Source organism: Massilia sp. UBA6681 (assembly GCF_002454935.1).
GTDB classification, from domain to species: Bacteria; Pseudomonadota; Gammaproteobacteria; order Burkholderiales; family Burkholderiaceae_D; genus Telluria; species Telluria varians.
Genome location: NZ_DKJX01000110.1, coordinates 1 through 51,574 on the forward strand (window position 1 = coordinate 1; position 51,574 = coordinate 51,574).

At 65.7% G+C, this 51,574-nt stretch carries 46 protein-coding genes and 1 pseudogene; 33 read left to right on the forward strand and 14 right to left on the reverse strand.

What is annotated here, in order from left to right:
• Positions 1–96: 96 nt before the first annotated feature.
• The 7 genes from B2R83_RS20500 (at position 97) to B2R83_RS20530 (ending at position 6,177) form a co-directional block, all read left to right on the forward strand.
• Positions 97–684 (forward strand): DUF502 domain-containing protein, encoded by a 588-nt coding sequence (locus tag B2R83_RS20500; RefSeq protein ID WP_027865709.1) that lies wholly within the window; start codon positions 97–99, stop codon positions 682–684.
• 86 nt (positions 685–770) lie between these two features.
• Positions 771–2,573 carry an aspartate--tRNA ligase gene (gene aspS / locus B2R83_RS20505; RefSeq protein ID WP_292044498.1) on the forward strand — a complete coding sequence of 601 codons (1,803 nt, stop codon included), beginning with the start codon at positions 771–773 and terminating at the stop codon, positions 2,571–2,573.
• 88 nt (positions 2,574–2,661) lie between these two features.
• Positions 2,662–3,120, forward strand: a complete 459-nt coding sequence (gene nudB, locus B2R83_RS20510; RefSeq protein WP_292044500.1) for a dihydroneopterin triphosphate diphosphatase — start codon at positions 2,662–2,664, stop codon at positions 3,118–3,120.
• A 365-nt stretch (positions 3,121–3,485) separates the two neighbouring features.
• Entirely contained in the window at positions 3,486–3,686 is a 201-nt protein-coding gene (locus B2R83_RS20515; RefSeq protein ID WP_292044501.1) for a hypothetical protein, read from the forward strand.
• Between the two features lie 95 nt (positions 3,687–3,781).
• Positions 3,782–4,609 (forward strand): endonuclease/exonuclease/phosphatase family protein, encoded by an 828-nt coding sequence (locus B2R83_RS20520; RefSeq protein ID WP_036208700.1) that lies wholly within the window; start codon positions 3,782–3,784, stop codon positions 4,607–4,609.
• A gap of 3 nt (positions 4,610–4,612) precedes the next feature.
• Complete coding sequence (clsB, locus tag B2R83_RS20525) at positions 4,613–5,773, forward strand: cardiolipin synthase ClsB (RefSeq protein WP_036208698.1); 1,161 nt, start codon at positions 4,613–4,615, stop codon at positions 5,771–5,773.
• A 20-nt stretch (positions 5,774–5,793) separates the two neighbouring features.
• The gene (locus B2R83_RS20530; protein ID WP_027865703.1) at positions 5,794–6,177 is read left to right on the forward strand and encodes an RNA-binding S4 domain-containing protein; all 384 of its coding nucleotides are present in this window, start codon (positions 5,794–5,796) and stop codon (positions 6,175–6,177) included.
• A 51-nt stretch (positions 6,178–6,228) separates the two neighbouring features.
• On the opposite strand, the gene B2R83_RS20535 is transcribed toward B2R83_RS20530, so the two are convergent.
• A complete protein-coding gene (locus B2R83_RS20535) occupies positions 6,229–7,080 on the reverse strand; it encodes a transposase (RefSeq protein WP_292044503.1) in 852 nt (283 codons plus the stop codon).
• Between the two features lie 276 nt (positions 7,081–7,356).
• On the opposite strand from B2R83_RS20535, the gene B2R83_RS20540 reads away from it, so the two are divergent.
• The 6 genes from B2R83_RS20540 to B2R83_RS20565 all read left to right on the forward strand — a co-directional run bounded on the left by B2R83_RS20540 (position 7,357) and on the right by B2R83_RS20565 (position 16,021).
• Positions 7,357–8,601, forward strand: coding sequence for a DUF819 domain-containing protein (locus tag B2R83_RS20540; protein ID WP_292044505.1), 1,245 nt, complete (start codon positions 7,357–7,359; stop codon positions 8,599–8,601).
• 286 nt (positions 8,602–8,887) lie between these two features.
• Positions 8,888–9,502 carry a TetR/AcrR family transcriptional regulator gene (locus B2R83_RS20545; protein ID WP_036208690.1) on the forward strand — a complete coding sequence of 205 codons (615 nt, stop codon included), beginning with the start codon at positions 8,888–8,890 and terminating at the stop codon, positions 9,500–9,502.
• A 50-nt stretch (positions 9,503–9,552) separates the two neighbouring features.
• A complete protein-coding gene (locus B2R83_RS20550; RefSeq protein ID WP_036208687.1) occupies positions 9,553–11,343 on the forward strand; it encodes an acyl-CoA dehydrogenase C-terminal domain-containing protein in 1,791 nt (596 codons plus the stop codon).
• Between the two features lie 119 nt (positions 11,344–11,462).
• Positions 11,463–13,880: a 3-hydroxyacyl-CoA dehydrogenase/enoyl-CoA hydratase family protein gene (locus tag B2R83_RS20555; protein WP_292044511.1), complete on the forward strand. Its 2,418-nt coding sequence runs from the start codon at positions 11,463–11,465 to the stop codon at positions 13,878–13,880.
• A gap of 27 nt (positions 13,881–13,907) precedes the next feature.
• Positions 13,908–15,104 (forward strand): acetyl-CoA C-acyltransferase, encoded by a 1,197-nt coding sequence (locus B2R83_RS20560; protein WP_292044513.1) that lies wholly within the window; start codon positions 13,908–13,910, stop codon positions 15,102–15,104.
• Between the two features lie 137 nt (positions 15,105–15,241).
• Complete coding sequence (locus tag B2R83_RS20565; protein WP_292044516.1) at positions 15,242–16,021, forward strand: enoyl-CoA hydratase; 780 nt, start codon at positions 15,242–15,244, stop codon at positions 16,019–16,021.
• On the opposite strand, the pseudogene B2R83_RS20570 reads toward B2R83_RS20565, so the two are convergent.
• The 4 genes and pseudogenes from B2R83_RS20570 to B2R83_RS20585 all read right to left on the reverse strand — a co-directional run bounded on the left by B2R83_RS20570 (position 16,018) and on the right by B2R83_RS20585 (position 22,754).
• A pseudogene (locus tag B2R83_RS20570) lies at positions 16,018–17,604 on the reverse strand (sensor domain-containing diguanylate cyclase). The gene B2R83_RS20565 and the pseudogene B2R83_RS20570 overlap by 4 nt on opposite strands.
• A 138-nt stretch (positions 17,605–17,742) precedes the next feature.
• Positions 17,743–19,383 carry a response regulator gene (locus B2R83_RS20575; RefSeq protein ID WP_292044518.1) on the reverse strand — a complete coding sequence of 547 codons (1,641 nt, stop codon included), beginning with the start codon at positions 19,381–19,383 and terminating at the stop codon, positions 17,743–17,745.
• A complete protein-coding gene (locus B2R83_RS20580) occupies positions 19,380–22,271 on the reverse strand; it encodes a PAS domain S-box protein (protein ID WP_292044519.1) in 2,892 nt (963 codons plus the stop codon). The genes B2R83_RS20575 and B2R83_RS20580 overlap by 4 nt, the downstream gene beginning before the upstream one ends.
• Before the next feature lie 93 nt (positions 22,272–22,364).
• Entirely contained in the window at positions 22,365–22,754 is a 390-nt protein-coding gene (locus tag B2R83_RS20585; RefSeq protein WP_292044520.1) for a response regulator, read from the reverse strand.
• A gap of 384 nt (positions 22,755–23,138) precedes the next feature.
• Here B2R83_RS20585 and B2R83_RS20590 point away from each other — a divergent pair, with 384 nt between their 5' ends.
• A complete protein-coding gene (locus B2R83_RS20590) occupies positions 23,139–23,771 on the forward strand; it encodes a response regulator (RefSeq protein ID WP_292044521.1) in 633 nt (210 codons plus the stop codon).
• Positions 23,772–23,912: 141 nt separating this feature from the next.
• The gene (locus B2R83_RS20595) at positions 23,913–25,532 is read left to right on the forward strand and encodes a response regulator (protein ID WP_292044522.1); all 1,620 of its coding nucleotides are present in this window, start codon (positions 23,913–23,915) and stop codon (positions 25,530–25,532) included.
• Here B2R83_RS20595 and B2R83_RS20600 read toward each other — a convergent pair.
• The 3 genes from B2R83_RS20600 to B2R83_RS20610 form a co-directional block, all read right to left on the reverse strand.
• A complete protein-coding gene (locus B2R83_RS20600) occupies positions 25,529–26,584 on the reverse strand; it encodes a porin (RefSeq protein ID WP_292044524.1) in 1,056 nt (351 codons plus the stop codon). The genes B2R83_RS20595 and B2R83_RS20600 overlap by 4 nt on opposite strands.
• A gap of 10 nt (positions 26,585–26,594) precedes the next feature.
• The gene (locus B2R83_RS20605) at positions 26,595–27,296 is read right to left on the reverse strand and encodes a MarC family protein (protein ID WP_292044526.1); all 702 of its coding nucleotides are present in this window, start codon (positions 27,294–27,296) and stop codon (positions 26,595–26,597) included.
• A 93-nt stretch (positions 27,297–27,389) separates the two neighbouring features.
• Positions 27,390–29,741, reverse strand: coding sequence for a beta-galactosidase (locus B2R83_RS20610; protein WP_292044528.1), 2,352 nt, complete (start codon positions 29,739–29,741; stop codon positions 27,390–27,392).
• A 205-nt stretch (positions 29,742–29,946) separates the two neighbouring features.
• Here B2R83_RS20610 and B2R83_RS20615 point away from each other — a divergent pair, with 205 nt between their 5' ends.
• The 5 genes from B2R83_RS20615 (at position 29,947) to B2R83_RS20635 (ending at position 35,355) form a co-directional block, all read left to right on the forward strand.
• Positions 29,947–31,209: a BNR repeat-containing protein gene (locus tag B2R83_RS20615; protein WP_292044529.1), complete on the forward strand. Its 1,263-nt coding sequence runs from the start codon at positions 29,947–29,949 to the stop codon at positions 31,207–31,209.
• A 5-nt stretch (positions 31,210–31,214) separates the two neighbouring features.
• Positions 31,215–32,357, forward strand: coding sequence for a glycoside hydrolase family 88 protein (locus B2R83_RS20620; RefSeq protein WP_292044530.1), 1,143 nt, complete (start codon positions 31,215–31,217; stop codon positions 32,355–32,357).
• 12 nt (positions 32,358–32,369) lie between these two features.
• Positions 32,370–33,614: a DUF2264 domain-containing protein gene (locus B2R83_RS20625; protein WP_292044531.1), complete on the forward strand. Its 1,245-nt coding sequence runs from the start codon at positions 32,370–32,372 to the stop codon at positions 33,612–33,614.
• A 132-nt stretch (positions 33,615–33,746) separates the two neighbouring features.
• Positions 33,747–34,901 (forward strand): MFS transporter, encoded by a 1,155-nt coding sequence (locus B2R83_RS20630; RefSeq protein WP_292044532.1) that lies wholly within the window; start codon positions 33,747–33,749, stop codon positions 34,899–34,901.
• 52 nt (positions 34,902–34,953) lie between these two features.
• Positions 34,954–35,355: an OsmC family protein gene (locus tag B2R83_RS20635; RefSeq protein ID WP_292044533.1), complete on the forward strand. Its 402-nt coding sequence runs from the start codon at positions 34,954–34,956 to the stop codon at positions 35,353–35,355.
• Positions 35,356–35,435: 80 nt separating this feature from the next.
• On the opposite strand, the gene B2R83_RS20640 is transcribed toward B2R83_RS20635, so the two are convergent.
• The 3 genes from B2R83_RS20640 to B2R83_RS20650 are packed head-to-tail and all read right to left on the reverse strand — an operon-like array spanning position 35,436 to position 38,348.
• Positions 35,436–35,747 (reverse strand): ArsR/SmtB family transcription factor, encoded by a 312-nt coding sequence (locus B2R83_RS20640; protein ID WP_292044534.1) that lies wholly within the window; start codon positions 35,745–35,747, stop codon positions 35,436–35,438.
• A 54-nt stretch (positions 35,748–35,801) separates the two neighbouring features.
• Positions 35,802–37,007 (reverse strand): MFS transporter, encoded by a 1,206-nt coding sequence (locus B2R83_RS20645; protein ID WP_209589195.1) that lies wholly within the window; start codon positions 37,005–37,007, stop codon positions 35,802–35,804.
• A 27-nt stretch (positions 37,008–37,034) separates the two neighbouring features.
• On the reverse strand, positions 37,035–38,348 hold the full coding sequence (locus B2R83_RS20650) for an FAD-dependent oxidoreductase (RefSeq protein ID WP_292044538.1): 1,314 nt from the start codon (positions 38,346–38,348) through the stop codon (positions 37,035–37,037).
• Positions 38,349–38,500: 152 nt separating this feature from the next.
• Here B2R83_RS20650 and B2R83_RS20655 point away from each other — a divergent pair, with 152 nt between their 5' ends.
• From B2R83_RS20655 to B2R83_RS20675, 5 genes are read left to right on the forward strand one after another with little or no spacing between them, the layout of a single operon-like run.
• Positions 38,501–38,830, forward strand: a complete 330-nt coding sequence (locus tag B2R83_RS20655) for an ArsR/SmtB family transcription factor (protein ID WP_036208641.1) — start codon at positions 38,501–38,503, stop codon at positions 38,828–38,830.
• Between the two features lie 30 nt (positions 38,831–38,860).
• Positions 38,861–39,340: an arsenate reductase ArsC gene (locus B2R83_RS20660; protein ID WP_209589198.1), complete on the forward strand. Its 480-nt coding sequence runs from the start codon at positions 38,861–38,863 to the stop codon at positions 39,338–39,340.
• A 9-nt stretch (positions 39,341–39,349) separates the two neighbouring features.
• Positions 39,350–40,630, forward strand: coding sequence for an arsenic transporter (locus B2R83_RS20665; RefSeq protein ID WP_292044542.1), 1,281 nt, complete (start codon positions 39,350–39,352; stop codon positions 40,628–40,630).
• A gap of 12 nt (positions 40,631–40,642) precedes the next feature.
• The gene (gene arsH, locus B2R83_RS20670) at positions 40,643–41,377 is read left to right on the forward strand and encodes an arsenical resistance protein ArsH (RefSeq protein ID WP_292044544.1); all 735 of its coding nucleotides are present in this window, start codon (positions 40,643–40,645) and stop codon (positions 41,375–41,377) included.
• A gap of 8 nt (positions 41,378–41,385) precedes the next feature.
• Positions 41,386–41,715, forward strand: coding sequence for a DUF4326 domain-containing protein (locus B2R83_RS20675; protein ID WP_209589201.1), 330 nt, complete (start codon positions 41,386–41,388; stop codon positions 41,713–41,715).
• Positions 41,716–41,720: 5 nt separating this feature from the next.
• On the opposite strand, the gene B2R83_RS20680 is transcribed toward B2R83_RS20675, so the two are convergent.
• Complete coding sequence (locus B2R83_RS20680; protein ID WP_292044546.1) at positions 41,721–42,344, reverse strand: head GIN domain-containing protein; 624 nt, start codon at positions 42,342–42,344, stop codon at positions 41,721–41,723.
• Between the two features lie 266 nt (positions 42,345–42,610).
• On the opposite strand from B2R83_RS20680, the gene B2R83_RS20685 reads away from it, so the two are divergent.
• The 3 genes from B2R83_RS20685 to B2R83_RS20695 all read left to right on the forward strand — a co-directional run bounded on the left by B2R83_RS20685 (position 42,611) and on the right by B2R83_RS20695 (position 44,997).
• Entirely contained in the window at positions 42,611–43,078 is a 468-nt protein-coding gene (locus tag B2R83_RS20685; protein ID WP_081925846.1) for a GyrI-like domain-containing protein, read from the forward strand.
• Between the two features lie 333 nt (positions 43,079–43,411).
• Positions 43,412–44,209, forward strand: a complete 798-nt coding sequence (locus tag B2R83_RS20690) for a DUF4142 domain-containing protein (protein ID WP_292044549.1) — start codon at positions 43,412–43,414, stop codon at positions 44,207–44,209.
• A 92-nt stretch (positions 44,210–44,301) separates the two neighbouring features.
• Complete coding sequence (locus tag B2R83_RS20695; RefSeq protein WP_209589204.1) at positions 44,302–44,997, forward strand: DUF4142 domain-containing protein; 696 nt, start codon at positions 44,302–44,304, stop codon at positions 44,995–44,997.
• Positions 44,998–45,023: 26 nt separating this feature from the next.
• Here the strand turns inward: B2R83_RS20695 and B2R83_RS20700 are convergent, their stop codons facing one another.
• Complete coding sequence (locus B2R83_RS20700; protein ID WP_292044552.1) at positions 45,024–45,548, reverse strand: FMN-binding negative transcriptional regulator; 525 nt, start codon at positions 45,546–45,548, stop codon at positions 45,024–45,026.
• Positions 45,548–46,012, reverse strand: a complete 465-nt coding sequence (locus tag B2R83_RS20705; RefSeq protein ID WP_292044554.1) for an OsmC family protein — start codon at positions 46,010–46,012, stop codon at positions 45,548–45,550. Before B2R83_RS20705 ends, B2R83_RS20700 begins: the two co-directional genes overlap by 1 nt.
• 54 nt (positions 46,013–46,066) lie before the next feature.
• On the opposite strand from B2R83_RS20705, the gene B2R83_RS20710 reads away from it, so the two are divergent.
• The 5 genes from B2R83_RS20710 to mnmC form a co-directional block, all read left to right on the forward strand.
• Positions 46,067–47,575, forward strand: a complete 1,509-nt coding sequence (locus B2R83_RS20710) for a PLP-dependent aminotransferase family protein (RefSeq protein WP_292044563.1) — start codon at positions 46,067–46,069, stop codon at positions 47,573–47,575.
• A gap of 227 nt (positions 47,576–47,802) precedes the next feature.
• The gene (locus tag B2R83_RS20715) at positions 47,803–48,849 is read left to right on the forward strand and encodes a glycosyltransferase family 9 protein (protein ID WP_292044556.1); all 1,047 of its coding nucleotides are present in this window, start codon (positions 47,803–47,805) and stop codon (positions 48,847–48,849) included.
• Positions 48,846–49,901: a glycosyltransferase family 4 protein gene (locus tag B2R83_RS20720; RefSeq protein WP_292044558.1), complete on the forward strand. Its 1,056-nt coding sequence runs from the start codon at positions 48,846–48,848 to the stop codon at positions 49,899–49,901. Before B2R83_RS20715 ends, B2R83_RS20720 begins: the two co-directional genes overlap by 4 nt.
• A gap of 24 nt (positions 49,902–49,925) precedes the next feature.
• Positions 49,926–50,489 (forward strand): DNA-3-methyladenine glycosylase I, encoded by a 564-nt coding sequence (locus B2R83_RS20725; protein ID WP_292044559.1) that lies wholly within the window; start codon positions 49,926–49,928, stop codon positions 50,487–50,489.
• 1 nt (position 50,490) lies between these two features.
• A partial coding sequence (gene mnmC, locus B2R83_RS20730) for an FAD-dependent 5-carboxymethylaminomethyl-2-thiouridine(34) oxidoreductase MnmC (protein WP_292044561.1) occupies positions 50,491–51,574 on the forward strand: 1,084 nt, incomplete at its 3' end.

The following is a 51,574-nucleotide window of genomic DNA, read 5'->3' on the forward strand; positions in this document are numbered from 1 at the left end:
GCTACCCCGGCGCCGGCGCCGGCGCCGGCGCCCGCTGCCGGCGGCGGCGACAAGAGCAGTACCTGAGCAGTCAGCAAATAAGAACAAGAGAATTCGATGCGCAAATATTTCCTGACCGGCCTGCTGGTGCTGGTGCCCCTCGTGATCACGGCCTGGGTCTTGAGTGCCATCATCAGCACCCTGGACCAGTCGCTGCTGTTCGTGCCGGAAGCCTGGCAGCCGCGCAGACTGTTCGGCATGGACATGCCCGGCTTCGGCGCAGTCCTGACGCTTGCCATCGTCTTCCTTACCGGCCTGCTGACCAATAACCTGGTCGGCCGCTACATCGTACGCGTGGGCGACCGCATCATGAAGCGGATTCCGGTGGTCAGCTCGCTGTACGGCAGCGTCAAGCAGGTGTCGGACACGCTGTTCTCGTCCTCGGGCAACGCATTCCGCACGCCGGTGCTGATCCCGTACCCGCACGCGGATTCCTATACCATCGCATTCCTGACCGGCGTGCCGGGCGGCGACGTGAAGAACCACCTGGTGGGCGACTACGTGAGCGTGTACGTGCCGACCACCCCGAACCCGACCTCGGGCTTCTTCCTGATGATGGAACGCAGCAAGGTCGTGGAGCTGAACATGTCCGTGGACGCGGCTCTGAAGCACATCGTCTCGATGGGCGTCGTCGCTCCGGAATAAAGAACAAAGAACGCAGCAAGCAAAGAACACAGGGCCGCCGCATGCGGGGGCGCCTTTCACGAATCAACCAACCTGGAACGAAAACCATGACCTCCATGCGTACTCACTACTGCGGCCTCGTCACCGAGGAACTGCTGGGCCAAACCGTCAGCCTGTGCGGCTGGGTGCACCGTCGCCGCGACCACGGCGGCGTGATCTTCATCGACCTGCGCGACCGCGAAGGCCTGGTGCAGGTGGTCTGCCACCCGGATAACGCCGAGGTGTTCAAGGCTGCGGAACACGTGCGCAACGAGTACTGCCTGCGCATCACCGGCACCGTCGTGAACCGCCTGGAAGGCACCGCCAACGCCAACCTGAAGTCGGGCAAGATCGAGATCAACACCACCAATCTGGAAGTGCTGAACGCCTCGGTGCCGGTGCCGTTCCAGCTGGACGACGACAACCTGTCGGAAACCACCCGCCTGACCCACCGCGTGCTCGACCTGCGCCGCCAGCAGATGCAGCACAACCTGCGCCTGCGCTACAAGGTGTCGATGGAAGTGCGCAAGTACCTGGACAACCTGGGCTTCATCGACATCGAGACCCCGATGCTGACCAAGTCGACCCCGGAAGGCGCCCGCGACTACCTGGTGCCGTCGCGCGTCAACCCGGGCAACTTCTTCGCGCTGCCGCAGTCGCCGCAGCTGTTCAAGCAGCTGCTGATGGTCGCCAACTTCGACCGCTACTACCAGATCACCAAGTGCTTCCGCGACGAAGACCTGCGCGCCGACCGCCAGCCGGAATTCACCCAGATCGACTGCGAAACCTCGTTCCTGACCGAACAGGAAATCCGTGACCTGTTCGAAGACATGATGCGCGTCGTCTTCAAGAACGCGGCCGGCATCGACCTGCCGAACCCGTTCCCGGTGATGGACTTCGCCACCGCCATGGGCTCCTACGGTTCGGACAAGCCGGACATGCGCGTGAAACTGCAGTTCACCGAACTGACCGAGCTGATGAAGTCGGTCGAGTTCAAGGTGTTCAACAGCGCCGCCAACATGGCCGGCGGCCGCGTGGTCGGCCTGCGCGTGCCGCAGGGCGCTTCGATGCCGCGTTCGGAAATCGACGCGTACACCCAGTTCGTTGCCATCTACGGCGCCAAGGGCCTGGCCTACATCAAGGTCAACGAGAAGGCCAAGGGCCGTGACGGCCTGCAGTCGCCGATCGTCAAGAACATCTCGGACGAGGTCCTGGCCCAGATCCTGGAGCTGACCGGCGCCGAAGACGGCGACCTGATCTTCTTCGGTGCTGATAAAGCCAAGGTCGTCAACGACGCCATCGGCGCGCTGCGCGTGAAGATCGGCCACTCGGAATTCGGCAAGAAGGCCGGCCTGTTCGACGACGTCTGGGCCCCGCTGTGGGTCATCGACTTCCCGATGTTCGAGTACGACGAAGACGGCGACCGCTGGAACGCCACCCACCACCCGTTCACCGCACCGAAGGACGGCCACGAAGACATGTTGGAAACCAACCCGGGCGCCTGCGTCGCCAAGGCCTACGACATGGTCCTGAATGGCTGGGAACTGGGCGGCGGCTCGATCCGTATCCACCGCGAAGAAGTCCAGAGCAAGGTGTTCCGCGCCCTGAAGATCGACGCCGAAGAAGCCCAGCTGAAGTTCGGCTTCCTGCTCGACGCCCTGCAGTACGGCGCGCCGCCGCACGGTGGCCTGGCCTTCGGCCTGGACCGCCTCATCACCCTGATGACCGGCTCCGAGTCGATCCGCGACGTGATCGCCTTCCCGAAGACCCAGCGCGCCCAGGATCTCCTGACCAACGCGCCGTCGGAAGTCGACGAGAAGCAGCTCAAGGAACTGCACATCCGCCTGCGTAACGAAGCGAAGGTTGCCTAAGTAGGGTGGTCGGCTTTGCCGACCGCGCGTTCAACTCACGCGGGCCTGGCCACACATCGGCCATGCCCGCGTTTGTTTTATCTGACCCATGCCCCACAAAATCCCCGAATCGGTCCTGGTCGTCATCCACACCTCCGCCATGGAGGTGCTGCTGATCGAACGCGCCGACCGCCCGGGTTTCTGGCAATCCGTCACCGGCTCGCTCGACTTTCATGCCGAACCGCTGATCCAGACCGCCACCCGCGAACTGTTCGAGGAAACCGGCATCGTGGCCGACGGCGGCCGGATCCGTCTGCACGACTGGGCTCTGGCCAACGTCTACGAGATCTACCCGGTCTGGCGCCACCGCTACGCCCCCGGCGTCACCCACAATACCGAGCACGTGTTCTCGGTCTGCGTGCCGCGCGACATCCCCGTGATCCTGAGCCCGCGCGAGCACACGCAATACGCCTGGCTGCCTTATCTCGAGGCCGCCGACCGCTGCTTTTCCTCATCGAACGCTGAAGCCATACTGCAGTTGCCGCGTCACATCCTTGCTGCAAAGTAAATCTTCGCGAAATACCCCCCACACATGGGGCTTTTGATAATTCCTGCTGGAAAATAAACTGTCGTGATACCACAACAGGAACCAAATTTTTTTTTGTGCACGGTTATTCACTTCCTTGACAATTTTCCATTCGTTTGTGTGCATCTGATGTCAAGTTGCTTTCATAAATCCTTGTTTTTGCGGATATTGCTGAGTTAGTTAAGATGATTTTGGTAATTAGTTTACCGAATGAAATTAGTCTTTTTCCCATCTGCACGATAGATTCGTCGTTTGACAGCCATCAATCTCTAGCATATTGTCGATGAGGTCGCTTGTAACAATTTTCGCGACGCAACTCTAACTAGATAGATCTACAGGGAGAAAACATGGACCTCGAACTGAAGAACGACGATAAGGTAAAAGAGATCAGCATCGGCAACGGCTGCATCCAGATTGACCTGTTGTCTGGCCTGAGGTTGTCCGGACCTCTGCTGTCGAACGACGAAGTGACCCGTGCATCCGCGCGCCCGCGCCGGATGATGGTGAGCGGTCACGAGGCTATTTCTGGCCAGATGGCATTTGTCTGAACACAGCGGGCTGGCCCCGCGACCAGATCACCCGGCAGCGCACAATTGGGCCTCGTTCCACGAGGACATCCGCCCGATGCGGTTAGAATGTTCCCATGAAAATTCGTGTGGCTACCTACAACATTCACAAGGGCGTCTCGTCATTGCGTAGTACGCCCCGGGTGATCGCCCTCAAGAAAGCAATCGCGGAATTCAACGCCGACGTCGTCTTCCTCCAGGAGGTGCAAGGACGGCATGACCGCTTCCAGGCACGCTACGGCAAAGAAGACCTTGCGCACCGGCACTGGCCCGAGACGGCGCAATACGATTACTTCAAGAACGAGAAGCACCACAGCGCCTACGGCATGAACGCCGTGTACGACCACGGCCACCATGGCAATGCGCTGCTGAGCGCCTTCCCGATCGAGAATTCGCACAACCACGACATCTCCGACCACGCCTACGAACAGCGCGGCATCCTGCACTGCGTGCTGAACACGCAGGCCGGCAAGGTGCACTGCTACGTGGTGCACCTGGGCCTGTTCGAAGGCAGCCGCGGGCGCCAGACCGACGCCCTGATCGAGCACGTCAACGGGTCCTCGCATGGCGAGCCGGTGATCATTGCCGGCGACTTCAACGACTGGCGCAACACCCTCAGCGACCGCCTGCGCAATGCGCTCGGCGTGAAGGAGGTGTTCGACGAGCTGGGGCCGAAGTCGCCGCTGGGCGACATGGTGCGCAGCTGGGCCGGCCGCCAGCCGCCGCCGCGCCGCCAGCCGCGGCTGGCGCCGGCGCGCACCTTTCCGGCCATGCTGCCCTGGTTCCGCCTCGACCGCATCTACGTGCGCGGCTTCAAGGTGGACAACGCCCAGGTGATGCACGGCCCGCTGTGGGCCAAACTGTCCGACCATGCGCCGATCGTGGCGGAACTGCAGCTCTCGTAGGCCATGCGCCACGTCAGCTTCGTAGACAACAACGACGTCACCCTCCTGGAAAGCGGCACCGCCTACTTCCCGGCGCTGATCGCGGCGCTCGACGCGGCGCAGTACGAGGTCTTCTTCGAGACCTATATCTTCGGCGAGGACGACACCGCGCGCACCGTGCGCGATGCCCTGATCCGCGCCGCCGAACGGGGCGTCAAGGTGCGGGTGCTGGTCGACTGGATCGGCACCGAACACCTGCCCGCCAAGCGCCTCGGTGCGGCCTTCGCGGAAGCGGGCATCCAGTACCGCATCTTCAATCCCTGGTGCCGGCGCGGCATCGCGCGTTCGCACCGCAAGATCGCCGTGGTCGACCGCGAAGTCGCCTTCGTGGGCGGCATCAACGTCAACGACGACTGGCAGTGCGACCACGCCGACCGCCACCGCCTGCCGGCCCCGCGCTGGGATTTCACGGTGCGGGTAGCGGGGCCGCTGGTGGCCCAGATCCACGACGAGGCGCAAGGGCAGTGGCTGCGCGCGGGTCGCCTCAAGATCCGCCAGCGCATCGAGCTGTTCAAGGAAATGCGCAAGGATCCGCCGCAGTCCTGCGAATATCCGGCGCGCGCCGCCTTCGTGGTGCGCGACAACCTGCGCAACCGTTCCACGATCCAGCGCGCCTACCTGCAGGCCTTGGGCCGCGCGAAACACAGCGTGCTGCTGGCCACGCCGTATTTTGCGCCGGGGCGCAAGTTCCGCAAGGCGCTGGCCCATGCGGCGCGGCGCGGCGTGCAGGTGACCCTGCTCATCGGGGTAGGGGAGTTCAAGATCCAGGACATGGTGGCCCACTCCTTCTATCCGAAACTGCTGGCCGACGGCATCCGGGTGGTCGAGTACCGCAAGACCCAGCTGCATGCCAAGGTCGCGGTGGTCGACGACGACTGGGCCACGGTCGGCTCGAGCAACTGCGACGGCCTGTCGCTGTTCCTGAACCAGGAAGCCAACGTGGTGGTGCTGGACGAGCGCTTCGCCGCCACCATGCGCGAGCACATCGAGCGCGGCATCGCGGACGGCGTGCCGATCCGTGCCGAGGAATTCGGCCATATCGGCTGGATCCGGCGTGCGAGCTATGGTCTGGCCTATATGGCGTATAAACTGGTCATGCGGATCTTCGCGATCGGCTATGCATGAATGGAAGCAAAAGGAACACCATGGAAAACGACAACGTACGCATCGACAAATGGCTGTGGGCCGCGCGCTTTTTTAAAACGCGTTCCATGGCGGCTGACGCGGTCGACCGCGGCCGCGTGCGCATTGGCGGCGAACCGGTCAAGCCGGCGCGCAACGTCAAGGTCAACGACAAGATCTTCATCGACAACGGCTCGGACCGTTGGGAAGTGATCGTGGCCGCCATCTCGGGCACGCGCGGCCCGGCGCCGGTCGCGCGCACGCTCTATTTCGAAACCGACGAGAGCATCGCCAAGCGCGAAAACGACAAGACGGCGCGCCGCCTGTTCCCCGAACCGAGCGCCGACATCAAGGGCCGCCCGACCAAGCGCGACCGCCGCGCCATGACGCGCATCGGGGACGAATAAAACCGGGGTCAGGTCTGACATTTGGACACGGCCTCTACTGTAAAAGGCTCTTCAACGCGGTGATTCCAGTTTTTCGAAGGCAGCCACTGCGCGGCTCACGGTTTTGGTCGACACACCGAAGGCGTGAGCAATCTGCGGCATCGTGAAGGCGGTCGAGCGATAGGCGCGCGCCATTGCTTCGGCCCTGTCGGCGTAGATGACCTGATATTCGGTCAATGGCAGCGCGACCGCCCGGCGCTCGGCCTTTGGCGCTTCCACGAAGGCTTCTGCAAGTTGCAATCGCTGGTGCGTTGAGACGAAGTCGTCTTCACCCAAAAGAACCTGATGGCGGACAGCGGCAAGCGGGCTGGCCTTGCCCAAGCCTGCCAGCACAAACGCCCGATATGCGGACACGGCGGCCGCATGCGCATCGCCGAATTGGCTGAGCAGCCAGTCGCACTCGAACCAGGCGGGTGCAGGCTTGGCACCGGTCAGGTAGTGATGACTGCTCCATTGCCATTCATCTAGCGAGGACACCAGCGCCGCACGTAAGGGATTCAGCACGATATATCGGCTGACTTCCAGCAGATGGCTCTCTTTCTGTACGAGAATCGCGTGATACCGGCCTTGGAAAAGATGTCCGACGAGTTGATGGCGCCGGTTGATGTGCTGCGCATACAGGCCATTGAGTTGGCGCATTCCTTGCGAAAGGTTCGCCTCCTGCGTCTCCACGAGCAAGTGATAGTGATTCGTCATCTGGCAAAAAGCGTGGACGACAAAGTTGTGGCGTTCGCATACGTGCGTCAGCACGTCCAGCCATAGGTGGCGATCGGCGTCGTGGTGATAGATCGGCTTGTGCCGGTTGCCGCGCGCTGTCACGTGGTAAAGCGCGTGGGCGAATTCGAGTCGGAGTGGTCGCGTCATGCCGATCACGGTACCGGACGCGGCATTGTCGGCGCTGAGATGGCGCAGCGGTGAGCAGGGTGGACGCGAAACGCCACGCCGTCGCGGTCAGGGCTGGGTGTCCAACGCTTGAGCTCGTGTCCAAATGTCAGACCTGACCCCGAGGGTATGCATGGATCTTTGGCCTTCTTTGCTGTAGGGAATGTAGAATGCGATTTCCCGGCCGCAAGGATCGCTGAGGCGTAAAGACGCGCGAAGCGGCTTGGCGGTCTCCGCCAACCTCTTCGTGTCCTTTCCATGCAGACTGCTGTTCCCCTCGTCACCAATGATGCCGTCGTGCTCGGTATCCTCGCATCGATCCTCGGTTTCGTCTTCTGGTCCTCCTCGCGGGCCGATGGCTTCTGGAAGAAGTTCTATACCTATGTGCCGGCCCTGCTGCTGTGCTACCTGGTCCCGGCCATCCTGAATACCCTTGGCATCATCGACGGCAGCCTGTCCAGACTGTACCCGGTGGCGCGCGACTACCTGCTGCCCAGCGCGCTGGTGCTGCTGTGTATCGCGATCGACTTCGGCGCCATCGTGCGGCTCGGCCCGAAGGCGATCATCATGTTCCTGACCGGTACCGTCGGCATCATGCTCGGCGCCGTCGCCGCGTTCGAGATCATGCGCGTCATCCATCCGGAGACGGTGGCCGGCGAGACCTGGCGCGGCATGACTACCATCACCGGCGCCTGGATCGGCGGCGGCGCCAACCAGGCCGCGATGAAGGAAGTGTTCGAGGTGGACGCCACCCTGTTCGGTCAGTTCGTCGCCGTCGACGTGCTGGTGGCAAACGTCTGGATGGCGGTAGTGCTGTTCCTGGCCGGCCGCGCCCAGGCGTTTGACCGCTGGACCGGCGCCGACCTCTCCGCCATCAATGCCCTCAAGGCGCGCATCGAAACCTACCAGGCCGAGCATGCGCGCATGCCGACCCTGACCGACGTGATGGTGATCCTGGCCGTGGGCCTGGGCGTCACCGGCCTGTCGCATGCGCTGACCGGCCCCACCGTGGGCTGGATCGCCAGCCTGCCGCAGGAATGGCGCCTGCAGGACTACAGCCTGACCTCGTCCTTCTTCTGGATCGTGGTGTTCGCCACCACCTTCGGCATGCTGCTCAGCTTCACCAGGGCGCGCAGCCTGGAAGGCGCCGGCGCCTCGACCCTCGGTTCGGCCATGCTGTACTTTCTGGTGGCGACGATCGGCATGCAGATGGACCTGAACGCGCTGCTCGACCGCCCATGGCTGTTCGTGCTGGGCCTGATCTGGATCTGCGTGCACGGCGGTCTGCTGCTGCTGGTGGCCAAGCTGATCCGCGCGCCGCTGTTCTTCATGGCGGTCGGCTCGCAGGCCAACGTCGGCGGCGCCGCCTCGGCGCCGGTGGTGGCCTCGGCCTTCCACCCGGCGCTGGCGCCGGTGGGCGTGCTGCTGGCGGTGCTCGGCTATGCGCTGGGGACCTACTGCGCCTATATCACCGGGCTGGTGCTGCGCAGCCTGGCGACCTGAGGCTGCAAGGAGCGGGCGCAGGGCGCCCGCTCGACATGTCCGGAATACGCCCGCGGCATACGCCACAAGCACGAAAAATGCTGTACCTTTACATCTGCGACAACGTTGTCCTCGCCAAGCCTGGCCGGGAACGCTCAGCAGGCGGCTTCACCTCGCTTGCCGTTGTCCTGCATCAATAGAATCTCGCCTCTAAGTTCCCGTTTGACATTTCATCTCTGGTAGATAATAGTACGAGCGTTCGGATTTTTTCGATTCAGGGGCAGCTATCACTACTTCAGCCAAATTCATGCGCAAGGGCGAACTCACGCGGGCAGCAATCCTGGACGTGGCGCTCGAGCTGTCGAGCCGCGACGGCCTCGAAGGCCTGACCATCGGCGTGCTGGCCGACCGGATGAACATGAGCAAGTCCGGCGTGTTCGCCCATTTCGGTTCGCGCGAAGACCTGCAGCTCGAGGTGGTCAAGCTCTACCACCACCGCTTCGAGCAGGAAGTGTTCTTCCCGAGCGTGCGCGAGCCGCGCGGCCTGCCGCGCCTGCAGTCGATGTTCGACCGCTGGCTGGCGCGCGTGTCGGTCGAGATCGCGTCCGGCTGTATCTACATCAGCGGCGCCGTCGAATACGACGACCGCCCGGGCCCGATCCGCGAGGAGCTGGTCAAGATGGTGCAGGACTGGCAGGACGCGCTGCGCCGCGCCGCGCGCCAGGCGATCGAGGTCGGCCACCTGCGTCCCGATGCCGATGCCGAGCAGCTGGTGTACGAAATGTATGGGCTGATCCTGGCCCTGCACCACGACGCCCGCTTCTTGCGCAATGCCGGCGCGGTCGAGCGCGCACGCCGCGGCTTCGAGCGGCTGGTCGAGAACTACCGCAATCCACATCCGCCGCAAGGCACCCCGGCTTAATCACAAGGCCGCAAGTCAAACAACACTTTACCTTCGTTCAGGAGAAAACCATGGGTCAGTACGTCGCGCCAATCCGGGATATGCAGTTCGTTCTGCACGAATTCCTCAATGTCAGCGAAGAGTTCAAGAACCTGCCTGCCTACCAGGAAATCGACGCCGACATCATCAACCAGGTGCTCGAAGAAGGTGCGAAGTTCACGCAGGAAGTGCTGTTCCCGCTGAATCACAGCGGCGACCGCGAAGGCTGCCATTTCGACGCCGCCACCAAGGCCGTGACCACCCCGAAGGGCTTCAAGGAAGCGTACAAGCAGTACGTCGAAGGCGGCTGGGCCGCGCTCGCGTGCGATCCGGAATACGGCGGCCAGGGCCTGCCGGTCTCGCTGAACAACTCCTTCTACGAGATGCTGAACTCGTCGAACCAGGCATGGACCATGTACCCGGGCCTGTCGCACGGCGCCTACGAGTGCCTGAAAGAGCACGGCACCGACGAGCAGAAGAAGCTGTACCTGCCGAAGCTGGTCTCGGGCGAGTGGACCGGCACCATGTGCCTGACCGAAGCACATTGCGGCACCGACCTGGGCCTGCTGCGCACCAAGGCCGAACCGCAGGCCGACGGCACCTACAGCATCACCGGCTCCAAGATCTTCATCTCGGCCGGCGAACACGACATGGCCGAGAACATCGTCCACCTGGTGCTGGCACGCCTGCCGGACGCACCCGAAGGCTCGAAGGGCATCTCGCTGTTCCTGGTGCCGAAGTTCAAGGTGAACGCCGACGGCTCGATCGGTGAGCGCAACGGCATCGCCTGCGGCGCCATCGAAGAGAAGATGGGCATCCACGGCAACGCCACCTGCCAGATGAACCTGGACGGCGCGATCGGCACCCTGATCGGCCAGCCGCACAAGGGCCTGCAGGCGATGTTCGTGTTCATGAACGCGGCCCGCCTGGGCGTCGGCATGCAGTCGCTGGGCCTGACCGAAGTCGCGTACCAGAACGCGCTGGTTTACGCCAAGGAACGCATCCAGATGCGTAGCCTGTCGGGCCCGAAGGCACCGGACAAGCCGGCCGACCCGATCATCGTGCACCCGGACGTGCGGCGCATGCTGCTCACCGCCAAGGCCTTCGCCGAAGGCGCGCGCGCCCTGACTTCGTACATCGCGCTGCAGATCGACCGCGAACTGAACCACCCGGACGAGGAAGTGCGCAAGGAAGCCGCCGGCGAAGTCGCGCTGCTGACCCCGATCGTCAAGGCCTTCATCACCGACAACGGCTGGATCGCGACCTCGGAAGCGATGCAGGTGTACGGCGGCCACGGCTACATCAGCGAGTGGGGCATGGAGCAGTACGTGCGCGACGCCCGCATCAACATGATCTACGAAGGCACCAACACCGTGCAGTCGCTGGACCTGCTGGGCCGTAAGATCCTGATGGACAACGGCGCCAAGCTGCGCGCCTTCGGCGAGAAGATCAAGGCGTTCGTCGAAGAGAACGGCCTGGACGAGTCGATGTCGGAATTCGTGACCCCGCTGGGCGAGCTCGGCGAGAAAGTCACCAAGCTGACCATGGAAATCGGCATGAAGGCCTTCCAGAACCAGGACGAAGTGGGCGCCGCCGCCGTGCCTTACCTGCGCGTCGTGGGCCACCTGGTGTTCAGCTACTTCTTCGCCCAGATGGCGAAGATCGCGCTGGCCAAGCAGGATTCGGACGACAAGTTCTATGCGGCCAAGCTGCACACCGCGCGCTTCTACTTCGCCCGCCTGTATCCGGAAACCGCGATGCTGATCCGCCAGGCACGTTCGGGTGCATCGAACCTGCTGGCCATGGACGCAGACCTGTTCTAACACCACATCACGCTGCATCTCGTCGTCCCGGCGCAGGCCGGGACCCAAGTTCGTAGCTAACCAACAAACTTAGGTTCCGGCCTGCGCCGGAACGACGGGCTAACTCAAGGAATAATTACATGTCCAATTTCATCGTCAAGAAAGTCGCCGTGCTGGGCGCCGGCGTGATGGGCGCGCAGATCGCTGCGCACTGCGTGAACGCGAAGGTGCCGGTCGTGCTGTTCGACCTGCCTGCCAAGCCGGAGCAAAGCTCCGGCGGCAACGCCAATAAAAATTCCATCGTCCTGAAGGCCATCGAAGGCCTGAAGAAGCTGTCGCCGGCCCCGCTGGGCAACAAGGATGACGCGGCCCTGATCGAAGTGGCCAACTACGAAGACAACCTCGACCTGCTGGCAGGCTGCGACCTGATCATCGAAGCCATCGCCGAACGCATGGACTGGAAGCACGACCTGTACAAGAAGGTCGCTCCGCACATCGGCGCCAACGCCATCTTCGCCTCCAATACCTCGGGCCTGTCGATCAACAAGCTGGCCGAAGGTTTCGACGACGAACTGAAGGCGCGCTTCTGCGGCGTGCACTTCTTCAACCCGCCGCGCTACATGCACCTCGTGGAACTGATCCCGACCGCGGCCACCCGCCCGGAAATCCTGGACCAGCTGGAAACCTTCCTGACCTCGACCCTGGGCAAGGGCGTGGTGCGTGCAAAAGACACCCCGAACTTCATCGCCAACCGCGTCGGCATCTTCGGCATGCTGGCCACCATCCACGAAGCCGAGAAGTTCGGCCTGTCGGTGGACGTGGTCGACGACCTGACCGGCGCCAAGCTGGGCCGCGCGAAATCCGGCACCTTCCGCACCGCCGACGTCGTGGGCCTGGACACCATGGGCCACGTCATCAAGACCATGCAGGACACCCTGCAGGACGATCCGTTCTTCAGCCTGTACAAGACCCCTGACGTGCTGGCCAGGCTGATCGAGAAGGGCGCCCTGGGCCAGAAGACCGGCGGCGGCTTCTACAAGAAGGTCGGCAAGGAGATCCAACGCCTCGACTTCGCTACCGGCGAGTACGTGCCGAGCGGCGCCAAGGCCGCCGACATCGTCGCCCGCATCCTGAAAGAAAAGGATCCGGTCAAGAAGTTCAAGGCCATGCGCGAATCGACCAACCCGCAGGCGCAGTTCCTGTGGGCGATCTTCCGCGACGCCTTCCATTACATCGCCTTCCACCTGGACACGATTGCCGACAACGCGCGCGACGTCGACTTCGCGATGCGCTGGGGCTTTGGCTGGAGCGTCGGTCCGTTCGAGACCTGGCAGGCCGCCGGCTGGACCCAGATCGCCCAGTGGGTGAAGGAAGACATCGACGCCGGCAAGGCGCTGACCAACGCACCGCTGCCAGCCTGGGTCTTCGAAGGCCAGGTCGCTGAAAAAGGCGTGCACACCGCGGAGGGTTCGTTCTCGGCCTCGAAGAATGCGTATGTTCCGGTTTCGGACCTGCCGGTGTACCAGCGCCAGCAATTCCGCGCCCCGGTCCTGGGCTCGTCGACCATCGATCCGAAGACCTTTGGCACCACCGTGTTCGAGGACGACTCGGTGCGCCTGTGGCACTCGGACGATGAAGTGCTGGTCATCTCGCTCAAGACCAAGATGCACGTCATCGGCGAAGGCGTGGTGAAGGGCCTGCAGCGCGGCATGGAAGAAGCGGAGAAGGGCTACAAGGGCCTGGTGATCTGGAATACCGACGCGGCCGAAGGCGGCGCCTTCTCGGCCGGCGCCGACCTGCAGTCGGCCCTGCCGGCCTTCATGATGGGCGGCGCCAAGGCGATGGAACCGATGGTGCGCCAGCTGCAGGACGTGTTCATGCAGATGAAGTACTCGAACATCCCGGTGGTCGCCGCTGTCGCGGGCCTGGCACTGGGCGGCGGCTGCGAGATGGCGCTGCACGCGTCGAAGCGCGTGGCCTCGATCGAGTCCTACATCGGCCTGGTCGAAGTCGGCGTCGGCCTGGTGCCGGCCGGCGGCGGCCTGAAGGAAGCGGCCGTCCGCGCCTTTACCGAAGCCAAGGGCAACGACATCCTGCAATTCCTGAAGACCGGCTTCACCAACGCGGCCACCGCGCAGGTGTCGAAATCGGCCCTGGAAGCCAAGGCCATGGGTTACCTGAAGGAAGACGACATCATCGTCTTCAACCCCTACGAACTGCTGCACGTGGCCAAGACCACCGCGCGCGCCATGTTCGACGCCGGCTACCGCGCTCCGGCGAAGCGTCCGGTGACCGTCACCGGTCGCTACGGCTGGGCGACCATTCGCGGCCAGCTGGTCAACATGCGTGACGGCGGCTTCATCTCGGCCTACGACTACCATCTGGGCGACACCATCGCCGAGATCGTGACCGGCGGCGACATCGACCAGGGCAGCGTGGTGTCCGAGCAGTGGCTGCTCGACATGGAACGCAAGGCCTTCATCGCGCTGCTGAGCAATCCGAAGACCCAGGAGCGCATCATGGGCATGATGCAAAACGGTAAGCCGGTGCGCAACTAAAGCGACGACAGAACAGGACGACAAATCATGAGCAAACAACTTCAAGACGCATACATCGTCGCAGCGACCCGTACCCCGATCGGCAAGGCGCCGCGCGGCTTCTTCAACAAGACCCGCCCGGACGACCTCCTGGTGCACGCCATCCGCGGCGCCATGGCAGCCGTGCCGAACCTGGACCCGGCGCTGATCGTCGACGCCATCGTCGGCTGCTCGTTCCCGGAAGCGGAGCAGGGCTTCAACGTGGCGCGTAACGCGGTGGTGCTGGCAGGCCTGCCGAACACCGTGGGCGGCGTCACCGTCAACCGCTACTGCGCCTCGGGCATCACCGCCCTGGCCATGGCGGCGGACCGCATCCGCGTGGGCGAAGCCGACGTGATGATCGCCGGCGGCGTCGAATCGATGTCGATGGTCCCGATGATGGGCCATCACCCTTCGATCAACATGGAGACCTTCAAGGACGAGAACGTGGGCCTGGCCTATGGCATGGGCCTGACCGCCGAGAAGGTGGCCGAGCAGTGGAAGGTGTCGCGCGAAGACCAGGACGCCTTCGGCCTGGAATCGCACCGCCGCGCCATCGCCGCCCAGCAGGCCGGCTACTTCAAGGACGAGATCACCCCGGTGGAGATCGTCACCCGTACGCCGAACCTGGCAACCGGTGAAATCTCGGTCAAGCGCCGCACCGTCGACCTGGACGAAGGCCCGCGCGCCGACGCCAGCATGGAAGGCATGGCCAAGCTCAAGCCCGTATTCGCCGCCAAGGGCAGCGTGACCGCCGCCACCTCGTCGCAGATGTCGGACGGCGCCGGCGCGCTGATCGTCGTCAGCGAGAAGATCCTGAAGGAGCACAACCTGACCCCGCTGGCCAAGTTCTCCTCGTTCGCCGTGCGCGGCGTGCCGCCGGAGATCATGGGCATCGGCCCGAAGGTCGCGATTCCGGCAGCGCTGGCCGCGGCCGGCATCAGCCAGGACGACCTGGACTGGATCGAGCTGAACGAAGCCTTCGCCGCACAGGCGCTGGCCGTGATCCGCGACCTGGGCCTGGACACCAGCAAGGTCAACCCGATGGGCGGCGCGATCGCCCTGGGCCACCCGCTGGGCGCCACCGGCGCGATCCGCGCCGCGACCGTCGTGCACGCACTGCGCCGCAATAATCTGAAGTACGGCATGGTGACGATGTGCGTCGGCGCCGGCATGGGCGCAGCCGGTATCATCGAGCGCGTCTGATCATCAAGTAAGCAATGACCGCGTGGGCGGGAGAACCGTTTGCCCTGGTAGGGTGGGAGGGGTAATTCCGGGCAATGCCCGGAATTACGAACGCCCACGCGTCCAACCAGCCCAAGAATATCCGGAGACCCTGAAACATGGACATGCTGATCAACAAGGCCAACGGCCTCTTGACCATCGAATTCAACCGCCTCGATCGCAAGAACGCGATCACCGCCACGATGTACCAGGCGATGGCCGACGCGCTGCTGGACGCGGAAAGCGACACCGCCGTGCGCGCCATCCTCATCGCCGGCAAGCCCGAGATCTTCACCGCCGGTAACGACCTCGACGACTTCATGAAGAACTCGGCCCCCGTGCCGGGTGTGCCAGCCGAAAGCCGCCCGGTCTTCCAGTTCATGCGCGCCCTGCACGGCTCGACCAAGCCGGTGATCGCCGCCGTGGCCGGCGCCGCCATCGGCATCGGCACCACCATGCTGATGCACTGCGACCTGGTCTACGCCGCCGACAACGCCAAGTTCTCGGTGCCCTTCACCCAGCTCGGCCTGTGCCCGGAATTCGGCTCCTCGCTGCTGCTGCCGCAACTGGCGGGTTATCCGCGCGCCGCCGAGAAGCTGCTGCTGGGCGAAGCCTTCGGCGCGCAGGAAGCGTTCGAGATGGGCCTGATCACGCGCGTGCTGCCGGCTCTAGAGTTGCGCGCCTTCGCCGAACAGCAGGCCGCCAAGCTGGTGGCGCTGCCGGCGGCGTCGATCCGCACGACGAAAGCCTTGATGAAGCGTCCGCGCATCGACAGCATCGAAGCCGCCATCGCCGCCGAGAATGAGCGCTTCGCCGCCATGCTGCTGGCGCCGGAAGCGAAGGAAGCGTTTACCGCCTTTTTTGAAAAGCGCAAGCCGGACTTCAGCAAGCTCGACTAGGCAGTCTGGCGCAAGGCCGTGCTTGCCTGGGCGGCAATCGAAACACGGTTGCGCCCCAGCCGCTTTGCCTCGTAAAGCTGGCAGTCGGCTTGTTCCACGAGCGCTTCCGGCGCCGGCGGGGAGTCGGCGTCGATGAGTGCAGTGCAGACGCCGAGGCTGACCGTTACCACGCTTGCGGGACTGCCGGCGTGTTCGAGGTCGAGGGCGCAGACTGACAAGCGGATGCGTTCCGCCACCTAGAACGCCCCGTGTCCACTGGTCTCCGGCAGCAGAACGATAAACTCCTCGCCACCGTAGCGTGCCGGAAAGTCGCTCGGGCGGTCCAGGCTGACAGGCAGGGCGGCGGCAATCTGTTGCAGGCAATTGTCGCCTGCGACATGACCGTAATGGTCGTTGTACTTCTTGAAGTAGTCCACATCGAGCATGATGAGCGAGAGCGGCTTGCCGGAACGCGCCGCCCGCGCGATCTCCCGTTGCAGGGCCTCCTCGAAATGGCGGCGGTTCGATATGCCGGTCAGCCCGTCGCGCTCCGCAAGTTCCGTCAGCGCGGCGTTGCGCTCCTGGAGGCGTTCGCGCGCGCTCAGCAGTTCTTTCTCGAGTTCGTCGCGGATGCGGATCTGCCGCACCAGGCGCGTTCCTACCAGGGCGAGCATGAGCACGACCACGCCGATCCCGCCGAACAGCTGCCCAGCCGAGGAGCGCCATCCCGAGAGGATGTCATCCTTCGCCACGCCGACGATTACCAACAGCGGATAGCTTTCCATGCGGCGGTAGCTGTACAAACGGACAATTCCGTCGAGCTGTGCCGGCAGGGTCGCGCTGCCAACCGGACCGGTGCGCTTGTACTCCTGGTAGACCAGCCCGCCGGCGATGCTCTTGCCGATCAGCGTGTCCTCGAATGGCCGCCGGTAGGCGAGCGTGCCGTCGTCACGCGCCAGCACGATGGTCCCATGTTTCCCAATGTCGAAGCTTGCATACAATTTGGCGAAATACGCGATCCGGATGGTGGCAACGACCACGCCCGCGAAGCTCCCGTCGGGACGATTGATCCGGCGCGATACCGGCAGGACCCACACGCCCGTCGAGCGGCTCAGGATGGGCAGCCCGACATGGGCGCTGCGCTGTGGACTGGCCTTGTGGAAGCGGAAATACTCGCGGTCGGCATTGTTACCCTGCATGGCGTGATCGAGGGAATTGACGACCCAGTTGCCGTCGGCGTCATAGACGAGCACGCCATGCACTTCCTTGGCTTCGGCGACGACGTCGCGCAAATATTTCCCGAGACGTTCGCCGGGTGGGCCCGACCAGCCCTCGCGTTCGACCTGTGTCACGACGCTGGAGAGCACGGTGTCCGTAACCCGGATCGCCGTTTCTCCCTGGGCCGACAGCGCATGGGCCATGTTGGCGGTAGCGACTTCCGCCTCGCGCAAGCGCAGGTCGCGCCCGCGCCAGGTTTCCACTGCCTGCAAGCCGATGATCAGGAGGCTGACACCGGCAATCACCAGTGCCGCAAAGCGTGCTGCGGGCTTGCGTGCGGCGCGCAGCAGCGAGATATGGGGATCTGCGATATCGGAACGTGGCATGGCGCACCTCTGCGGATGCAGCCAGCATAACACGGTGATTTGATGTCTTTCAGAAACGTCACATAAAAAAGCAGACTGTTGTGCGCTGATGACGATCAAGCGCAGGTCTTGAAAGCAAGCGGCCGGTGTGCCAGGACGTCAGCGGTAAGCCAGCCTGCGGCGAATGGCCACCATGGTTCCGCGGCCGCGCCTTCCGTAGACGTGGATGCTGGCGCGGATGCTGGCGGCCCGCTCGCGCATGCCCTTCAGGCCCAGTGATGCCGCGTGATGCAGGCGTTCCCTCGGGATGCCGCTGCCGTTGTCGCATATCCTGACCAGCAGGGATGCGTTGCGCATCGCGACCTGGATGATGATCCGGGTCGCGCCGGCGTGGCGCAAGACGTTGGTCAGGGCTTCCTGGCACATGCGCAGCAGTTCCCCTGCGACGAAGGGCGGCTGCTCGACATAATTGGCCGGCTCGTGCAGAACGCTGCATGCGATGCCGGTGCGGCGCTGCAGGTCCTCCGCCTGCCAGCGCAGCGCCGCCACCAATCCCCCTTCCTCGAGCTCGGGCGGCCGCAGCAGCGCCGCGATGTCCTGCACCGCGGCGATCGCCAGGTCGATGCTCGACAGCACTGCCTGCAGTTCTTCCAGGATGTCGGGTGCAGCCGGCAGCCTGTCCGGTTGTGCAACACGGTGCTGCAGCAGGCGCAGGTCGATCTTTGCCGCCGTCAGGATCTGGCCGAGCTGGTCGTGCACCTCACGCGCCAGCATGCGCCGCTCGTCGTCGCGCACCCGCTGGACGGTGTCGAGCAGGGTGCGCAGTTCCTGTTGCGACTGCCGCAGGCGCAGCAGCTCGCCCTGGCGCCACACCGCATCGCGGCGCAGCCGCACCAGGCGGACGTTGGCCTCGATCCTGGCCACCAGGTCTTTCGAACTGAAGGGCTTGACCACGAAGTCGTCGGCGCCTTCGCCCAGGGCCGCGACCCGCGCCGCCTCGTCGGCCTGGCCGGACAGCATGATGACGGGGACGGTGCTGAGCAATTCGTTCCTGCGCATCATGCGCAGCAAGCCGATGCCGTCCATGTCCGGCATCACCTTGTCGATCAGGATTACGTCGGGCTGGATCGCGGTGGCGAGCTTGAAACCTTCGCGCGCGTTGTGCGCCGCGTGGAAAGCGAAGCCGGCCCGTTCCAGGATGCGCCTGACATGGGCAACCAGCAGCGCCTCGTCATCGACGAGCAATACCCGGGTCTTGCCTGCCTCGGGGCCGTACTGGCCCTGACTCGGCGCCGTGTCGCGCAGCAGCGCCTGGGAAAGCTTGTGCACGGCCAGTTCGAGCAGCGCCGCAAGCGAAGCGACATGCTCGGTATTGCGGAGCATGAACAAGGCCAGGCAGTGCGGGTCCCTGGAGCCGCGGCCGCCAAACTGGACTGCCGCCAGGGCGCAGGGGCGCGCGCCGATCCAGGCCGGACGGTCCGCCCCGATCTCGACGATGCGCGCCTCTCCGCCCTGGATGGCCGGCTCGCCCAAGGCCACGCCGCACAGCTGCGTCACGTCGCCGGCGCGTGCGGGCGGCGGCTGGGCGCATCCGGCGTGCAGCAGCAAGTCCAGGCCTTGGCCGTCGGTGACCCGGTAGATCGCGAGGGCCTCCAGCTCGTCACGCAAGGACGCCAGCATGTGATTGCCCAGCGCGGAAAGCGCGTTCGGGACCGCCAGGTGCTCGACAAGGCTGGCGAAGGCCAGCATCCTGCGGGCCGCGGCGTCACGTTCGCGCTTGCCGTTCGCCGGCGAGCTCATGGCACTTCCCCCACGCCGTCAAGTACCTCCGACAAGACCTGTGCCAGGACCGTCTTTCCATAGGGCTTGTTCAGGAAGCGGATGTCCGGCCCCAGCTCGTCCTGGTGCCGCATGGCCTCGAAAGTGTAGCCGGAGCTCAGCAGGATACGCAATCCCGGCCGCATCGCGCGTGCGCGCCGGACAAGCTCGATGCCGGACATGCCGGGCATGACGACATCCGTGAACAGCAGGTCGAAGCGCTGGCCGCCGGCCAGCCGCGCCAGCGCTTCCTCGGCCCTGGAAGCCTGCGTGACCTCGCAGCCGAGCTCGCGCAACAGGGCATGGATATGGGCGCGGACGATCGGATCGTCCTCGACCAGCAGGACGGTGCATCCGCCCGGCGGCCGTGCGCCGGCGCCGGCTTCGGGCGTGGACTGGGTTTCGGGTTCGGCGTGCGCGCGCGGCAGGTAGAGCTTGACCTGCGTGCCGCGTCCCGGTTCCGAGTAGATCGTCACGTCGCCATTCGACTGCTTGGCGAAGCCATAGACCATGCTCAAACCGAGCCCGCTCCCGGACGCTTCGTCCTTGGTGGTGAAGAAGGGCTCGAACACATGGTCCATCACGTCGTGGGCGATGCCATGGCCATTGTCCGCGACCGCGATCACGACGTATTCGCCGGCCGGCAGCGGCTTGTTCAACTTGTTGTTCCGTTCCTCGATCTCGACCAGCAGGAGCTGGATGATCAGTTTCCCGCCTTCCGGCATGGCATCGCGTGCATTGAGACAAAGATTCACGATGGCGGCTTCGAGCTGGGAGCGGTCCGCGTACACGCACCAGCGCTGCCCCATGTCCAGCAGCTGAAGCTCGATGTTCTCGGGCAGGCTGCGCGCGATCAGGGGGCGGATCGAGGCAATGGCTTCGCCGACCGCGAATATCTGCGGCGTCAGCGGCTGCCTGCGCCCGAAGGCCAGCAGGCGGCGTGTCAGTTCCGCCCCGCGCTCGCCCGCCAGCTGGATCATGTGGGCGATGTCGCGCAGGTCGGGCTGCGCTTCGAGCGCTTCCATCAGCTCCTCGGCGCTGCCGAGGATGACGGTCAGCCAGTTGTTGAAGTCGTGCGCCATGCCACCGGTCAGCCGGCCGAGCGACTCGAGCTTCTGGATCTGCAGCAGGCGCTGCTCCAGCGCGACCTGCTCGCTCAGGTCGGTCACCACGGACAGGATCGCGCGCGGCGTCCCGTCCTCGCGGCGCACCAGGATCCAGTGCACGTGGACCACGAACTTGCGGCCGTCCGCCGCCGAGTGCACCATGCGGCCGGAATAGTCGCCGTGCCGCATCAAGACCTGCATCGCATGCTGGAAATCGGATGGCGCACACTGGGCATACAAGGTCTCGCTCACTGCGCGTCCGATGACCTCGTCGCTGCTCCAGCCGTAGCGCGCGGCCGCGGCCTGGTTCCAGTACAGCACCCGGTTGTCGAGGTCGCGCACCAGGATGGCATCGGTCGCGTAGTCGAGCATTTCGGCCTGCATGCGCAGGCGCGCCTCCTGGCGCTTCTGCTCGGTCAGGTCGGCGATGCTGCCGACCATCCGCTGCGGCTTGCCTTGCTCGTCGATGACCATGAAGCAGCGATGCAGCACATGGCGCTCGACGTTTCCCGGCAGGCGCAGCCGGTATTCGGCAGCCCAGTTCTCACGTCCGGCCGTCACGCCCGAGCGCAGGCTCGCGCCGACCCGCTCGCGATCCTCGGGGTGGATGCAGGCCTCCCAGTCCGCCAGGCGGGTGGAGCGCGCCAGCACGCTGCCGAGCGGTTCCAGCGCACTGCGGCTGCACCACAGGGCATCGTCGGACATGTTCCAGTCCCAGACCACGTCGTTGGTGGCGCGCGTGACATAACGCAGCCGCTGCTCGCTCAGGGCCAAGGAATCCGCCATGCGCTTGAGCTCGTACGAACGCAGCACGATTTCCGCTTCCAGCCGGGTGGTCTTGGCCCGGGAGCCATCGGGATCCGACGGCCTGTGCGACAGCACGTAATCGGTGATGTCCTCGACACGGTGGATGATGAACATGACACGTCCATCGGCGTCGAGGACGGGAGAGTTGACCGGGCTCCAATAGCGCACTTCGAATCCTCCGCCCGGCCGGCGGATCGGGTAGCGCTGCACTGCCATCACGTCGAGCACACGGGTTTGCCTGACACGCTGCAGCGAAGCATTCAGTGCCGCGACAGGGCTGCTGTCGTCGTCGGGATCGTCGGGGAACACGTCGAACAGGGCGCAACCGATGATCTGCTCGCGCGTGACCATGGTCGCCTCGAGATAGGCATTGCTTGCCGCGACAATGCGGAAGCTGTCGGGAGCCAGCACCAGATAGAGCCCCGGAGCGGACTCGAACAGCAGGCGGAACTGCTCCTGCGCCTGCGCGGCCTCGTCGGGTAGGGCCATGGCGCCGGCAGCGGAATCGAATCCGAACATGGCGTCGTCGCCGCTTGTCCCGCCGGCGCGGGCCGATACGCCGTCCACGAACAGGTCGGCGATCGGGTCCAGCCCGTCTTCGCTGGCAGGATCGCGTGGGCTTGCGCCGGCAACGGCCAGGACGAAGCTGGCCAGTTCCGTTCCGTGCCGGAAGCTGCGCCGGACCGCCCGGTAGCTGCGCAGGCCGGTACGCTCGGTCAGTTCGCGGCAGGCGGGGGGCAGGGGGCTGGTGCGCAGGTCCGGCAGCGTGTAATCGTCGGCGTCGACCTGGGCTTCGAGCGCTTCGAGCGCGGCGTGGACAGCCGGGTTGTCCCCTGTACAAAAGCGTTGTGGAGCCTTGCCGTCAGGCAGGTATAGGCTGAGCATCGCCCAGTCGTTCCCGGACGTGGTCAGCGCCAGCCCTGCGGCTTTCTCCATCCTGGCTGCGTCGTTTGACATGCTCGTTCGTCTTCCTGGACGCTTTGCGTAAATGTCACTAATAATTTCACGATAGCACAAGGCTTGGAGCATGCACGTTACGACAGGCTGCGCTCATGCGCGCAGCGCGGCCAGGATGTCGACGAGCGCGTCGACCCGCATCGGTTTGGTGAAGTGGTAGTCCATGCCCGCCTCGACAATGCAGCAAGGGATGTCGCCACCGCTCCATGCCGTCAGCGCGACAATGCAGGCATGCGGCCCCCAGGATTGTTCGCGCATGCGGCGCGCCGCTTCGCAACCGTCCATGCCCGGCATGTCGAGGTCGAGGATGACGAGCAGGGGGCGAAGCGCTTCGCCAAGGGCGAGCGCCTCGCTGCCCGAATAGGCAACCTGTACGGTGCAATCGAAGACCGACAGCAGGGTCGCCAGGATATCGGCGGCGTCCACGTTGTCGTCGACGACGAGGACGCGGGGCGTCGGCTCATGCAGGAGCAGTTGGTCCAAGATGGTGTCCTGCTGGCGAGAGCATGGAATGAAACCGTGCAGCTTACCGGGACAAGGGCTGACGGCGAAGTCGAACAGATTGCGACTGCCGTGTCGTGAACACTGCCTTCGTTGGCGGCAGAAACAGGGGACTGGGCGGGAAATCGTCCAGGATTGCGGCAAGGTTCTTGCGGATTGGTATGCCGATGCGCCGTCATCGACAGCGTGTCGTATGGATTGCGTCACGATGTCACTACCTTGCTCATCGCGCCGCGCAGGCGGAATCCTTATCATCGCAATCTTTACAGTACGGGCGTCCGGCACAGGATTCGAATCAGGCAGCATGAGAATTTCATTTTTGATAACATCGTCGCACATGATATTTTCCTTACCTGGCGATCATCAATGATCAGAGTTGTCATCGCAGACGATCATCAGTTGGTGCGCGAAGGCGTCAAGAAGGTGTTGTCGGTCGACCCGGACATCGTGCTCGTGGGGGAGGCTGCGGACCTGGCGTCGACGCTGGCCGTGCTCGAAAGCACGGAAACCGACCTGCTGCTGCTCGACCTCACCCTCAGCCCCATCCACGAGCTGGATGCGTTGCGGACGGTCGTCGCGCGCTTTCCAGGCGTCCGGGTACTGGTGCTGAGTTCGCACAGCGAGGAACGTTTCGGCATTGCCGTACTCAAGCTGGGCGCCGCAGGCTATATCCCGAAATCGCTGACCGTCGACGTGGTGCTGAAGGCCATTCATCGCGTCCATGCCGGCGGAAGCTACCTGAGCGACAGGCTGGCGGACATGCTTGTCCATGAAGTGTCTTCTTCCCAGCCCCGCCACGCCCACGAGCGCCTTACCGACCGCGAGCTGCAGGTCTTGCGCTTGCTGGCATTGGGGCATCCGGTCAAGCAGGTGGCGGCCAAACTCGACATCAGCATCAGCTCGGTCAATACCTACCGCAGCCGCATCTTCACAAAGCTCCTGATCAGGAGCAATGCCGAACTGATACGTTACGCAATCCATCACGGCCTGGTCAGCTGAGCCTGCCGACGACGCCTGTCGCACCAGCTGCCACATCCGCGTCAATGTTTTCGCAGTGATAAATATAAAGTCGAAGCGTTAAAATCGGCGATGCTCCATTTTGCAATTAGCCTTTTCCCTATCCACCTGCCGGCTGTTGCGATGACCGAACGCATACTCCAAGCACCTTCCATCCTTCTGATCGACGACGAATCCTTTTCCCGGGACATCATTTCTCATGGCTTGGCCGCATGTGGGCCGCATAAATTCCAATTCACGCAAGCGCCGGCAATGGCTGTCGAGCTCGCCAAGGAGATGGCCGCCACGGTGGTACTGGTCGACATGCGCATGCCGGAAATGGATGGCTTCGAAGTCACGCGCCGTCTTTGCGCGGACAAGGAGACGGCGCATGTTGCCGTGATTGTCTTGTCGTCGGAAGACAACCCGGACATGAAAGCCCAGGCCTTCGAGGCCGGCGCCAGCGACTATCTGGTCAAGTGGCCGGATCCACGCGAGCTGGTCGCACGTGTGCGCTACCACAGCAATGCCTGCATTGCCCGGCGCCAGCTCGATGCTGCGTATACGTCGCTATGTCGCAGTCAGGAGGAACTGGCGGCAAGCCAGTCGGCCTTGCTCCAGTCACAAAAAATGGAAGCCATTGGCCAATTGACCGGCGGCGTGGCCCATGATTTCAATAATGTCTTGCAGATCATTGGCGGCAATCTGCAGTTGCTAAAGCTGAGCAATGGCGTCAATGAACCTGATCTGACCCGTGTGGAAGCGGCAATGTCAGGCGTAAAACGTGGAGCAGAGCTGGCCTCGCACTTGCTGGCTTTCGCGCGCCGCCAGCCGCTTCAGGCAGTCGCCACGAATCCCGAACATCTGCTGCTTGAGATGGGTGTCATGATGCGGAGGATGTTTGGATTGAGTCCAAATGTCACGACAGAAGTCTCCCATGGGCTGGGGAATATCATGGTAGATCCGAACCAGTTGCACAATGTCTTGCTGAACCTGTCCATCAACGCCCGCGATGCCATGGCTGGCCGCGGCACCTTGCGCATCCGGGCCGCCAATATCGGTCCGGAGGATAGCTTGCCTCCCGACGTGGCAGCCGGCTCCTGGGTGATGATCGAGGTTGCCGATAACGGCGCGGGCATGACGCCGCAAGTGATGGCGCGTGTCTTCGAGCCGTTTTTTACGACAAAACCGCCCGGGCAGGGCACTGGCCTGGGTTTGTCGATGGCCTACGGTTTCGTCAAGCAGTCGGGTGGAGAGATTGTCTTATCCAGCGTACTGGGAGAAGGGACGAGCGTCAGGATCTACCTGCCGCGGACCGATGTCGAGCCGATCATCCAGGAAGTGCCGGTGGCGACGCGACTGGAGGGCGGCCCGGAAACCATCCTGGTGGTCGAAGACGAGGAGAATGTACGCAAATCCACGTGCAGCAGTTTGTCGATACTGGGTTACCAGGTATTGCAGGCTTCCAGCGCCGCCGGTGCGCTGGAGATTATCGACAGCGGCCAGAATATCGACCTGGTGTTTACCGACGTGATCATGCCCGGGCCGGTGAGCAGCCTGCAATTGGGCGAGGCCGTGCGCACACGTCTGCCCCACGCACGGATCTTGTATACATCGGGCTATGCCGAAGGCGTGCTCACCCATGAAGGCAGGCTGGATGCGAACGTCAATCTCTTGCCGAAACCCTATGACTTGAACGCACTCAGCGCGCGCATCCGCCACCTTCTCAGGCATGAGAAGGTGGCGCACATGGAGCACACTTAAAAATCGTAGCGGATGCCGACAGCAATGGCTTGGCCGCCACTGATGCCGGCATCGAAATCGTCCAGGCCTCCCCGGCGTGGCGTAAGGACGGCGGTAGTGCCCTCACGGTAGTACTCGGCGAAGAACTTGAGATCGTCGCGGAGCTGATGGTCGACACCGACATGAACGATGTTGTCGCCATAGTTTTCCACTCTTGCGAGCATCAGCTTGACGGCCGTCTTGCCCATGGCATAGCTGCCGAAGAGGTTGATGGCCTTGTTGCCGTCGCTGGAAAAGCTGCCGGGCTGACGATTTCCCGAATCGAATCGCTCGAACTTGGCTGCCAGGTAAAGCTTGCCGGCCTGATGGCTGAGGGACAGCCCATACAAGCGGTTGCGTCCGTAACCGGCGTCGCCCCGGTCATCGATGCCTGCGGCAAGGCGGGTGTCGCCGACAGTATAGGTGGCGGCAAGCTGCCGGCGCGGCGCATCGATGCGCGAAGTCGAGCGCGCGTTGCCGCTGCTGCCGGTATACCCTGCGCTGAATGCAAACCCCGCGACTTCGGGCGTCGAATAGGAAAGCGTCTGGGCGACGCGAAAGACGGTATAGGTCGCAAAGCCGCTGTAATAGGCGCTGAACATGTCCACCGGCGCCGCGACCGCATTGTAGTAAGGCATCCACTGCTGGCCGTAGGCGACCGTGCCGAACCTGCTGCGCAAGCCGAGCTGGGCGAGCCTGATCCGCTCCCCGTGGGGCCGCTGGGCATCGCCCTGGTCGTAGGGATCGCGCATCCGGAAGTTGGCCGAATCGACGGGCAGTTCCAGTTGTCCCGTCAGCACCAGTCCCACGCCCAGCGGATGGTCGAGCTTGATGCCCACCCGCGAGTAGGCATCCCTGACACCCGCATAACTGTCCAGGCGCTCGTCGCGATCCGGCCTGACCGCCTCCACCTGGGTACGCAGCGATGCATAAAAGTCGATAGCGGGAGCATCCTGGGCCGCGGCCTCAGGCCAGGCCAGGCAGCCCGCCAGTCCAAGTGCCAGGCTTCCCGATAAAAAACGTGGTGTCGACATAGGTGCTCTCCTAGGCTGCAACCAGGTGGGGCGGCACGCTCAAGACCTCGAGCAACAGTTCGCTGACGCCATCCCACACGATCTGCACGCCAAGGCACAGCAGGATGAAGGCGGTCAGGCGCAGGAAGACGGCGGTGCCGGCTTCGCCGATCAGGCGCAGGAAGTGTTCCCCGTAGCGGAAGGCGAGATACAGCAGCACGCCGATGAGCGCCAGCGCCAGCAGGGCGCCGCCCATGCGCGCCAGCGACAGCACCATCCGGACATCGTGTAGGGAAACGCCCACGGTGATGGCGACCGAGATCGAGGCCGGACCGCAGCTGATGGGGAAGGTCAGCGGATAGAAGGCCTGGCGGTGCGCATGGTCGGGTGTGTACGCCTCGGCCAGGGCGGCGCGGCTGTCGGGTGTGGACGGCGTCGCCCCCAGCAGGCGCCAGGCCACCGAGGCGAGCAGCAGGCCGCCGCCGATGCGGACGATGGGCAGCGAGATGCCGAAGAAGTCGAGCACATAGGAACCGATCAGCATCGAGCCCGTCATCAGCCAGAACATGTTGCGCGCGATACGGCGCGCCAGCAGTGTGCGGGTCGCGGCCGATGCGCCATCGGTCATGCTGAGGAAAATCGGCGCTGTCGCTGCCGGATTCAGGATCGGCAGCATGGTTGCCAGCACAAACAGGAAGCCCTTGGCTGCTGCCAGCAATAATTCGATTGTCATGACAATTTCTGCGGGTTACGACGAGCCGCATCGCAACAAGTCCAAGACCGGAGTATAGAACGAAGGCAAAAATCGTGACGCCCCGCTGCCGGTTTACATCTGCTGCACCAGCCGGTCGCCGACATAGATGCGATAGCGCCGGATCCGGCCGGTCACGGTGTCCGGCCCCTGGCGCGGCGTGTAGCGTAGCCCGGCAATATCGACCGCTGCGCCCAGGTCGACGATCAGCCGCGCCGGCCCGGCCGGCGTCTCGCCCTTGCTGTAGGCGGTGTGCCAGTAGTCGCTGGCCTGGCCGTTGATGGCGTTCAGGGCGCCGCCGTCTTCCTTGTGCGCTTCTTCGCTGCTGGCGTAGGCGATGGTCCAGGTGCTCTGGTTCATCGGCTTGCCGTCCAGGCCGAGCAGGGCGAGTTCGGCGACGGCCGCATGCGGCTTGCCGTCGAAGGTATCGACCACTTCCAGGCACAGCTGGCGTCCGCGCGCCGGCTGTTCGAACCTGGCTTCCTGGGTGGCGGGGCCGCCGGCGAACTGCCCGGCATGCACCGGCGCCACGCCCGCCAGGCGCGGACGCGCCGTGCTGGCCGGACGCGCCAGGTCGCGCTCGGGGTGCAGTTCGTCGAGGATGGGCGTGGTGCGCCCTTCGATGCGGCTGGCGCGTGGCCCGGTGAGGTCGAGCACCACGACCTCGTTGCGGCCGGCCCTGATCCAGGGACCGGGCAGGTACATGGTCTGGGTCGGGCCGATGCTCCAGTAGCGGCCCAGGCAGCGGCCGTTGATCCAGACGATGCCCTGGCCCCAGCTCGACATGTCGAGGAAGGTGTCGGCCTGCTCCTTCACGTCGAAGCTGCCGCGCCAGAACGCCGGGCCGGCAACGCGCTTGGCCTGCCAGCGCAGCGGCGGCAGCTCGCCGTCGTCGCCGAAGTCGATGGCGCGGATGTCCCAGCCGCTCAGTTCCTGGGCGGCGCCGTCCTCCGTGCGCAGCAGCACCGGGCCCTGCAGTCCCTTGCGATCGTGGACCTCGACGCCGAAATTGACGCGGGCGATCGTGTACAGCAGGATCTCGACCCGAGTCGGCTGGGTGCGCGCCGGCAGGTCGACGCCGAAGCGGCGGTGGCGCGTGTCCATCGTGCCGACCAGGCGTCCGCCGGCGTAGACCCAGGCCAGGTCGCGCGCGTTCGCGGCTTCCAGCCTGGCCGCCGGGCCGGGCGGCAGCACGATGCTGTAGGCGACCAGGCCGCGGCTGATGTCGTACTGTTCGATGTTGCGTGGCGACGCGTCCCGGATCACCGCTGCCGGCAGGTTCGCGAACACGGGCGCGGTTTCCTTCAGCGCAAACGCGGGGATCGCCATCACGGGAAGGTGTGCCGGCGCCTCGGGCAGGGTTTCGCCGGGCTCCAGGTGTCTGCGCAGGCATTCGCGGTAGGTACGGAATTTCTCGCCCAGCCAGCCCGCCTCGCTGATCGGGGCGTCGTAGTCGTAGCTGGTCGTGTCGGGACGGAAGGGGCGGTCGCAGCCGCCCCACAGGCCGAAGGTGGTGCCGCCGTGCGCCATGTACAGGCTGAACGAGCCGTTCGCCTTCAGCATGGTGTCGATGTCGCGGATGGCGCGCGCATTGTCGCCGCGCTTGTGCGGCGTGCCCCAGGTGTCGAACCAGCCGGAATAGTATTCGCCGCACATCAGGGGCCCTTGCTGCACCGCGGCCAGGGCCTTGAAACCCCGTTCCGGGTCGCTGCCGAAGTTGGCCACCGAGAGCAGTTCCGGGATGTGGGTCTTGGCCACCGCATTGGTCGGATTGCACTGGAATAGGGGGACATCGAGGCGCGCATCGAGCAGGGCCTGGCGCATGACGCGCATGTAGTCGCGGTCGTCGCCGAAGAAGCCGTACTCGTTCTCGACCTGCACCATCAGGATCGGGCCGCCCTGGGTCACCTGCATCGGCGCCAGCACCCGGCCGACCTCCTTCAGCCAGCGCCGCGCCGGCTCCACGAAGGCCGGGGCGCGACTGCGGAGAAAAGCGTCGCCCGGGTGCTTCAGCAGCCACCAGGGCAGGCCGCCCATTTCCCACTCGGCGCAGGCGTAAGGGCCCGGACGCAGGATCACCCACAGGCCTTCCGCCTGCGCCATGCGGCAGAATTCGGCGGCATCGCGCTGCCCGTCCCAGCGATAACGGCCCTCGCGCCATTCATGGTAGTTCCAGAACAGGTAGGCACAGACCGTATTCAGGCCCATCGCCTTGATCGCTTTTAGCCGGTGCCCCCAGTATTCACGTGGGACCCGGGCGAAATGCATCTCGCCGCAGCGGATCTGCAGCGGTTTCCCATCGAGCAGGAAGTCCTTGTCGCCGATGGCGAAGCGGGGCGATGCGGCGGTGGCGCCTGGTACGTTCAGTGCCAGGGCGGTGCCGGCGGCGGCGCCCAGAAAAGTGCGGCGCGATGGATGAAGGGGCATGGCGGGTCCTGGTCGAAGGCATGTGCCCTTCATGGTAGTGGAACACGGCGTGCCGGAGCGCGGTCCGGCCACAATACTCATCAGCTTGATTCCGGCCACGCAGATTTGCAGTGTAAGGTAACCGGATTCACGTGGAGAGATGATGAGAATCCTGCCGATCGGCGTAACGCTTGCCTGTTCCGTCCTGCTGTGCGCATGCGCAGGCTTGAGACAGCAACAGGCCGTGCGCGTCGTCGAGGTGGCGGACGGCTGGGCGGCCAATTCGGTCAATGCCGTGGTGTTTCGCAAGAACTCGCTCGTCACGCACGAGGGCAGCCAGTACATCGCTTTCTACGACGCCGCGGCCAGGCTGGTGCTGGGCAAGCGCCGCCTGGGCGCCCTTGAGTGGCAGCTGGTGCCCACCCAGTACCTGGGCAAGGCCAGCGACGCCCACAACAGCATCAGCATCATGGTCGATGGCGCAGGCTTCCTGCACGTGGCCTGGGACCACCACAACGGTCCCTTGCGCTACGCACGCGGCACGGCGCCCGGCGCCTTGAGCCTCGGCCCCCAGCAGGCGATGACCGGGCGCGACGAGAAGTCCCTGTCCTACCCGGAGTTCTATCGCATACCGGACGGCGGCCTCCTGTTCCTCTACCGCGACGGCGGCTCCGGCCGCGGCAACCTGGTGATCAACCGCTACGATCCGCACAGCCAGTCCTGGCAGCGCCTGCAGGACAATCTCCTGAGCGGGGAAGGGCGGCGCAACGCCTACTGGCAGGCTTTTGTGGACAGGGCGGGGACGCTGCACCTGTCCTGGGTATGGCGCGAGTCGCCCGACGTCGCCAGCAACCATGACCTGGCCTATGCCCGTTCGCGCGACGGCGGCCGCACCTGGGAGCGCAGCAAGGGCGAGCCTTACCAGTTGCCGATCACGGCAGGCACGGCGGAAGTGGCGGCGCATATCCCGCAACGGAGCGAATTGATCAACCAGACCGCCATGGCGGCCGACCGCGACGGTAATCCGGTCATCGCCAGCTACTGGCGCGACGCCAGCAGCGCCGTTCCGCAATACCGGGTGGTGCGCCACGATGGCCAGGGCTGGCAGTCGCAGGACCTGGCCTTCCGGCGGACGGCCTTCTCGCTGTCCGGCCTGGGGACCAAGGCGATCCCGATCTCGCGTCCGCAGATCCTGGTCGGCAGCAGCGGTGCGGCCTGGCTCGTGTTCCGCGATGCGGAGCGCGGCCACAAGCTGTCCGTGGCCTGCACGCCGCACTTAGACCAGGGCCGCTGGCAGGTGAGCGACCTGCTCGAGCGCGCCATGGGGGCCTGGGAGCCGAGCTTCGACACCGAATTGTGGCGCGGCGCCGGCCAGCTCAACCTCTACCTGCAAACCGTCCACCAGCTAGACGCCGAAGGCGTCCTGCCGAGTGGTCCGACCAGGGTCGGCGTCCTCGAATGGACGCCGGTCTGCCCACCCACACCATGATCGACATGAATACAAAAAAATATTTCACCGGCATGCTGGTTGCGCTGGGCCTGGTTCTGGGCGGCTGTGCGACGCCGCCGACATCCAACACCGGCGTCAAGCGCGGCGAGGTGCTCGCCATCATCGACAAGGTCAACACCCATTGGCAGGCGAAGACGCCGGCGAAGCAGTGGGCCTTCTGGGACGTGGCGGCCTACCATACCGGCAATATCGAAGCCTATCGCGTGACCGGCAACGAGCGCTACCGCCGCTATTCCGAGGAGTGGGCCGAGCACAATGCCTGGATGGGCGCGAAGTCGCCGGACAAGGCCAGGTGGAAGTACAACTACGGCGAGACCGATGAACACGTCTTGTTCGGCGACTGGCAGATCGCGTTCCAGACCTATGCGGACCTGTACCAGCTGGACAAGGACCCGCGCAAAATCGCCCGTGCCCGCGAGGTGATGGAATACCAGATGAGCACCCCCAACAAGGATTACTGGTGGTGGGCGGACGGCCTGTACATGGTGATGCCGGTCATGACCAAGCTATACAAAATCACCGGCAACCCCCAGTACCTCGAGAAGCTGCACGAGTACTACAGCTATGCCAACAGCATCATGTACGACCCGCAGGAGCAGCTGTACTACCGCGACGCCAAGTACGTCTATCCGAAGCACAAGAGCGCCAGCGGCAAGAAGGATTTCTGGGCGCGCGGCGACGGCTGGGTGTTCGCGGGGCTGGCCAAGGTGCTGGCCGAACTGCCGGCAAGCGATCCGCATCGCGCCGAGTATGTGGAACGCTTCCAGGCAATGGCGAGGGCCGTGGCGCGCAGCCAGCAGCCGCAGGGCTACTGGACCCGCAGCATGCTCGATCCGGCCCACGCACCGGGACCGGAGACCAGCGGCACCGCCTTCTTCACCTACGGAATGCTATGGGGGATCAATCATGGTTTGCTGGCGCGCGACGCCTACCTGCCGGTCGCGCAGCGCGGCTGGCACTACCTGAGCACCGTCGCCCTGCAAGCGGACGGCAAGGTCGGCTACGTCCAGCCGATTGGCGAGCGCGCTATCCCGGGGCAGATCGTGAACCAGGACTCGACCACGCCTTTCGGCGTGGGGGCCTTCCTGCTGGCCGCGGCGGAGATGGCGCGCATGGCCGACCGATAAGCAGAGGCGAACATGGAACGACGACACTTCATGCGGGCGCTGGCTGCCGCACCGGCCCTGGGCGCGGCGGCGGCGGCACCGGCGGCGGCGCCGGCCGGCGACGAACGCGCCTACCTGCTGCGCCTGCTGCAGCGGATGGCCGAGCCGGTGCTGACGCTCGTGGCGAAGGGGGAGCTGAAAAAAACCTTCCCGCTCGAGCTGAGCCCGACCTGGGATGGGCGCGACCGCGCGGTGGCCTACCTCGAGTGCTTCGGCCGGCTGATGTCGGGCATCGCGCCCTGGCTGGCCTTGCCGGCGGACGCGACACCGGAAGGGAGCTTGCGCCGGCGCCTGCAGGAGATGGCCCTGCAAAGCTATGCCAACGCGGTCGATCCGCGCAGCCCGGACTACCTGAAGTGGAAGGGAGAGGGCCAGGCGCTGGTCGATTCCGCCTATTTCACCAATGCCCTGCTGCGTGCGCCCAAGGTCTTGTGGGAGCCGCTCGACGCTGCGACCAAGGCGCGCATCGTCGCCGAAATCAAGGGCCTGCGCCGCGTCGCCCCCCCGAACACCAACTGGCTGCTGTTCGCTGCGATGAACGAAGCCTGGCTGCTGTCGATCGGGGAAGAGTACGACCCGATGCGCATGAACGGCGCAATCCGCAAGATCAACGAGTGGTACGTTGGCGACGGCTGGATCAAGGACGGCAAGGACTTCCACTTCGATTACTATAATTCCTACGTCATGTACCCGATGCTGCTGGAGGTGCTCGACGTGCTGGCCGCGAAGAAGGCTCCCTTCTGGCAGGCCAAGCCGCAGGAACTGCTGTCCCAGGCGACCAGGCGCGCGCAGCGCTATTGCGAGCACCTGGAGCGCTTCGTCGGCCCGGACGGCAGCTTCCCGCCGATCGGCCGCTCGCTCACCTACCGCACCGCGGCCTTCCAGCCGCTGGCGCTGCTGGCCTGGCGCAAGCAGCTGCCGGCTTCGCTGCCGGAAGGGCAGGTGCGCGCCGTGCTGCATGCGGTGCACGGGGCCATCTGGGATGCGCCCGGCAACTTCACGGACGACGGTTTTCTCACCATCGGCTTTCGTGGCCACCAGCCCGAGCTGGGGGACTGGTACTCGAACAACGGCAGCATGTACATCGCTTCCAGCAGCCTGCTGGCGCTGGGGCTGCCCGCCGGCGACAGCTTCTGGACCGCGCCAGGGCAGGACTGGACCCAGAAGAAGGCTTTCGGCGGCCGCGGCTTTCCGAAGGACTATCCGGTGAACTACTAAACCCATGGCGGGTAGCGCGGCGGCCGGCGACGCGTTCCGGCCGAGCGTAGTACACTGACAAGGCTTTCCACCGTGCTTTCCTCCATGTCCACATCATCTTCCCCAGCATCCGCGGCACCGCCGGCAGTCGTGATGCAGATCCTGTTTTCGGTCGCCTTTGTCCACCTGCTGAACGACTGCGTGCAGGCGGTCCTGCCCGCCATCTACCCGCTGCTCAAGGACGAATTCGCGCTCAGCTTCACCCAGATCGGCCTGATCACGCTGACTTTCCAGTGCACCGCCTCGCTGCTGCAGCCCTGGATCGGCCTGTACACCGACCGGCGCCCGATTCCCTTCCTGCTGCCGGCCGGAATGTGCGTCACGCTGGGCGGCGTCGCCCTGCTGGCGACGGCCGGCAGCTTCGCCATGCTGCTGCTGGCGGCCGGCCTGATCGGCATCGGCTCCTCGACCTTCCACCCGGAAGCCTCGCGCGTGGCGCGGCTGGCTTCGGGCGGGCGCTTCGGCTTCGCGCAGTCGCTGTTCCAGGTGGGCGGGAATCTCGGCTCGGCGTTCGGCCCGCTGCTGGCCGCCGCCATCATCGTGGGGCAGGGCCAGGGCAGGATCGCCTGGCTGATGCTGCTGGTGCTGCTGGCGGTCGCGGTGCTGGTCGGCGTCAGCCGCTGGTACGCGGGCCACCTGCGCACCGTCACGCGCAGGCTGGCCGTCCATGCCGGACCGGGCCTGTCGCGCGGACGGGTCATCTGGGCATTGACCGTGCTGGCGCTGCTGGTGTTCTCCAAGTACATCTACATGGCCAGCCTGTCGAGCTACTACACCTTCTACCTGATCGAGCGCTTCCACGTCTCGGTGGAGGCGGCGCAGATGTACCTGTTCCTGTTCCTGGCGGCGGTGGCGGCGGGCACCTTCGCGGGCGGCCCGATCGGCGACCGCATCGGCCGCAAGCGCGTGATCTGGTTCTCGATCCTGGGCGCCGCGCCCTTTGCGCTGGCGCTGCCCTATGCAAGCCTGTTCTGGACCGCCGTGCTGTCGGTGGTGATCGGGCTGGTGATGTCGTCCGCCTTCTCGGCCATCGTGGTGTTCGCGCAGGAGCTGGTGCCGGACAAGGTGGGCATGATCGCCGGCCTGTTCTTCGGCCTGATGTTCGGCATCAGCGGCATCGGCGCCGCCGTCATGGGCGCGGTCGCCGACACCACCGGCATCGAGTACGTGTACCGGATCGCTTCCTTCCTGCCGCTGCTGGGCATCCTGGCCGTGCTCCTGCCGCGGATGCCGTCGCAGCGGACCTAAGTACGTAGATGCGCTAGCATTGCCTTGCCCCTTCCGGGCAATGGAGGATGCGATGCGTATTACTGCACTGGTCGACAATTCGCCCGCAGCCCATCGGGCCGAGGTGGACACCGACGGAAGCCGCCAGGCGCTGGCCGTGCCGGCCAGGGCGTCCGGCCCCGGTTCCGGCGTGAACGGCGGCGAGTTCCTGATGCTGGCATTGGCGACCTGTTATTGCAACGACTTGTACCGCGAAGCGCGGCGCCTCGGCATCCCGATCGACGGCGTCCAGGTCGAGGCCAGCGCCGAATTCCCCGGCATCGGACTGGCCGCCACCGATATCCGCTACCGCGCCACGGTGCGCTCGGCGGCGCCGGCGCAGGACATCGCCCGCCTGCTGGCCGAGACCGACGCGGTGGCCGAGGTGCACAACACCCTGCGGGCCGGATGCGCGGTCGCGTTCGAGCATCCATAGCCGGTAAAGCGGGCGCGAGTCCCGGCGCAAGGTTCTTCAGCCAGCTGGCGTCGCGCCTGCGGAATTGACGCGCGGGCGCGTCACAGCGCGCAGATCATCGCCTTCAGCTGGGCCAGCCGTTCCGGGCATACGCAATAGCAGACCCGCTGCACGTCGGACGAGCCTTCGATCAGGCCGGCTTCCTTCAGGATCGAGACGTGCTTCGAAATGGTGGAGGCGGCGAGCGGCAGCACGTCGGCCAGGCTGCCGAAGTAGCAGTCGCCATGCTTGATCAGGTGCCGCAGCAGCTGCAGGCGCGCGGGGTGGCCGATCGCCTTGCATAGCGCGGCAAGGTCGTCGGTGTCGATGGCGGCCGCAGGCAGGGCAGCCTGGGCGCAGCAGGAACTGGTCATGGATGCTTTCGATCTGGTGTTGGACGACGAGGATAGGAAGCGCTTGCCGCGCCGTCAAGCCTGTGCGGTATCCGGCACGTCCGCCGCGCGCACCGGCTTGACGGCCGACAGGTAAAGCAGCAGCGAGGCCAGCGCACAGCCGAACAGCGCCAGCGGCAGGACCACTTGGCCGGCGGCGCCTGACAGGATGGCGGCACCGATCAGGGGACCGGCCGCTTTCGACAGCAGCGAGGGCGCAGCCAGTGCGCCGGTGATGGCGCCGTAGTGGCGGGGACCGAACAGCGCGCGCGGCAGGGTGCCGCGGATGATCGTCAGCACCCCGTTGCTCATCCCGTACAGCACGCAGAACAGCGCTACCGCCCAGGCCCGCGTGCCCAGCAGCGCCAGGGCCAGCAGGCCGAAGGGTAGGGTGGCGAACACGAAGCGCCCCACTACCTGCGGCGCCCGGTCGCGCGCCAGCGTGCGCTCGCCGATGCGGCCGGCCACCTGCATCGGTCCTACCAGGGCGGCCAGCAGCACGGCGGTGCTCGCGCTGTGGCCGAGCACGCGCAGCAGCGGGATCAGGTGCGCCGCCAGCGCCGAAAAGATGAACACGTTGGCCGAGAAGGCCAGCGCCAATTTCCAGAACACCGGATGGCGGATGGCTTCGGCCAGCGTGTGGCTGTCGCGCGGCGCATCGGCGTACACGGGAGGGCGCGGTGCATCGCGCCCCAGCCACAGGTGCAGGGGCAGGCATGCCGCCAGCTGCAGCGCCGCGTACAGCAGGAAGGTGTCGCGCCAGCCCAGCCGTGCGTCGATGGCCAGGGTCAGCGGCCAGAAGATGGTGCTGGCGAAACCGGCGAACAAGGTCAATGTCGAGATGGCGCGCGGCGCCCCGGCCTCGATCTTGCGGTTGATGGTGGCGAAGGCCGCTTCATACAGGGTCAGGGCCATCGCGAGTCCGATCAGGGTCCAGGCGCCGAAATAGGAGGCGGGCGTGGCACAGCTCGCCAGCCAGGCCAGGCCAAGCGCGCTGGCGAGCGAGCCGGCCGCCATCACGTAGCGTCCGCCGTGGCGGTCGACCAGCGCGCCGACCGGCGTCGCCGCCACGCCTGCCACCAGCAGGCTCCACGAGAAGGCGGCAAAGGCGGTCTCGGCACCGATGCCGAGTTCGCGCTGGATGGCCGGCGCCAGGACGGCGAAGGCGTAGTACAGCGATCCCCACGATGCGATCTGGGTGAAGGCGAGGATGCCGATGGTCTTGCGTGCGGGCGACAACATGATCTCCTGGAGCGATGGCGCGGACGTTCAGCAGCAGGTGGCGTTCGCAGCCTTCACTGTACAGCAGCTCGACGCCGGCTGCTGGTAGACCCTGCGGGTATTGCAGACACCCGTTTCCGGCAAATCGAGCTGGACGTCGTCGGCGCCGGCGAGGTCGCCGGCGAGCGCCGCCACCACCGAGCGCACCTGTTCGTAGCCGGTGGCCAGCAGGAAGTTGGGCGCGCGGCCGTAGCTCTTGGCGCCGACCGCGTAGTAACCGGTCTCGGGATGGGCCAGTTCGCGGTGGCCGTGCGGGCGTACGCTGCCGCAGCTGTGCTCGTTGGGGTCGATCAGCGGGGCCAGCGCATCGGTGCTCTCCAACCACGGATCGTGGCGCGTGCGCAGCTCGCGCGTCATGTCCAGGTCGGGCCGCGCGCCGGTGGCGCAGACGATTTCGTCGATGCCGCCGATGCTGTTGCCGTCCGCATCGAGGGCGGTGATGCGGCCGTGCGCTTCCTGCAGCGCATGGATCGGGAAGGACTGGCGCATCTCGAGTTGTCCGGAGTCGCGCAGCGCCTGCAGGCGCTGCCCCAGCTGGCCGCGCGCGGGCAGGCCGTCCGCATCGCCACCGCCGAACACGCGCGCCAGCTGGCTGCCGCGCGTCGCCCAGACCAGCTGCGTGTCCCGATGCTCGGCGGCGAGCTGCGCCAGCGCCAGCAGGGTGCCGGCGGCGGAGTGGCCGGCGCCGACCACCAGCACCCGTTTGTTTGCATAGCGCGCACGCTGGGCGCCCAGCACGTCCGGCATGCCGTAGGCGATGCGCGCCGCCAGCGCCGCTTCGCCGATCGCGGGGATGCCGTTGGCGCCGAGGGGATTCGGCTGCGACCAGGTGCCGGTGGCGTCGATCACCGCACGGGCGAGGTAGTCGCGTGGGCCGTCCGGCGTCTCGGCGCGGGCCAGGAAGGGCGATTCGGCGCGGCCGCGGGTCTTCACCTTGTCGGCATCGACGCGGGTGATGGCGCTGACGCGGTGGCGCAGGTGCAGCACGTCGGCGATCGCGGGCAGGGCCGCCAGGGGCGCGAGGTAGCCGTCAAGCAGCTCGCCGGCGCTCGGCAGCGCGTCCGGATCGGGCATGGTCCAGCCGGTGCCCTCGAGCAGGCGGCGCGCCACCTTGTCGACGTTGTACCGCCAGGGCGAGAACAGCCGCACGTGGCGGAAGCTGTCGAGGTTGGCGCCGACGGCGCCGCCGGCCTCCAGCAGCAGGGGCGTCAGGCCAGATGCGCGCAGGTGCGCGGCGGCGGCAAGTCCGACGGGGCCGGCGCCCAGGACGGCGACGGGCAGGGTGGCATCGATCTGGTTCATGGTTGTTCTCCGGTGGTTATTCGTTATTCGTCGTTTGACGAAAACAGAATAATTCTCTTGTCATCAAGCTGTCAAATTATTTCGATAAAATTCGAAGGGTTGTCAAACAGGCTTATAATTCGAGATATCTAGAAATGACACGGGACACCACCATGGATACCAAGGCCGCCATCGCGGCGCTGGCCGCACTGGCCCAGGAATCGCGCCTGGCCACCTACCGCCTGCTGGTGCAGGCGGGACCTGCCGGAATGGCCGCCAGCAAGATCGCCGAGGCGCTCGGCATGCCGGCGTCTTCGCTTTCTTTCCACCTGAAAGAGCTGAGCCACGCGGGCCTGATCACGCCGCGCCAGGAGGGGCGCTTCATCATTTACGCAGCCCAGTTCGACACCATGAATGCCTTGCTGGCCTACCTGACCGAAAACTGCTGCGGGGGCAACCCGTGTACGCCCGCCGGCAATGCCTGCGGCAGCGCCAGCGCCTGATTCTTGCCGCATTTCCATCAAGGCTTTCCCATGAACGTACTTTTCCTTTGCACCGGCAATTCCTGCCGTTCCCTCATCAGTGAAGCGGTCTTCAACCACCTGGCGCCGGCAGGCTGGCATGCCATCAGCGCAGGGAGCCAGCCGACCGGCAAGCTGAACGACAAGGCGCTTGCCCTGCTCGCCGGCAAAGGGATCTCCACAGAGGGCTATTACAGCAAGTCCTGGGACGCGCTGCCGCTGCCGCCTGATGTGGTGGTCACCGTGTGCGCCAGCGCCGCAGGCGAAACCTGCCCGGCCTATCTCGGCCCGGTCCTGCGTACGCATTGGGGCGTGGAAGACCCAAGCCATGTGGTCGGCACGGAACAGGAAATCGATGTCGCCTTCGAACAGGCTTACGCGACGCTGCGCGCACGGATCGAGGCTTTCCTGGCGTTGCCGCTGGAAGAGCTGAAGTCCGACCGTGCGCGCTTCAAGGTGAAACTCGACCGGATCGGCCTGATCGGCGCCTGAAGGACTCCTGTGCTGATCGCCTTTCTCATATTCCTCGCCACACTCGCACTCGTCATCTGGCAGCCGCGCGGTCTCGGCATCGGCTGGAGCGCCTCGGCCGGTGCGCTCGTGGCCCTGCTGGCCGGCGTAATCCAGGTGGGCGACATCCCGGTCGTCTGGAACATCGTCTGGAATGCCACCGGGGCTTTCGTTGCCGTGATCATCATCAGCCTGCTGCTGGACAAGGCCGGCTTCTTCGAATGGGCGGCCCTGCACGTTGCGCGCTGGGGCCAGGGCAATGGCAGGCTGCTGTTCATCCTGCTGGTCCTGCTGGGGGCAGCCGTTGCGGCGCTGTTTGCCAATGATGGCGCGGCACTGATCCTCACGCCCATCGTCATCGCCATGCTGGCGGCACTGCGGTTTACTGCCCGTGCCATGCTGGCCTTCGTCATGGCCGCCGGCTTCATTGCCGACACCGCGAGCCTGCCGCTGGTGGTATCGAACCTGGTCAACATCGTCTCGGCGGACTACTTCGGCATCGGCTTCGCGCGCTACGCCGCCGTGATGGTGCCGGTCAACCTGGTCTCGGTCGCGGCGACGCTCGCGGCACTGGTCTGGTTCTTCCGCAAGGACATCCCGGCCGCCTACGACCTGGCACAGCTCAAGCGCCCGCAGGAGGCGATCCATGATCGCGCCACCTTCCTTACCGGCTGGTGGGTGCTGCTCATGCTGCTCGTGGGCTTCTTCTGGCTGGACGACGCGGGCATCCCGATCAGCGCGGTCGCCGCCGCCGGCGCGCTATTGCTGCTGGCGGTTGCAGCACGCGGCCACCGCATTTCGACGCGCGAGGTATTGCGTGGCGCCCCATGGCAGGTCGTCGTGTTTTCTCTCGGGATGTACCTGGTGGTGTACGGCCTGCGCAATGCCGGCCTTACCGACTACCTGACCGCGCTGCTGGACCGCTGCGCCGAGTACGGCGTGTGGGGAGCGGCGCTCGGTACCGGTTTCATGACGGCCATCCTGTCGTCCATCATGAACAACATGCCGACCGTACTGATCGGGGCGCTGGCGATCGACGCCACCTCAGCCCAGGGTGTGATTCGCGAAGCGATGGTCTACGCGAACGTGATCGGAGCCGACCTCGGCCCGAAGATCACACCGATCGGCAGCCTGGCAACGCTCCTGTGGCTGCACGTGCTGTCCGCGAAGAACATCGAGATCTCCTGGGGCTATTACTTCCGTGTAGGTGTCGTGCTGACGCTGCCCATCCTGTTCCTTACCCTGTGCGCGCTGGCACTGCGCCTGAGCTGAAGAGCCATGATCATGAACCAGACAAACGATCCGGGCCGGATTCCCGGCCTGCCCAACATCAACGCCGAGCAGCTCGACATGCCCAGCATGGACAAGCTCGCCCCTGTCGGCGACCTGAACCATCCGCCGCGCATCCTGATGCTGTATGGCTCGCTGCGCGAGCGTTCCTTCAGCCGCTTCCTTATCTACGAGGCAGCGCGCATCCTCGAGCACTTCGGCGCCGAGGTGAAAATCTTCGACCCCATGGAGCTGCCGATGGTCGGCAGCGTGCCCGAGACGCATCCGAAGGTGGTCGAGCTGCGCGCGCTGTCGCTGTGGTCGGAAGGGCAGGTGTGGTGCAGCCCCGAGCGCCACGGCGCGATCACGGCGGTGATGAAGAACCAGATCGACTGGATTCCGCTGGAGCAGGGCGCGCTGCGGCCGAGCCAGGGCCGCACGCTCGCCGTGATGCAGGTATGCGGCGGCTCGCAGTCCTTCAATGTGGTCAACACGATGCGGCTGCTGGGACGCTGGATGCGCATGTTCACGATCCCGAACCAGTCCTCGGTGCCGATGGCCTACAAGGAATTCGACGAGGCGGGCCGGATGCGGCCCTCGGCCTATTACGACCGCGTGGTGGACGTGATGGAGGAACTCTTCAAGGTCACCCTGCTCATGCGCGGGCGCACCGATTACCTCACGGACCGGTATAGTGAGCGCAGCGAGCGCGCGCTGAAGAAAATCGACGCGCAGATCGCACAACTATAGGGAAAGCCATGAAACCGGTACGCGTCCAACTGAGCAGGAAGAAGGGCTGGAAGCTGCCCCCGAACACGGTGTCGGTGGCGCGTCCCGGTCGCTGGGGCAATCCGTTCTCGGTGGCGCCGGATGCGGTGCCGGGCACGCCGGTGGGTACAAGATACACCGCGATGCCGAGCGTGGCCGAAGCGGTGGCCGCCTACCGGCGCTGGTTGGAAGCGAGCCCGGAAGGACAGCAGCTGGCCGCGCAGGCGCGCGAAGCGCTGCGCGGCAAGAACCTGGCCTGCTGGTGCCCGCTCGACGGGCCTTGCCATGCCGAAGTCTTATTGGACATCGCCAACCGCTGAGCGGTTTACTTGGCCGCCACCACGCTGCCGATGCCCGACACCGACTTGTTCACCACGCGCGGGTTGCCGTAATACGTGAGGTCGCCCATGCCGCGCACATTGGCGTTCAGCTTGTCCTTGGCGTAGATCTTGACCGAGCCGATGCCTTCGAAGCTGACGTTGGCGTCCTGCGCGATCAGGCCCTTGGTGTCGACCTCGCCCACGCCCTGGGCGGACAGGCGCAGTTCGCGCACCTCGCCGTCGATGGACAGGCGGCCGGCGCCGCGGTAATTGACGTCCAGGCGCTCGCTGCGCACCTTGGCCAGGCGCATCTCCCCGGCGCCTTCGCCCTTGAAGGTCTGCAGCGAAGGCAGGGTCACGAGCACCCGGTCGCTGCTTTTCAGGCTGTTGCGCGTGCTGTCCTTCATGTCCAGGCGCAGTTCGCCGTCCACCACCTCGCTGGTGACGCGCTCGATGAAGCGCGGGTCGCCCTGTACCTTGAGCGAAAACGATTTACCGGCTTCCACCACCAGGCTGACCGGGCCGTGCACGGCAATGCCCTTGAAAGGCGTCACGCTACGCACTTGCTCGTCGGCATGAGCCGTGATCGAAGCGAGGGACAGGACTGCGGCAAGGATCAGGCGTTGCATGGTGGTCTCCGGTAGGTGGTATGAATCCATTGTAGGGAGACGGAACGGGCTTGGGTGCCGTTTGCGACGAACTGCAAAAATGCGAGGGTGGACGGTTGCGAAGCTGGAATGTGCGTACTGCGCGCCCGGCGTCAATACGCCTGTGTGCGCTGTTGCACATTCGTCCTGCCAGATCATGAAAAATAGGTGCGCACGATTGATTCCGTGACAATATTGTCGAGGAGTTAAGGCTATAATTTTCTTCGTCCACTTGCGTAGCCGATACCATGCACATCTCCACTGTTACCTTACCTGAAATGAAGCTCGCCGGACTGCCGCTTGCAGGTCCGCTCTCGGAATTGGAAGCGGATATGCCGGACATCTGGAGCAGCTTCCTGGAACGCGAAAGCGAACTGGGCGAAACCAATGGGCTGCGCTATGGCGTCAGTCTGCAGGACAAGCAGGGCGTGCGCATCGAGTGCATCGCCGCCGAGGTCAGCGACCTCAACGCGCTGCCGCCGGGCATGATCGGCATCCGCATCCCGGAGCGCCGCTATGCGATGCTGACGCACCGCGGGCCCGTCACGCGGGTGCAGGCCACCTACCTGACCGGCCATGCCGCCATCGAGCAGCTGGGCATGGTGCAGGATGAGGAAGGCTGGCGCATCGAGCGTTACGACCGCCGCTACACGCCGACGCTCCACGACGGCAACCGTCCGGACAACGCCTACGACATCCTGATCCCGCTGCTGTGATGCTGCTGCCCTGCGCGATCGCAGGGCAATGAATTGGTGCCGGTATATTTCCCGACCGCCGGCGCCGGTAGGGCGGCTTGCGCCGCCAGGATCCCTTCCCAAGGACAAGCGTATCTTGCCTGCCGATTGTGACAGGCGTTTGACGCGCTTCCCTCGTTTCCGTTCTCGTTTTTACCCCGTATAACAGCGCAATTGCTATACGGCTAACGTGCGCTACCTGTGAATACGCGGCGCTACACTCAAACGCGCTCGACATCGCCCGATGTCAGAAGGAGACGTCCGCCCGGCCGATCCGGAGCGGCAGCCCATACCATCGAATAACAGGAGAACGTCATGCAGAAGAAACAGGTCCTCAAGCAGTTGCTCGCAGTTGGTGCCGTGGCCGCCATGTTCAGCGCGGCCGGCGTGCAGGCCCAGACCACCGGCCAAAGCGCCCAGTCAATGAGCAACCAGAGCGCGACGGGCAATCCCAACCTGACCGGCAAGACCGCCGCCGACGGCACCGTCAACAACACCAGCAGCCAGGGCAAGGAAGACCGCAGCGCGCAGATGGGCGCCTCCGGCAGCCAGGGCACCACCCGTGCCGAAGGCGCCAAGTCGCACACCGCCGATACCATGCACTCCACCTCGGGCGCGTCGGGCGCCGCCGGCGCCACGGGTTCCGGTGCGGCCAAGCTGAGCAAGGCCGACAAGAAGGCGATGACGGACATGGCCATCGCCAACATGGCCGAAGTCGAAACCGGCAAGCTGGCGCTGAGCAAGAGCCAGAACGCCGAAGTGAAGACCTTCGCCCAGCAGATGATCGACGACCACGGCAAGGCCCTGTCCGAACTGCAGACCCTGGCCCAGACCAAGGGCGTGACCCTGCCGACCGAACTCGACGCCAAGCACAAGGCGATGGCGGCCAAGCTGGAAAAGCTCAGCGGCGATGCCTTCGACAAGGAATACATGAAGATGGCCGGCCTGAAAGACCACAAGGACACCCACGCCAAGCTGCAGAAGATCAGCAAGAGCGCCAAGGATCCTGACGTGAAGGCCGCTGCCGAGAAGACCATCCCGACGGTCGAGCAGCACCTGAAGGCGGCCCAGCAGATGTCGTCGGCCAAGTCCGGCACCACCTCGGGCAAGTAAGCACGCGGGCTGCCGACCGGCAGCCACGCCTCACCCGCCGGCGGTCGTACATCGCGTCCGCCGGCCTACACGCAAGTGTCAAGGAGAATCCCATGCAGAAAACACTGCGTATCCACCGTGTTCTGGCGCTGTCGATCGCGGGCGCCTTGTTCGCCGCCGGCGCCAGCCAGGCCCAGGCCCAGGCGGTCACCCAGGGTACGGCGCCGGCCGCTGCCTCGGCTGCCGGCGCGCCCGCGGCCCCCGCAAGCTCGGCAGCCCCCGCGACCAAACTGGACCGCTCGGACCGCAATGCCCTGATCGAGATGGCGCAGGCCAACATGGCCGAGATCTCGACCGGCAAGCTTGCGCTCAGCAAGGCCGTCAACCCGGAAATCAAGGCCTACGCCCAGCGCATGGTCGACGAGCACAGCAAGACGCTGGCCGAGGTACAGGCGCTGGCCCAGGCCAAGGGCGTCGAACTGCCGAAGGAGCTGACCGTCAAGCACAAGGCCAAGGGCGCCATGCTCGAAGCCCTGAAGGGCGACATTTTTGATCGCACCTACATGAAGCAGTCGGGCCGGCGCGACCACCGCGTCACGCACGAGCAGCTGCGCGACAACATGGACAAGATCAAGGATCCTGACATCAAGGCCCTGGCCATGAAGATGCGGCCGGTCGTCGAGCAGCACCTGATGGCGGCGGACGAGCTCATCGCCCGCACCGCGCGCGGCGCCACCGGCACGGCCGGCACGCCGGGCAACGACACCAGCACCGCCACCGGCAAGGAACCGATCCCGAACAAGAAGTGAGTGTGAATCTGGTCAACCGGACCAGATCACCCTTTCCACTTCCCTTCGATGCGTGCGATGTCGATCTCGATGCCGACGATCGCCTTGAGCATGCCGTCGATGTAAGCTGGCGGCGCATCCGTCACCGACCACGGCTGCGGCTGGCCCGCTTCGTGGTGCCGCGTCTGGCCATGCAGGAAGTCCAGCAGCCAGCCCGGGTCCTCGATCGCGCGCAGGCGCCCGTGCACGTGCACCACGTGGTAGTCCCAGGTCGGCACCACCTTGCCGCCGCTGGCGATTTTTTCCTGCTGGTCCGGCGGCACGTAGCCGCCGGGACCGCGAAAGACGGCCAGCACCTGCTGGCCGGCGCGGCGCCACACCGGGTTGGCGCGCGCCACGTGCGCGCGCAGCAGGCCCAGGCCTTCGCTGCCGCCCTCGGCGAATTCGAAGGGCAGGTGATCGGCATCCGGCAGTCCCCCGTGCTGGGTGACGAGCATGCCCAGGGCATGCTCCCTGATGAGCGAGCGCATGGCCCGCGGGTCCTGCTGGCGGTCTCGGGTCGGCAGGTACATCAGCGCGCCCGCATGACGACGACCTCGGTCTTGAGCGAGTTCGCGATGTAGCAGCGCGCGTGGGCGGCGTGGTGCAGGGCGTCCAGCTCGTCGGCGGAAGGCTGGCGCCCGCCGCCGAACACGATGGCCGGGCGCAGTTCGATGCGCGTCATCGCGACGCGGTTCGCTTCGTCTTCGTGAAGAAAGCCCACGGCCCCGTCCACGTAGCTGTCCACCATGAAGCCCTGCTGCTGCGCCTGCGACAGGAAGAACAGCATGTGGCAGCTCGACGCCGCGGCCACCAGCGCTTCCTCGGGATCGAGCGCCGCCGGGTCGGACATCGGCAGCGGCACCGACAGGGGCGAGGACGAGGCGCGCAGCTGCAGGCCCCCGTCGAACTGCCAGTCATGGGCGCGGCTGTAGCGCCCGTCCAGGAAAGCCTGGCCGGCGCGCTGCCAGGCCACCCGTGCTTCGAACTCTTTCATGCTTCCTCCCAGATGGTCTGGTCTTATCTTAAGAGACCATTTGGCTTGTCCAAAGTGCCAATCCGCGCGAAGATGGGCGTACCAATGCACATCGACGACCTGATCGCCGCCGCGCCGCTCGAGCGCGCCGCCGCCACCCCGCTGTTCCGCCAGCTCTATGCGCGGCTGAAGGAGGCCATCCTGCACGGACGCCTGGCGCCCGGCACGCGCCTGCCGGCCACGCGCGAGCTGGCGCAACAATTGCGGGTGTCGCGCCAGACCGTGCTGGCCGCCTACGAGCAGTTGACGGCCGAAGGCTACCTGCGCGGCGGAGTCGGGCAGGGCACCTTCGTGGACGCCAGCCTGCCCGCCGCGCGTCCGGCACCAGACCCTGCCGGCACCGCGCCCGGCATGCCGCGGCCGCTGCCGGCACGCGGCCTGGCGATGGCCTCCAGCATGGCGCGGGTACGGCATCACCAGGGCCCCTTGCGGGCCTTCAGGCCGAGCATGCCGGGCCTGGACCTGTTCCCCTTCGACGTCTGGCGCAAGCTGGAAGCGCACCACTGGCGCCGCCGGGAGCTGCCGCTGGGCTACGGCGCCGCCGCCGGCTACCCGCTGCTGCGCGAGCTGCTGTGCGCCTACCTGAATGCCTCGCGCGGGGTACGCTGCACGCCCGAGCAGATCATCGTCACTACCGGATCGCAGCAGGCCCTGTACCTGCTGGCGCAGCTGCTGCTGGCGCCGGGAGAAGGCGTGTGGCTGGAGTCGCCCGGCTACCAGGGTGCCGCCGCGCCTTTCGAAGTGGCCGGTGCGCGCATGTGCCTGGTGCCGGTCGACACCGAAGGCATGGACGTCGCCCATGCCGCCGCCCACCATCCGGATGCCGCAATGGTGTTCGCCACCCCGTCGCACCAGCTGCCCCTGGGCGTGACCATGAGCCTGGGCCGGCGCCTCGAGCTGCTGCGCTGGGCCGAGGCGAAGCGCGCCTGGATCGTCGAGGACGACTACGACAGCGAGTACCGCTACACAGGCCCGCCGCTCGCCTCGCTGCAAAGCCTCGACCGCGCCGGCTGCGTGATCTATGTCGGCACCCTGTCCAAGGTGCTGTTCCCGGGCCTGCGCCTGGGCTATGTGGTGGCGCCGCCGGCGCTGGTCGAACCTTTGACGCAGGCGAAGGCGGTGGTCGACCGCCACAGCCCGGTGGTGCCGCAGGCGGTGCTGGCCGACTTCATCCGGCAAGGCCATTTCGCGCGCCACATCCGGCGCACCCGCGACGCCTATGCCGAGCGCCGCGGCGCCATGATGGAGGCTTTGGCAAGCCGCCTGGGCGGCATGCTGGCCTGCGGCCCGGCGGACACCGGCCTGGACGTCTGCGCGCGCATCACCGGTCCGCTGGGCGAAGCCGAGGCCGTGGCGCGTGCCCTGGCCGCCGGCGTCGACCTGCGCCCGTTGTCCTACTATGTTCACCCGCAGGCCGGCCCGGCATGCGCGGCGCCGCCCGGGATGCTGCTGGGCTTTTCGGCCTTCACGCCATCCGAGATCCGCGCCGGCGTGGCCCGTCTCGCACAGGCCCTGGCGCCCTGAGGTAGCTGGCATTCGAGAAAATGTTGCGGTTTGATCAGCTGGAATGGGGTTTTGCAAATAAACGCCGGTACACCACGCGCCTGTCGCTTTTGCACCTCAGCGGTTGTATTGCAGGTAAGAACATGTAAAGATGGGATAACCATGCATTACGCCTGCAGTTTTTGGATCAATGAAGGGAGCGGCCCGGCCGGGCGCAGACTCCCGGAAGTCTTTCGGAAAACCGTTTCATGCATCCTGCCCTGTCTCGCATTCTGATCTGCCGCACGGACAACATCGGCGATGTCGTCCTCACCCTGCCGCTGGCAGGCTTCCTGAAGGGGGCGATCCCGGGCGTCCAGGTCGACATGGTGTGCCGCGCCTATGCCGCGCCGGTGGTGCGCTGCTGCCGCCACGTCGACCGCGTGCTGGCGCTGGAAGAACTGGACATCGACCGCCTGTTCCAGGACCGGGAATACGACACCGTCATCTTCGCCTTCCCGCACCGCGCCATCGGCCGCGCCGCGCGGCGCGCCCACGTGCCGAACCGCGTGGGCAGCAGCCACCGCCTGCACCACTGGATCAGCTGCAACCGCCTGGCGCACTTCAGCCGGGCGCGCTCCAACCTGCACGAAGCCCAGCTGAACTTCGCCCTGCTCAAGCCGCTCGGCATCGAGCGCCAGCCTGCCCTGGACGAGATCTGGCCCCTGTACGGCCTGCAGGCGCCTGGCGAGGCCGGCATCGGCCAACTCTTCGATCCGACGCGCTTCAACCTGATCCTGCACCCCAAGTCGAACGGCAACGGCCGCGAGTGGCCGCTGGCGCGCTATACCGAACTGGCCGCGCTGCTGAGCAAGGATCCCGGCATCGCCGTCTGGGTCACGGGCAGCCGCGCCGAAGGCGAACTGCTGGCGCGCGAAGCGCCCGAACTGTTGGCCAGCCCGAACGTACGCAACTTGTGCGGCCAGGTGGACCTGGACGGCCTGGTCGCGCTGATCGGCATGGCGGACGGCCTGGTCGCCAGCGGCACCGGACCGCTGCACGTCGCGGCGGCACTGGGAAGGCCGACGCTCGGCCTGTTCCCGCCGATCAAGCCGATCGACATCGCCCGCTGGGGCGCGCTCGGCCAGCGTGCCGAGTCGCTCTGCGGCGAGCAGGCCTGCGGCAGCTGCACCGAGGCCGCGCACTGCCGCTGCATGGAGGCGATCAGCGCGCGCCAGGTGGCGCAAGTGGTCGCCGGGTGGCGCAGCACTTCAGCGCAGCAACGCGGCCAACGCATGGAAGAAGCGGCTGCGTGAGGCCGAAGCTCCTGATCACGCTCGATTCCATGCGTTTCGAGAATACCGGCCTGCACACCTTCGGCGACAGCCTGACGAAGGAGCTGGCCAGGCAGGGGCAGGGCAGCGTCGACCTGAGCGCCTATACCTATCCCGCGCAGCACGGCTTCCTGGGCGAGGGGGCAGCCTACGTCGGCCACCGCAGGTATCACCGCTGGCTGTTTCCGCGCAAGCGCGAGTTCGACCTGGTCCACTTCGCCGACCAGTACTGCCGCTTCGGACCGGAGCGCGTGCGCGCCCGGACCGTGATGACGGTCCACGACCTCAACCAGGTGCACGAACGCACGCCGGGTACAGCGAAGTACCAGCGCTACCTGCGGAGAATGGGCCGCAAGATCCGCGGCGTCGACCGCATCGTGGCGATTTCGGAGTTCGTCAAGAGCGACATCCTGCGCTTCTTCCCGGAGGCGCAGGACAAGATCTCGGTCATCTACAACGGCACCAATCCGAGCCGGGCGCCCGAGGGACACCAGCCGCGCTTCCTGCCGCAAGGCCGCTTCCTGTTCGCGGTCGGGATGGTCTGCCCGAAGAAGAATTTCCACGTGCTCGTGCCTCTGCTGCGCGCGAACGATATGAGCCTGGTGATCGCCGGCGTGGTCAAGGAAGCCTACCGGGACAGGATCATGCAGGAAGCGGCGCGCTTCGGCGTGGCCGACCGGGTGGTGGTGACCGGTCCGATCAGCGGGTTCGACAAGGACTGGTACTACGCGCACTGCGAGGCCTTCCTGTTCCCCTCGCTCGCCGAAGGCTTCGGCCTGCCGGTGATCGAGGCGATGCATCACGGCCGCCCGGTGTTCCTGTCGCGCTTTACCAGCCTGCCGGAAGTCGGCGGCGACGCCGCCTTCTACTTCGACAGCTTCGAACCGGACCACATGGCCGAGGTCCTGGAAAACGGGCTGGCGCGCTTCGCCCGCGAGGATGGCGCCCGGCGTGCCCGCGAGCATGCGAGCCGCTTCAGCTGGGAGAAGGCGGGGGCGGCCTACCTCGACCTGTACCGGCAGGTCCTCAGCTAGGGGCTGCGGGTTTATACTGCGGGGATGAACCAGACCCGCTGCTCCTGGGCCAACATGGCCAATCCCCGCTACATCGCCTATCACGACCACGAGTGGGGCGTGCCCTGCCACGACGAGACGACCTTGTTCGAGATGCTGAACCTGGAGGGCGCGCAGGCCGGACTGTCGTGGGAGACCATCCTGAACAAGCGCGACAGCTACCGTCTGGCCTTCGACAACTGGGATGCGCAAACAATCGCCGCCTACGACGAGGCCAAGGTGGCCGAGCTGCTGGCCAACCCGGGCATCGTGCGCAACCGCCTGAAGGTGGCGGCCGCGATCGGCAACGCGAAAGCCTACCTGGCGATGCGCGAACAGGGGCTCACGCTGGACGCCTACCTGTGGGGCTGGGTCGACGGCAAGCCGCTCGTCAACGATTGGCCGGACGGATCGCGCCCCGCCAAGACCGCGCTGTCGGACCGCATCTCGAAAGACCTGTCGAAACGCGGCTTCAAGTTCGTCGGCTCGACCATCATCTACGCCTACCTGCAGGGTGTCGGCGTGGTGAACGACCACGACAAGGCCTGCTTCTGTTTCGCAGGGGCTTGATGTGGACCTGCGCGCACACTGGCGCGGCCGCGAGCGCTACACCGTGTTCGACACGCATTACGGCGACGGGGCCCGGGTGCGTGCCCTGCAGGAAGCCTGGCGCGCCGATCCCGAGCGTCCCGCGCGGCTGCACGTGGTGGCCCTTGCCGACGGCCTGCTGCCGGGCTTTCACCGCATTCCGCAGGATGACCCGCGACTGACGCTGACCCTGCTTGCGGCGCCGTTCGACGCCGCCCTGGCGCAGCTGGGTGCGCAGCCTGATCATTTTTTCCTGCAGGACGTCGCCGGCGCCGCTTTCGCGCGGCCGCTGGCGCGCATCGCAGCGAGCGGGGCGCAGCTGGAGGCCGATGGACTGGTGGACGAGCAGCGTGCGGCGCTGCAGGCGCAGGGTTTCGTCTTCGACGATGAGGGCAGGCGTGCGGTCTTTGCCAGCCGCAAGCCGCGCCTGCCGCTGCCGCCGTTGCTGCCGCAAGAGCACAAGCGCGCCCTGGTGATCGGCGCAGGGCTGGCCGGCTCCGCCGCCTGCGCCAGCCTGTGCGCGCGCGGCTGGCAGGTCACCCTGGTCGAGCGCCACCCGGCGCCGGCGATGGAAGCCTCGGGCAACCTGGCCGGTATCTTCATGCCGCTGCTGTCGCGCGACGACAATATCCCGACCCGCCTGACCCGCGCCGCTTACCTGTATGCGCTGCGCGCCTGGCGCCAGCTGGGCGGCATCGGCGGCGCCATCGAAGGGCAGGCCTGCGGCGTGCTTCAACTCGCGCGCGACCCTGGCCACGCCAAAGTCTCGCGCGCCATCGCGCGCGAAGCGCTTTACCCGGCGGATTTCGCGCGCTGGCTCGAAGCTCCCGAAGCCGAGGCGCTGCTGGGGCTGCCGGCGCCCGACGGCGGCTGGTTGTTCTCGCAGGGCGGCTGGGCCCGTCCCGGCAGCGTGTGCGAGGCGATGCTGCAGTCCTGCGGCGAGCGGCTGGTGCGCCGCTTCGGCGCCGGCAGCATCGCCCTGGAACGCAGCGGCGACGAATGGCTGGCGCGCGCCGCGGACGGCGCCGTGGTCGCGCAGGCGCCGACCGTGGTGCTGGCGAGCGGCG

Bases quoted from the DNA above. Each gene is read 5' to 3' on its own strand.
- B2R83_RS20500 (WP_027865709.1), top strand. From the start codon at position 97: ATGCGCAAATATTTCCTGACCGGCCTGCTGGTGCTGGTGCCCCTCGTG.
- aspS (WP_292044498.1), top strand. From the start codon at position 771: ATGACCTCCATGCGTACTCACTACTGCGGCCTCGTCACCGAGGAACTG.
- nudB (WP_292044500.1), top strand. From the start codon at position 2,662: ATGCCCCACAAAATCCCCGAATCGGTCCTGGTCGTCATCCACACCTCC.
- B2R83_RS20515 (WP_292044501.1), top strand. From the start codon at position 3,486: ATGGACCTCGAACTGAAGAACGACGATAAGGTAAAAGAGATCAGCATC.
- B2R83_RS20520 (WP_036208700.1), top strand. From the start codon at position 3,782: ATGAAAATTCGTGTGGCTACCTACAACATTCACAAGGGCGTCTCGTCA.
- clsB (WP_036208698.1), top strand. From the start codon at position 4,613: ATGCGCCACGTCAGCTTCGTAGACAACAACGACGTCACCCTCCTGGAA.
- B2R83_RS20530 (WP_027865703.1), top strand. From the start codon at position 5,794: ATGGAAAACGACAACGTACGCATCGACAAATGGCTGTGGGCCGCGCGC.
- B2R83_RS20535 (WP_292044503.1), bottom strand. From the start codon at position 7,080: ATGACGCGACCACTCCGACTCGAATTCGCCCACGCGCTTTACCACGTG.
- B2R83_RS20540 (WP_292044505.1), top strand. From the start codon at position 7,357: ATGCAGACTGCTGTTCCCCTCGTCACCAATGATGCCGTCGTGCTCGGT.
- B2R83_RS20545 (WP_036208690.1), top strand. From the start codon at position 8,888: ATGCGCAAGGGCGAACTCACGCGGGCAGCAATCCTGGACGTGGCGCTC.
- B2R83_RS20550 (WP_036208687.1), top strand. From the start codon at position 9,553: ATGGGTCAGTACGTCGCGCCAATCCGGGATATGCAGTTCGTTCTGCAC.
- B2R83_RS20555 (WP_292044511.1), top strand. From the start codon at position 11,463: ATGTCCAATTTCATCGTCAAGAAAGTCGCCGTGCTGGGCGCCGGCGTG.
- B2R83_RS20560 (WP_292044513.1), top strand. From the start codon at position 13,908: ATGAGCAAACAACTTCAAGACGCATACATCGTCGCAGCGACCCGTACC.
- B2R83_RS20565 (WP_292044516.1), top strand. From the start codon at position 15,242: ATGGACATGCTGATCAACAAGGCCAACGGCCTCTTGACCATCGAATTC.
- B2R83_RS20575 (WP_292044518.1), bottom strand. From the start codon at position 19,383: ATGAGCTCGCCGGCGAACGGCAAGCGCGAACGTGACGCCGCGGCCCGC.
- B2R83_RS20580 (WP_292044519.1), bottom strand. From the start codon at position 22,271: ATGTCAAACGACGCAGCCAGGATGGAGAAAGCCGCAGGGCTGGCGCTG.
- B2R83_RS20590 (WP_292044521.1), top strand. From the start codon at position 23,139: ATGATCAGAGTTGTCATCGCAGACGATCATCAGTTGGTGCGCGAAGGC.
- B2R83_RS20595 (WP_292044522.1), top strand. From the start codon at position 23,913: ATGACCGAACGCATACTCCAAGCACCTTCCATCCTTCTGATCGACGAC.
- B2R83_RS20600 (WP_292044524.1), bottom strand. From the start codon at position 26,584: ATGTCGACACCACGTTTTTTATCGGGAAGCCTGGCACTTGGACTGGCG.
- B2R83_RS20605 (WP_292044526.1), bottom strand. From the start codon at position 27,296: ATGACAATCGAATTATTGCTGGCAGCAGCCAAGGGCTTCCTGTTTGTG.
- B2R83_RS20610 (WP_292044528.1), bottom strand. From the start codon at position 29,741: ATGCCCCTTCATCCATCGCGCCGCACTTTTCTGGGCGCCGCCGCCGGC.
- B2R83_RS20620 (WP_292044530.1), top strand. From the start codon at position 31,215: ATGAATACAAAAAAATATTTCACCGGCATGCTGGTTGCGCTGGGCCTG.
- B2R83_RS20625 (WP_292044531.1), top strand. From the start codon at position 32,370: ATGGAACGACGACACTTCATGCGGGCGCTGGCTGCCGCACCGGCCCTG.
- B2R83_RS20630 (WP_292044532.1), top strand. From the start codon at position 33,747: ATGCAGATCCTGTTTTCGGTCGCCTTTGTCCACCTGCTGAACGACTGC.
- B2R83_RS20635 (WP_292044533.1), top strand. From the start codon at position 34,954: ATGCGTATTACTGCACTGGTCGACAATTCGCCCGCAGCCCATCGGGCC.
- B2R83_RS20640 (WP_292044534.1), bottom strand. From the start codon at position 35,747: ATGACCAGTTCCTGCTGCGCCCAGGCTGCCCTGCCTGCGGCCGCCATC.
- B2R83_RS20645 (WP_209589195.1), bottom strand. From the start codon at position 37,007: ATGTTGTCGCCCGCACGCAAGACCATCGGCATCCTCGCCTTCACCCAG.
- B2R83_RS20650 (WP_292044538.1), bottom strand. From the start codon at position 38,348: ATGAACCAGATCGATGCCACCCTGCCCGTCGCCGTCCTGGGCGCCGGC.
- B2R83_RS20655 (WP_036208641.1), top strand. From the start codon at position 38,501: ATGGATACCAAGGCCGCCATCGCGGCGCTGGCCGCACTGGCCCAGGAA.
- B2R83_RS20660 (WP_209589198.1), top strand. From the start codon at position 38,861: ATGAACGTACTTTTCCTTTGCACCGGCAATTCCTGCCGTTCCCTCATC.
- arsH (WP_292044544.1), top strand. From the start codon at position 40,643: ATGAACCAGACAAACGATCCGGGCCGGATTCCCGGCCTGCCCAACATC.
- B2R83_RS20675 (WP_209589201.1), top strand. From the start codon at position 41,386: ATGAAACCGGTACGCGTCCAACTGAGCAGGAAGAAGGGCTGGAAGCTG.
- B2R83_RS20680 (WP_292044546.1), bottom strand. From the start codon at position 42,344: ATGCAACGCCTGATCCTTGCCGCAGTCCTGTCCCTCGCTTCGATCACG.
- B2R83_RS20685 (WP_081925846.1), top strand. From the start codon at position 42,611: ATGCACATCTCCACTGTTACCTTACCTGAAATGAAGCTCGCCGGACTG.
- B2R83_RS20690 (WP_292044549.1), top strand. From the start codon at position 43,412: ATGCAGAAGAAACAGGTCCTCAAGCAGTTGCTCGCAGTTGGTGCCGTG.
- B2R83_RS20695 (WP_209589204.1), top strand. From the start codon at position 44,302: ATGCAGAAAACACTGCGTATCCACCGTGTTCTGGCGCTGTCGATCGCG.
- B2R83_RS20700 (WP_292044552.1), bottom strand. From the start codon at position 45,548: ATGTACCTGCCGACCCGAGACCGCCAGCAGGACCCGCGGGCCATGCGC.
- B2R83_RS20705 (WP_292044554.1), bottom strand. From the start codon at position 46,012: ATGAAAGAGTTCGAAGCACGGGTGGCCTGGCAGCGCGCCGGCCAGGCT.
- B2R83_RS20715 (WP_292044556.1), top strand. From the start codon at position 47,803: ATGCATCCTGCCCTGTCTCGCATTCTGATCTGCCGCACGGACAACATC.
- B2R83_RS20725 (WP_292044559.1), top strand. From the start codon at position 49,926: ATGAACCAGACCCGCTGCTCCTGGGCCAACATGGCCAATCCCCGCTAC.